The organism is Nitrospirota bacterium (assembly GCA_016235245.1).
In the GTDB taxonomy this organism is placed as follows: Bacteria; Nitrospirota; Thermodesulfovibrionia; order Thermodesulfovibrionales; family UBA6898; genus UBA6898.
In genome coordinates this window covers 1-57,671 of sequence record JACRLO010000006.1, presented here as the reverse complement: position 1 = coordinate 57,671, position 57,671 = coordinate 1, and the positions used below count along the sequence as shown (strand labels likewise).

General features: G+C 49.4%; 54 protein-coding genes and 3 pseudogenes (1 of these 57 running past the window's edge). 34 read left to right on the top strand and 23 right to left on the bottom strand.

All coding sequences use genetic code 11. The annotated features are described in order from the left end of the window. The 3 genes from HZB31_02745 to HZB31_02735 form a co-directional block, all read left to right on the top strand. Positions 1-404, top strand: the 3' portion of a protein-coding gene (locus HZB31_02745) for an ACT domain-containing protein (protein ID MBI5846856.1). Its footprint begins 94 nt before the window's first position; only the last 404 of its 498 coding nucleotides appear in the window; the start codon falls outside the window, past its left edge; its stop codon occupies positions 402-404. A 109-nt stretch (positions 405-513) separates the two neighbouring features. Beyond that, on the top strand, positions 514-1,344 hold the full coding sequence (locus HZB31_02740; GenBank protein MBI5846855.1) for a hypothetical protein: 831 nt from the start codon (positions 514-516) through the stop codon (positions 1,342-1,344). A 143-nt stretch (positions 1,345-1,487) separates the two neighbouring features. Further along, positions 1,488-2,513, top strand: a complete 1,026-nt coding sequence (locus HZB31_02735; protein MBI5846854.1) for a 4Fe-4S binding protein — start codon at positions 1,488-1,490, stop codon at positions 2,511-2,513. 48 nt (positions 2,514-2,561) lie between these two features. Here the strand turns inward: HZB31_02735 and HZB31_02730 are convergent, their stop codons facing one another. Further along, on the bottom strand, positions 2,562-3,194 hold the full coding sequence (locus HZB31_02730; GenBank protein MBI5846853.1) for a lytic transglycosylase domain-containing protein: 633 nt from the start codon (positions 3,192-3,194) through the stop codon (positions 2,562-2,564). A 285-nt stretch (positions 3,195-3,479) separates the two neighbouring features. Then, complete coding sequence (locus HZB31_02725; protein ID MBI5846852.1) at positions 3,480-3,638, bottom strand: type II toxin-antitoxin system HicB family antitoxin; 159 nt, start codon at positions 3,636-3,638, stop codon at positions 3,480-3,482. Positions 3,639-3,720: 82 nt separating this feature from the next. On the opposite strand from HZB31_02725, the gene murA reads away from it, so the two are divergent. The 5 genes from murA to HZB31_02700 all read left to right on the top strand — a co-directional run bounded on the left by murA (position 3,721) and on the right by HZB31_02700 (position 8,921). Then, positions 3,721-4,974: a UDP-N-acetylglucosamine 1-carboxyvinyltransferase gene (gene murA, locus HZB31_02720; GenBank protein ID MBI5846851.1), complete on the top strand. Its 1,254-nt coding sequence runs from the start codon at positions 3,721-3,723 to the stop codon at positions 4,972-4,974. An 18-nt stretch (positions 4,975-4,992) separates the two neighbouring features. Further along, positions 4,993-6,099: a HAMP domain-containing histidine kinase gene (locus HZB31_02715; GenBank protein MBI5846850.1), complete on the top strand. Its 1,107-nt coding sequence runs from the start codon at positions 4,993-4,995 to the stop codon at positions 6,097-6,099. Next, entirely contained in the window at positions 6,092-7,456 is a 1,365-nt protein-coding gene (locus tag HZB31_02710; protein MBI5846849.1) for a sigma-54-dependent Fis family transcriptional regulator, read from the top strand. Before HZB31_02715 ends, HZB31_02710 begins: the two co-directional genes overlap by 8 nt. Positions 7,457-7,545: 89 nt before the next feature. Continuing rightward, complete coding sequence (locus tag HZB31_02705) at positions 7,546-8,241, top strand: PilZ domain-containing protein (protein MBI5846848.1); 696 nt, start codon at positions 7,546-7,548, stop codon at positions 8,239-8,241. Between the two features lie 188 nt (positions 8,242-8,429). After that, on the top strand, positions 8,430-8,921 hold the full coding sequence (locus tag HZB31_02700) for a hypothetical protein (GenBank protein ID MBI5846847.1): 492 nt from the start codon (positions 8,430-8,432) through the stop codon (positions 8,919-8,921). Positions 8,922-8,978: 57 nt separating this feature from the next. Here the strand turns inward: HZB31_02700 and HZB31_02695 are convergent, their stop codons facing one another. The 11 genes from HZB31_02695 to HZB31_02645 form a co-directional block, all read right to left on the bottom strand. Next, on the bottom strand, positions 8,979-9,734 hold the full coding sequence (locus HZB31_02695) for a competence/damage-inducible protein A (protein MBI5846846.1): 756 nt from the start codon (positions 9,732-9,734) through the stop codon (positions 8,979-8,981). A gap of 73 nt (positions 9,735-9,807) precedes the next feature. Then, positions 9,808-10,464: a hypothetical protein gene (locus HZB31_02690; GenBank protein MBI5846845.1), complete on the bottom strand. Its 657-nt coding sequence runs from the start codon at positions 10,462-10,464 to the stop codon at positions 9,808-9,810. A gap of 23 nt (positions 10,465-10,487) precedes the next feature. Continuing rightward, positions 10,488-11,009 (bottom strand): YcbK family protein, encoded by a 522-nt coding sequence (locus HZB31_02685; protein ID MBI5846844.1) that lies wholly within the window; start codon positions 11,007-11,009, stop codon positions 10,488-10,490. Beyond that, entirely contained in the window at positions 11,006-11,893 is an 888-nt protein-coding gene (locus HZB31_02680; GenBank protein MBI5846843.1) for a L,D-transpeptidase family protein, read from the bottom strand. The genes HZB31_02685 and HZB31_02680 overlap by 4 nt, the downstream gene beginning before the upstream one ends. A 6-nt stretch (positions 11,894-11,899) precedes the next feature. After that, complete coding sequence (locus HZB31_02675) at positions 11,900-12,262, bottom strand: hypothetical protein (GenBank protein MBI5846842.1); 363 nt, start codon at positions 12,260-12,262, stop codon at positions 11,900-11,902. 168 nt (positions 12,263-12,430) lie between these two features. Beyond that, the gene (gene nuoG, locus HZB31_02670) at positions 12,431-14,887 is read right to left on the bottom strand and encodes an NADH-quinone oxidoreductase subunit NuoG (GenBank protein MBI5846841.1); all 2,457 of its coding nucleotides are present in this window, start codon (positions 14,885-14,887) and stop codon (positions 12,431-12,433) included. Further along, a complete protein-coding gene (gene nuoF, locus HZB31_02665) occupies positions 14,888-16,786 on the bottom strand; it encodes an NADH-quinone oxidoreductase subunit NuoF (GenBank protein ID MBI5846840.1) in 1,899 nt (632 codons plus the stop codon). 14 nt (positions 16,787-16,800) lie between these two features. Further along, positions 16,801-17,727, bottom strand: a complete 927-nt coding sequence (locus HZB31_02660; protein MBI5846839.1) for an NAD(P)H-dependent oxidoreductase subunit E — start codon at positions 17,725-17,727, stop codon at positions 16,801-16,803. A 24-nt stretch (positions 17,728-17,751) separates the two neighbouring features. Continuing rightward, the gene (locus HZB31_02655; GenBank protein MBI5846838.1) at positions 17,752-18,519 is read right to left on the bottom strand and encodes a response regulator; all 768 of its coding nucleotides are present in this window, start codon (positions 18,517-18,519) and stop codon (positions 17,752-17,754) included. Between the two features lie 52 nt (positions 18,520-18,571). Beyond that, on the bottom strand, positions 18,572-18,946 hold the full coding sequence (locus HZB31_02650) for a sigma-54-dependent Fis family transcriptional regulator (protein ID MBI5846837.1): 375 nt from the start codon (positions 18,944-18,946) through the stop codon (positions 18,572-18,574). Beyond that, complete coding sequence (locus HZB31_02645) at positions 18,943-20,520, bottom strand: HAMP domain-containing protein (GenBank protein MBI5846836.1); 1,578 nt, start codon at positions 20,518-20,520, stop codon at positions 18,943-18,945. The genes HZB31_02650 and HZB31_02645 overlap by 4 nt, the downstream gene beginning before the upstream one ends. Before the next feature lie 128 nt (positions 20,521-20,648). Between HZB31_02645 and ndhC the strand changes: the two genes are divergently transcribed. The 15 genes and pseudogenes from ndhC (at position 20,649) to typA (ending at position 38,366) form a co-directional block, all read left to right on the top strand. Beyond that, complete coding sequence (ndhC, locus tag HZB31_02640) at positions 20,649-21,005, top strand: NADH-quinone oxidoreductase subunit A (protein MBI5846835.1); 357 nt, start codon at positions 20,649-20,651, stop codon at positions 21,003-21,005. Beyond that, positions 20,975-21,529 (top strand): annotated as a pseudogene (locus tag HZB31_02635) (NADH-quinone oxidoreductase subunit B). Before ndhC ends, HZB31_02635 begins: the two are co-directional and overlap by 31 nt. Before the next feature lie 48 nt (positions 21,530-21,577). Next, positions 21,578-23,335: pseudogene (locus HZB31_02630) on the top strand (NADH-quinone oxidoreductase subunit D). Between the two features lie 38 nt (positions 23,336-23,373). After that, complete coding sequence (gene nuoE / locus HZB31_02625) at positions 23,374-23,838, top strand: NADH-quinone oxidoreductase subunit NuoE (protein ID MBI5846834.1); 465 nt, start codon at positions 23,374-23,376, stop codon at positions 23,836-23,838. A 3-nt stretch (positions 23,839-23,841) separates the two neighbouring features. Further along, positions 23,842-25,107: an NADH-quinone oxidoreductase subunit NuoF gene (nuoF, locus tag HZB31_02620; protein ID MBI5846833.1), complete on the top strand. Its 1,266-nt coding sequence runs from the start codon at positions 23,842-23,844 to the stop codon at positions 25,105-25,107. Beyond that, positions 25,104-27,692, top strand: coding sequence for an NADH-quinone oxidoreductase subunit NuoG (nuoG, locus tag HZB31_02615; protein ID MBI5846832.1), 2,589 nt, complete (start codon positions 25,104-25,106; stop codon positions 27,690-27,692). Before nuoF (HZB31_02620) ends, nuoG (HZB31_02615) begins: the two co-directional genes overlap by 4 nt. 41 nt (positions 27,693-27,733) lie before the next feature. Then, positions 27,734-28,744 (top strand): NADH-quinone oxidoreductase subunit NuoH, encoded by a 1,011-nt coding sequence (nuoH, locus tag HZB31_02610; GenBank protein ID MBI5846831.1) that lies wholly within the window; start codon positions 27,734-27,736, stop codon positions 28,742-28,744. Then, on the top strand, positions 28,744-29,298 hold the full coding sequence (gene nuoI, locus HZB31_02605; GenBank protein ID MBI5846830.1) for an NADH-quinone oxidoreductase subunit NuoI: 555 nt from the start codon (positions 28,744-28,746) through the stop codon (positions 29,296-29,298). The genes nuoH and nuoI overlap by 1 nt, the downstream gene beginning before the upstream one ends. A 2-nt stretch (positions 29,299-29,300) precedes the next feature. Beyond that, positions 29,301-29,813 (top strand): NADH-quinone oxidoreductase subunit J, encoded by a 513-nt coding sequence (locus tag HZB31_02600; protein MBI5846829.1) that lies wholly within the window; start codon positions 29,301-29,303, stop codon positions 29,811-29,813. A 2-nt stretch (positions 29,814-29,815) separates the two neighbouring features. Continuing rightward, positions 29,816-30,118: an NADH-quinone oxidoreductase subunit NuoK gene (gene nuoK, locus HZB31_02595; protein ID MBI5846828.1), complete on the top strand. Its 303-nt coding sequence runs from the start codon at positions 29,816-29,818 to the stop codon at positions 30,116-30,118. A gap of 4 nt (positions 30,119-30,122) precedes the next feature. Further along, positions 30,123-32,042: an NADH-quinone oxidoreductase subunit L gene (gene nuoL / locus HZB31_02590; protein ID MBI5846827.1), complete on the top strand. Its 1,920-nt coding sequence runs from the start codon at positions 30,123-30,125 to the stop codon at positions 32,040-32,042. Between the two features lie 3 nt (positions 32,043-32,045). Beyond that, a complete protein-coding gene (locus HZB31_02585; GenBank protein ID MBI5846826.1) occupies positions 32,046-33,581 on the top strand; it encodes an NADH-quinone oxidoreductase subunit M in 1,536 nt (511 codons plus the stop codon). A 19-nt stretch (positions 33,582-33,600) separates the two neighbouring features. After that, positions 33,601-35,028, top strand: a complete 1,428-nt coding sequence (locus HZB31_02580) for an NADH-quinone oxidoreductase subunit N (protein ID MBI5846825.1) — start codon at positions 33,601-33,603, stop codon at positions 35,026-35,028. A gap of 222 nt (positions 35,029-35,250) precedes the next feature. Beyond that, on the top strand, positions 35,251-36,354 hold the full coding sequence (locus HZB31_02575; GenBank protein ID MBI5846824.1) for an MBL fold hydrolase: 1,104 nt from the start codon (positions 35,251-35,253) through the stop codon (positions 36,352-36,354). Between the two features lie 197 nt (positions 36,355-36,551). Further along, on the top strand, positions 36,552-38,366 hold the full coding sequence (gene typA / locus HZB31_02570) for a translational GTPase TypA (GenBank protein ID MBI5846823.1): 1,815 nt from the start codon (positions 36,552-36,554) through the stop codon (positions 38,364-38,366). A gap of 71 nt (positions 38,367-38,437) precedes the next feature. Here the strand turns inward: typA and cysQ are convergent, their stop codons facing one another. Further along, positions 38,438-39,247, bottom strand: coding sequence for a 3'(2'),5'-bisphosphate nucleotidase CysQ (gene cysQ, locus HZB31_02565; GenBank protein ID MBI5846822.1), 810 nt, complete (start codon positions 39,245-39,247; stop codon positions 38,438-38,440). 668 nt (positions 39,248-39,915) lie between these two features. Then, on the bottom strand, positions 39,916-40,506 hold the full coding sequence (locus HZB31_02560) for a rhodanese-like domain-containing protein (protein MBI5846821.1): 591 nt from the start codon (positions 40,504-40,506) through the stop codon (positions 39,916-39,918). A gap of 282 nt (positions 40,507-40,788) precedes the next feature. Here HZB31_02560 and glgP point away from each other — a divergent pair, with 282 nt between their 5' ends. From glgP to HZB31_02540, 4 genes are all read left to right on the top strand, one after another. Next, a complete protein-coding gene (glgP, locus tag HZB31_02555; protein ID MBI5846820.1) occupies positions 40,789-43,338 on the top strand; it encodes an alpha-glucan family phosphorylase in 2,550 nt (849 codons plus the stop codon). Positions 43,339-43,374: 36 nt separating this feature from the next. Then, positions 43,375-43,842 carry a HEAT repeat domain-containing protein gene (locus tag HZB31_02550; protein MBI5846819.1) on the top strand — a complete coding sequence of 156 codons (468 nt, stop codon included), beginning with the start codon at positions 43,375-43,377 and terminating at the stop codon, positions 43,840-43,842. A gap of 147 nt (positions 43,843-43,989) precedes the next feature. Beyond that, positions 43,990-44,166, top strand: a complete 177-nt coding sequence (locus tag HZB31_02545; GenBank protein MBI5846818.1) for a hypothetical protein — start codon at positions 43,990-43,992, stop codon at positions 44,164-44,166. A 165-nt stretch (positions 44,167-44,331) separates the two neighbouring features. Beyond that, positions 44,332-45,231, top strand: coding sequence for a hypothetical protein (locus HZB31_02540; GenBank protein MBI5846817.1), 900 nt, complete (start codon positions 44,332-44,334; stop codon positions 45,229-45,231). Positions 45,232-45,745: 514 nt separating this feature from the next. On the opposite strand, the pseudogene HZB31_02535 reads toward HZB31_02540, so the two are convergent. After that, positions 45,746-46,045: pseudogene (locus tag HZB31_02535) on the bottom strand (co-chaperone GroES). Positions 46,046-46,202: 157 nt separating this feature from the next. Beyond that, positions 46,203-46,373 carry a hypothetical protein gene (locus tag HZB31_02530; protein ID MBI5846816.1) on the bottom strand — a complete coding sequence of 57 codons (171 nt, stop codon included), beginning with the start codon at positions 46,371-46,373 and terminating at the stop codon, positions 46,203-46,205. A gap of 89 nt (positions 46,374-46,462) precedes the next feature. On the opposite strand from HZB31_02530, the gene msrB reads away from it, so the two are divergent. Genes msrB through HZB31_02505 form a run of 5 tightly spaced genes read left to right on the top strand, consistent with a single transcriptional unit; the run spans position 46,463 to position 51,456 of the window. Further along, entirely contained in the window at positions 46,463-47,551 is a 1,089-nt protein-coding gene (gene msrB, locus HZB31_02525) for a peptide-methionine (R)-S-oxide reductase MsrB (GenBank protein MBI5846815.1), read from the top strand. A 5-nt stretch (positions 47,552-47,556) separates the two neighbouring features. Continuing rightward, positions 47,557-47,859 (top strand): Smr/MutS family protein, encoded by a 303-nt coding sequence (locus tag HZB31_02520; protein MBI5846814.1) that lies wholly within the window; start codon positions 47,557-47,559, stop codon positions 47,857-47,859. Between the two features lie 44 nt (positions 47,860-47,903). Further along, positions 47,904-49,406, top strand: coding sequence for an ABC transporter permease subunit (locus HZB31_02515; GenBank protein MBI5846813.1), 1,503 nt, complete (start codon positions 47,904-47,906; stop codon positions 49,404-49,406). Beyond that, positions 49,403-50,158 (top strand): amino acid ABC transporter ATP-binding protein, encoded by a 756-nt coding sequence (locus tag HZB31_02510; protein MBI5846812.1) that lies wholly within the window; start codon positions 49,403-49,405, stop codon positions 50,156-50,158. Before HZB31_02515 ends, HZB31_02510 begins: the two co-directional genes overlap by 4 nt. A gap of 41 nt (positions 50,159-50,199) precedes the next feature. Next, positions 50,200-51,456, top strand: coding sequence for a M48 family metallopeptidase (locus HZB31_02505; GenBank protein MBI5846811.1), 1,257 nt, complete (start codon positions 50,200-50,202; stop codon positions 51,454-51,456). A gap of 63 nt (positions 51,457-51,519) precedes the next feature. Here HZB31_02505 and HZB31_02500 read toward each other — a convergent pair whose 3' ends face one another. From HZB31_02500 to trxB, 6 genes are all read right to left on the bottom strand, one after another. Beyond that, positions 51,520-52,572: a twin-arginine translocation signal domain-containing protein gene (locus HZB31_02500; protein MBI5846810.1), complete on the bottom strand. Its 1,053-nt coding sequence runs from the start codon at positions 52,570-52,572 to the stop codon at positions 51,520-51,522. A 322-nt stretch (positions 52,573-52,894) separates the two neighbouring features. Next, positions 52,895-53,296, bottom strand: coding sequence for a hypothetical protein (locus tag HZB31_02495; protein MBI5846809.1), 402 nt, complete (start codon positions 53,294-53,296; stop codon positions 52,895-52,897). Between the two features lie 12 nt (positions 53,297-53,308). After that, the gene (locus HZB31_02490; protein MBI5846808.1) at positions 53,309-54,493 is read right to left on the bottom strand and encodes a PLP-dependent aminotransferase family protein; all 1,185 of its coding nucleotides are present in this window, start codon (positions 54,491-54,493) and stop codon (positions 53,309-53,311) included. Next, positions 54,494-54,970: a hypothetical protein gene (locus HZB31_02485; protein ID MBI5846807.1), complete on the bottom strand. Its 477-nt coding sequence runs from the start codon at positions 54,968-54,970 to the stop codon at positions 54,494-54,496. It abuts the gene before it with no gap. A 126-nt stretch (positions 54,971-55,096) separates the two neighbouring features. After that, a complete protein-coding gene (locus HZB31_02480; GenBank protein MBI5846806.1) occupies positions 55,097-55,276 on the bottom strand; it encodes a hypothetical protein in 180 nt (59 codons plus the stop codon). A gap of 36 nt (positions 55,277-55,312) precedes the next feature. Continuing rightward, a complete protein-coding gene (gene trxB, locus HZB31_02475) occupies positions 55,313-56,926 on the bottom strand; it encodes a thioredoxin-disulfide reductase (GenBank protein ID MBI5846805.1) in 1,614 nt (537 codons plus the stop codon). Between the two features lie 143 nt (positions 56,927-57,069). Here trxB and rpiB point away from each other — a divergent pair, with 143 nt between their 5' ends. Together rpiB and HZB31_02465 are read left to right on the top strand one after the other, a co-directional pair. Beyond that, on the top strand, positions 57,070-57,528 hold the full coding sequence (rpiB, locus tag HZB31_02470; GenBank protein MBI5846804.1) for a ribose 5-phosphate isomerase B: 459 nt from the start codon (positions 57,070-57,072) through the stop codon (positions 57,526-57,528). Beyond that, positions 57,518-57,671, top strand: a 154-nt coding sequence (locus tag HZB31_02465) for a serine hydroxymethyltransferase (protein MBI5846803.1), incomplete at its 3' end; no start/stop codon positions are given. The genes rpiB and HZB31_02465, both read left to right, overlap by 11 nt.

The window sequence follows — 57,671 nt, the reverse complement described above, 5'->3', positions numbered from 1 at the left end:
CCAGGCCCGCAAAAGAGATAACGGCTACGTTTCTGGACAGTACCGGATTGACGGCAAAAGTGGCAGCCGCGCTTGCAGCGGAGAATGTCAACATACTGGCCGGCACCGGCTATTCGGCCAGCGGCATGAGCCGTAAAGCTACCTTTACTCTGATCGTTGACGACCTTGTAAAGGCAGAGAAGGCCCTCGACAAGATCGGCGCTGATGACATACAGGAGTCGTCGGTTATCCTGGTGGAAATGGCAAACAAGGTTGGAGCGCTTGAGAGGATATCAGAGATCATCGCGGATGCCGGCATTAATATCTACTATTTTTATTCCACTACCAGCTCCGGGAAGACGGCGACCTGCGTGATCAAGACGGCAGACGACAAAAAGACCATCAAGGTTCTTCACGCAGCCTAACACCCAATACTGGCGCCTTGAGGTCCTTCTGAGAGTCTGCCTTAATTCTGCTCCGAAAAGAAGGGGAAGTTGCCTTACCGACGGGCGGGCATGTATAGTTTTCTGAGTCATGAAAATCACCGGACGGCTGCGCGGGCGTGAAAAGTTTGTGAGGTTCCTCAGGGAGCGGTTCTTTCTCCGCTTCCATATGTCGCTTATCCTCGCCGGGACAGCCCTTTCTGGTCTTATCGTGAGCTGGGCCCTGCTTCATCTGCAGCTCAGCAGCATGCTCATCAGATATCCCCTTGCAGTGTTTTGTTCCTATCTCGCTTTCTTCGGTTTCCTCAAGCTCTGGCTCCTCTATATGACGTCTTCCGGCAGCGGTAAAGGAAAAGGGAAAGGGAAAGGGGACAGCTTTATTTCGAATGCCGATATCGTAAACATCATTCCGGATGGCCTCCCGACCGGAGGGGACTCATTGACAGAAAACCTGTCTTTTGGGGGCGGCGGGGGACAATTTGAGGGGGGCGGTGCATCAGCCTTCTTTGAGCAGGGGGCGCTGCCGGATGCTGTTGCCTCAGCATCCAAATCATCAGGAAATAGCGTAACCGATGCGACAGGGAAAGCAGTGGCAGGAATATTTGATGTGGAGGATGCCGGCATACTTCTTATCATTCTCGCACTGATTCTTGCCGTTGTCTTCGGAGCTGCCTTTTATCTTGTCTATGCAGCGCCTGCAATACTGGCCGAGGCTGCATTTGATTTCCTTCTCGCTTCAGGCCTTGTCAAGAGCATGAAACGCATGGACAATCCTGACTGGATAGGCAGTGTTTTGGGAGCCACGGTTATCCCCTTTACGATTGTGTTTTTTATGGCTGTTGCAGCTGCGGGCATTGCACATTCTGTAGCGCCAGGCGCAACAAAGATGTCCGCGGTAATTCGAATTCTGCTCGCCCGATAAGTATGAAGAGGAAGCGTTATCTGCCAACAGGTCAAAATACGTCTGTATTGTGAATACCTGACTGATAGTTCAAACACCTAACCGCGTGCCGTTCCATGTCATAGATCATATAATCTTCGGTCTCTTTTAATTACACTATATTAATGGGAAAGATCGAACGGGCCTACGTGCGGCATCTGCGCTACACGGTGCAGTGGGGAATAATTCTCTTTCTGCTCTATGCAGGCTATCGCTTTTTTGTCTTCACTGACCATTTCCTTGCTATGGAAGCGCTGCCGGCAGGAGGCGCAGAAGAGGTATTAAAGAACCGCTTCCCCGCAGTTGAAGGTTTTCTTCCTATTGGCGCGCTTATGGGCCTTAAGCTCTGGATCATGGAAGGCGTATTCGACCGTATCCATCCTGCAGGACTTGTCATCTTTGCCTCAGCCATTGCCATGGCCCTTGTTCTGAAAAAAGGGTTCTGCGGATGGATATGTCCTGTGGGTGCTCTTTCTGACAGCGTCTGGAGACTCGGTAAAAAGATCTTTGGCAGGAATTTTTCTGTTCCTCGATATGCAGACTATGTCCTAAGGTCCGTAAAATACCTTCTCATGGCGTTCTTTATCTATGTGATTATTAGTAAGATGCCTGCGCCCGCGATCTTGCATTTCCTTGAGAACGACTACTACAAAATAGCAGATGTGAAGATGCTCTTCTTTTTCACAGAGATGACAAGAACGACAACGATCTCCCTGTCTCTGCTCTTTGTCTTTTCTCTGTTTTACCGGAACTTCTGGTGCAGATACCTTTGCCCCTATGGGGCACTTCTCGGATTGCTGAGTATACTGAGCCCGCTCAAGATCAGGAGGGATGAAGAGGCATGCATTCATTGCAGGAAGTGCACGGAAAACTGTCCGTCTCTTTTGCCGGTGGAGACGCTGAAGCAGGTGAGATCTCCGGAATGCACCGGATGCCTGACCTGCGTAAGCCATTGTCCGGCTAAAGGCGCGCTTGATATTGCTCTGCCAAGGAGGAATGCGTGGCATCCACTTCTGTTTGTCTGCCTGATCATCGCTCTTTTTTTTGGGAGTATTACGATTGCCAAGCTGACAGGCAGATGGGAATCCTCAGTCTCTTATCAGGATTACAGACGGATCATTCCTCAGACCGGCCACCTTGATCACCCGTAAGCTGAGCCGCGGGATATGATTTCTGATGAGCATCCCCGCGCTCAGTTCTTAATTCCGAAGGGAAGAAAAAGGGAGGCTTTGGTCTGCGTTTTGTGCCAGCCTGATCTGTTTTTGCGCCTGCAAAACCTTGGTCGCATACCAGGAAGCGCCCCCCACGTAACGGATCAGCGCCAGCCTGAGATCGCTTGTTTCCGACATATACGTTGCAAGCACATGGGCACCGGCTGCGATATTGCCCGATATATTGTAAAGGTCGTCTCTCTCCCGTATGATGCCTTGCTCCTTCAGTTCTTTTACCCATACGCCCGGCATTATCCCCATAAGGCCGATTGCACCCTTATCGCTTTCTGCATTGGGGTTAAAGTTGGACTCCACGAGACAGATGGCGAGGATCAGGTCCCTGTTGCCGGTAACTGCGGCCGCGTTGTAGATTTTTGCTAATACCTGCTCTGGTACGGCAGAGTTCTCTGCCATCCAGTCCAGAACCCTCTTTTTTGCAGCCTCGTCACTGCCTGTGCGGAGAGATGAAAAAGAGAGCGTGTGAGCCAATTCTCCCGGTATAATTACCGTATATGCAGCTGCAAGGCCTATCATCGCAACAATAATCAAAAAAACAAATGGCATCAGCAATATCCGCTTAGTTTGTGCATCCACCGACTTCTCTGTCATAGCTGTTAACATACATACCTCCTCAAAACCTGTTCCTAAAACAATTACATTGGCCATAACGTTCATAACGTTACATCCTTGTAAACCCCTGGTTTATTATTGAATTGGCTGCATTTGAACATATGGGAAAAAACGTGATGAGCCCGGGTTGTTTTAGGGAAGATCTGATTGATTTGTTGTATAACTATTGAACCACACGAGGGGGGCTTTGTCAACTATTCAGGGCGAAAAAAGAGGCAGGATGCCGGATTTAGTGATAAGCTGTGTGCAGAAGAATATCTGCCGGCCTGCTCCGGATCAGTCGTCGCACCTGCAGGGATAGTAGATCTTCAATGCGGTCTGGATCTTTTCGAGAGCTTCTTTTTCGGTCTTGCCCTTCATATAAAAACCAGGGAGTTCTTTTGCCTCGGCAATCCATGTGTTGTCATCGTTTTGGTAGATGATAAATTCTCTCATACCTGAAATATACCATATTTGAGTTATGCCAAATCACTGCTTTTGTATTACAATACCGAAAAAGATGTAAGGAGAGATTAATCTGGACAAACTTGTTATTAGAGGCGGCAAAAGACTGAAAGGAACTGTTACGATCAGTGGATCGAAGAACGCTGCGCTTCCGATCATGGCTGCAACCCTCCTTGCACCCGGCGAACATATACTCCGGAATGTCCCGCATCTCAGGGATGTATCTACCATGGGCCGCCTCATTGCAAACCTAGGGGCAGGTTTTCACCTCGAAAAGAACAAGGCAATTCTTGACTGCTCAAAAATATCGCATTTTGAAGCTCCCTATGACCTGGTCAGCACCATGCGTGCATCTGTTCTTGTCTTAGGTCCGCTTGTCGCCCGCCTTGGCAAGGCAAAAGTGTCACTTCCCGGCGGATGCGCAATCGGTGCACGCCCCATAGACCTGCACCTGATGGGGCTTGAAAAGATGGGGGCGGTCATAACGCTTGATTCAGGGTATGTGATTGCAAAGGCAAAGAAACTGAAAGGTGCGCACATTTATTTTGATATCCCGACCGTGACCGGTACCGAGAATTTGATGATGGCCGCAACGCTGGCAGAGGGCAGGACTTTTTTAGAGAACGCTGCACGCGAGCCTGAGGTGGTTGACCTTGCAGATGCCCTTATTTCGATGGGAGCGAAGATAAAAGGTGCGGGGGAGAGTCTCATCGAGATCGAGGGGGTCAGGAAACTGAAGCCTCTCAGGCATACGGTCATACCGGACAGGATAGAGACAGGCACGTTTATGGCGGTAGCAGGCATAACCGGAGGCGATATTACGATTAAAAACTGCAGGCCTGATCATCTCGATGCGGTGATCAACAAACTGACGGATACCGGGATTGTCTTTAGCCCGGTGAGCAAGGGTATCAGGGCGATCGGGCCGCAAAGGCTGAAGGCTGTGAGCACAACAACCATGCGCTATCCTGGGTTCCCGACTGACATGCAGGCCCAGCTCATGGCTATGATGTGTATGGCCGAAGGCGCAAGCGTGATATCCGAGAAGATATTTGAAAACCGGTTCATGCACGTTGCAGAACTCAAAAGGATGGGTGCTGATATCTCGATCGAAGGCGGTATTGCAACGATCAGAGGCGCAAAGAAGATAAAGGGCGCTCCGCTCATGGCAACTGATTTGAGGGCTAGTGCATCGCTTATTGTGGCTGCTCTTGCGGCAGAGGGAGAGACGACCATAAAGAGGATATATCACCTTGACAGGGGATACGAAAGGATCGAAGAAAAATTAAAGAAAATCGGGGCAGAGATTACCCGAGAAAAAGAATAAGTCCTGTAACGAGGTGACATGAAAGACTTTGTCGCGGCTGCGCAGATGACTACCTGTTCCCACCGGGGAGAGGGGAAGGCCTGCCCTATCAGCAAAACACCGTGCCTTGGCGAGTGTATCTATGCGAACATTCTTGATGATATCAGCCTGGGCATCATAGGCTTTGATATCTCGAAGAAGGAAGTATTTTTCCAGAATAAGCTGGCCATTGAAATATTCCGGGGCACCATAAAACCGAAGGATTACGATGCACTGGTCTCTCTTCTGCTGTCGGACATCGAAATTCCGTTTCTGTCTGCCAACCTCGTGGAACCGCGCAGCCTTCGATATGGCAACAAGTTTATCGGCTATACTATTTATCTTATTTCGGATACCTACCTCTGGCTGTATGTGACGGACATAACGGAAAGGACCAGACTGCAGGCGATAGCAGAGGCTGTGAACACCATGGATAATCTCGGCTATATTTTTTCCGGCATAAGGCATGAACTGGGCAACCCGATAAACTCTATCAAGACAACACTTGCGGTATGCAAGAAGAATCTTCCAAGCTATTCGAAAGAAGCGGTAAACGAGCTTCTCGACCGGATGCTTTCGGACATCGGCAGGGTTGAAATCCTTTTGAAAGACCTCAAAAACTTCAGCATGTATGAGAACCCTGAATGCCGGGAAGTCCATGTCGCATCCTTTATGAACAATCTTCTGGCCATGGTCGAACGCGACTTCAGCACCCATAAGATCAGGATCAAGACTTTCTTCAGACCTGATGCCGAATATGGCCTGTTCGATCCGCGTGCCTTGCAGCATGTAATGCTGAACATACTGGTCAATGCATCGGATGCGCTCCAGGATATCGAATCGCCAGAGATCAGTATCAGTACGCTCAGGGCAGACAGCAGGTTTGTCATCAGGGTAAGGGACAATGGCCGGGGAATCCCAGAAGAGCAGAAAAAACATCTTTTTCAGCCTTTTTCAACCACAAAAAGCCATGGGACGGGTCTGGGACTGGTGATTGTAAAGAAGATGATGTTTAAGATGAACGGGACGATAGAAATCGAAAGCGCAGAAAATGCCGGGACAACGGTCACCCTGAGTCTGCCTGCAGATAGCAGCGCCAATGCATAAAATAAAGAGGAGCATTCTGATCGTTGATGACGACAGAAATTTCTGCATGTCAGTACAGGAATATTTTAAGGCCGATGATACCGTGGTATCTGTCGCGCATACGGCCGCGGAATGTATTGCTATCTGCGCAAAAATACGGGTTGACGTGCTGCTCCTTGATCAGAAATTGCCTGATGCCGAAGGCTATACCCTCTGTCCGACTATCCTGAATTTTAATAGTCAGACAAAGATAGTTTTTACTACTGCCTTCCCGAGCTTTGATAATGCCGTAGAAGCGGTCAGGGGCGGGGCCTTTGACTATCTCTCAAAACCCTTTGAACTTGAAGAGCTTGGGCTTGCCATAGCCCAGGCCATGAGGGTCCTCGGCCTTGAAAAGATTGAGCAGTTTCAGAATTACCGTTCAGACAAGGAACGCGAGGAACATCTGCCTGTTGGAAACAGCACGGCAATTGCAGAAATCCATCGGCTTATCAGCCTTGCTGCCGATGCTGATGCGCCAGTGCTGATCACTGGCGAAACCGGATCAGGGAAAAATATTGCTGCGCGCTCGATCCATTATGGCGGCCAGTACAGGCACAGGCCGTTTATCAGCATCAACTGTGCTGCCCTTCCTGAAAGCCTGATCGAGGCCGAGCTCTTTGGGCATGAAAAAGGTGCATTTACTGGAGCAGTCACAACGAAAAAAGGGATGTTTGAGATGGCAGAGGGAGGAACGATCTTTCTTGATGAAATTGGCGAGATGCCTATAGCACTTCAAGCAAAGCTTCTGGGCGTTCTTGATGACGGGGCATACCGCAGGCTTGGAGGTACGGCACTTCTTCAGGCCCAGGTAAGGGTAATTGCCGCCACGAGTGTTGACCTTGAAAGGGCCATAGGAGCCAGAACATTCAGGGAGGATCTTTATTACCGCCTTGGGGTCATTAAGATGCATCTGCCGCCATTAAGAGAAAGAATAGAAGATATTGCGGCGCTTTGTGAGATTCTGATCTCGAAAGTTGCAAAAGGGAGACCTCTCAGGCTTGCGGACGGTCAGATCGAAAAGATGATGCGGTATAACTGGCCCGGCAATGTGAGGGAACTGAGAAATATTCTCGAGAGAGCAGCTATCCTGCAGCAGGGAACTGAGCTGAAACCGGCTGAGCTTCTTACGATTAGACCGAAAAAGGCAGAACAGACTTTGAGGCCAGCTGAGCAAAAATCTGCAGCAGGTTCGTCTTCAACCCTTACAGACATGGAGAAAACCCATATTCTTTCTGCAGTCGCGGAACATGCAGGCAACTACAGCAGGGCAGCCCGTGCGGTCGGCATATCCCTTTCTACCCTGAAGAGGAAGCTGAAGAAATACCAGATGGAATAGCGGTGAAGATGGGGTGAAGTGTGGTAAAGAATACAGCCATATCAGTATAATAAATACTTACGGCTACTGGGGATACAGGGAGACCATCTATGGGACAGGAACACAGAAAATTCAAACGATTCGCCACCGATATCATGAAGATCAACGGGAAAATGATGTTTGCAAGTACGGTTGATATTATCGACATCAGTCTTGGCGGTATTTCGCTACAAATCGACCGGACGCTGAAAATGGGCAGTGAATATATGCTCCGGATTGAAACAAAAGACCGGTCCATATCGGTCAAGGGGGCCGTTATCTGGTCTACGCTCAGTGGGAGCAGAAAAACAGCAGAGGGAGACGTTGTACCGCTCTACTCGGTCGGCATGAGATTCGACGATCTCGCCAGTGAAAAAATCAATACCCTTATAAAATTTATTGAGTCATATAAGGCAGAGAAGGATTCCGTAGAGCTCCACAGCCTGAGTGGTCTCAGGGTTAACATGAGATTCCATGTCGTTGCAAACGGCAAATTCATCCTGACTTGTCCGGAAGACTTTTCAGTCAAAAAAATCAGTCTGGGAGGCATGCTCATCGAAAGTGAAAATGCCCTTGAACTCGATCAGCAGTGGCCCATGGAGATAACCCTTCCGGGAGACAGTGAAATCAGTTTTGCAGGCCGGGTAGCCTCTTGCATACCGATTGAAACTGCAGAAACAAAACGGTTTGCTATCGGCGTTGAATTTCTGAATATGCCGGAAGAAAATACCGAAAAACTGACCGGATTTATCGGTACGCTTTCGTAGCATCACTCATTGTCACCTGCGGTCGCTTTAGCTATTCGGGCTTACATTTCCTTTCCCATGCAGCAAACAACAATCTGTTTCATCGGCAGGATGATTTAAATCATAGCGGATATCGGCAGGCTGTTTTATACTTAGGTCATAAGCCAGACCAATGACATGGCAGATATCAGTATAAAGGAGGCAACAAAATGGGAGAAGGATGCGGATGCTCAGGTATGAAGCCGGTGAACTTTTCGGATAAGAAGGAAACTGCAGCAGTGTCAGGAGACGAGTGTCCCGAGCTTCAGAACTGGCCTATTCAGTTGAAGTTGATAGGGACAGGAGCCCCCTATCTCAATGATGCCGACATTCTGCTTGCCGCAGACTGCACAGCATTCTCTGCTGTCGGGTTCCATAGCAGATTCATCAAGGGGAAAAAAGTTATCATCGGATGCCCGAAGCTCGATAACGCTCAGGAGTATTTTCAAACGTTGACCGATATGTTTAAACAATTCTCGATCAAGAGCGTAAGTGTCGTCCGGATGGAAGTCCCCTGCTGCGGAGGTCTTGCCTATATTACTCAGCAGGCGATCAAGAATTCGGGGAAAGACATTCCCTATAGCGAAACGGTTATCGGGATAAAGGGAGATATCAAGCAGGAAGGCATGACGCCGATGATCCCTAAGCTACAGCCGGTATAGAAGATCTGGTTCCTGATGCACAGAGAAAGGGCTGGAGGAGATATCCCCGGCCCTTTGCTATGTCACCGTTACAATGATATTTTGGGGGAGGTTCTGAATGAGTTCTTCGAGTGCGACGGTAAGATCAGCCTCTATTTTTGACTCTGCCGTCACAATGATCTGATAGTCGTCGTTGCCGAGGATGGGATAGGAGCCGAACGTAACGCAGTCATTTTTTGCAACAACAGTGTTAAGAATCGCTGCAATGTCGGCTTCATTTGCCCTCAGATAGATCCGTTTCAAAAAAAATGCCGATGTCCTGAAGCGCTCCCTGACAAGGTTGAACTTCTCCTGCAGATAGCGGGGAATGCCCGGGAAGATATAGATATTTCGGAAGACCACCAGAGGGAAATTGTTGGTTGCAAATTCGATGACCTCAGTGCCTTCAGGCACTTCAGCCATTTTCATAATCGCATTGTTTACCGCTTCACCATAGCGCTCGTGGAATCTTCTTTCAAGCACCGGATGCCGTATGAGTGGTACACCGAAGGCCTTTGCAACGCCTGACATGGTGATGTCATCATGGGTCGGGCCGACCCCCCCAGTGGTAAAGACGAGATCAAAGGACTCAGAAAAAAGCACAGCCTCTTTGCTGATCATCTCAAGGTCATCGGGGATTACGGATATGCGGACGAGGCTTACGCCAAGGGCTCGGAGTTCTGTTGCAAGGAAAAAAGAGTTCTGGTCCTGAGTCTTGCCCGACAGGATCTCATTGCCTATGATGATCAGTCCGGCTGTCCTGATAGACGCCTGATCGCAATTTATCATAGTCATAATGTATCAGAAAATCGCTGAGAATGTCTCAGGATTTTCAGATGGCAGGGAGCAAAAAACAGACCGAGAGAGGTCAGGCCTTTTTTTCGGGGGGCTCGATAATGAAATTCATCCAGATCAGGTTGAAAACATCACCATAATTTTTGAGATAGTCCTGCATGGTTCCGTCAGGGTTCACATTTTTAATGTAACGCCTGAATTGTTTATTAACATAGGCAAGGACCTTTTCTTTCTGACCGGGGGTGTAGGGATAGACAGAGGCGCTCATAACATCGATATTGTCGAGTTTGAAAAGCCGTGTTGCGAACAGATCGCCTTTTTTCAGGCTCTGCGTGAGCGATTTCTCTTTCAGCTCAGCTTCCCTGTCAAAAAGAATATCTTTGAGAATGACTTTTTTATCCGTGACAACAGAGGCGACCTCATAGAGGCTTATTACCGAGTCTTTTGCCTTGCGCAGAAGATCGATTGCCTGATCATCAAGATCTTTGGTATCCCTGAGGAAAAGGTCAATATAGGTATCGCCTTCTTCATTGATCTTATGGTCAAATACCATCCAGTCTTCAAAATTGTGGAACCCGAGCATAAGTGCACTGCCGGCCAAAAACTCATCAGGAGTTTCCCCATCCCAGAAATAGCTGTACGCCTTGTCTATGGCTTCAGTATGGTTAATCCTGACATACTCAACGATATCGTTAAAAAGTTCCTTTAGCTGTTTTGCTTCTTTTCCCATGTCTCTATCCTTATAAAAAGATTTTACCAGTATCTGACAGGACCGACATCAATATGCACGAATTCCCGATATTTCCCAACGCCGCCTGCATAAAAAGATTTGGCGATCCCCGAAAGGGTATTTTTACTCAATCCGCTGACCGAAAAATCGATAGCCAGCCCCTGCATATGAAAACTGTCACGTGCGACCTTTCTGCTCCTGGTCCGCAGATATTCATTATAGGCGGCAGAACGGTATCCTGATATTATTTCGATGCGCCGGTCCTTATGAAGCCGGTCTTTTATGTCGCAGAGCAGGTCAAGAACCCCTGTGCTGATCGGCTTTACCTCATCAGCATGGTGACACCGCATAAGCCGGTTAATTTTTCCGAGTGCTTCATAGTCATAGGACCCATCAGAAAAATACGTAACATCAAGGCTCTCATCCGTATGGACGTTATAAAGACTTAATGTTCTTTCGGAGGGAACGCTTCCAACTGCCTTTGTATAGGGGTATAGAACTGCAACAGCAGCCAAACCCTGTATAAATGTTCTTCTTGATATCATAGTGTTACATCCTCGGCAATGCCTGATCGTTCTTTCAGGACCTTTTCCACTTTTAGCCAGTCTACCTTGTTGGCAGCACCGGTTTTCTCAAGTTGCGTCTTCGCCTCTTCCTTCAAGTTTTTGATCCTGCGGTAGAAATCCTTGTGAACTTCGAGGAAGACCCGTCCCTTGTCAGAGACAGCGGCTTTGACAGGCATATATAATAACTCACCCGGCGCATCCGGCTCAACTTCTTCGAAGAACTTTTCCATGTTTTCGGGAAGTACGCGTATGCATCCGTGGCTCCTGTACTGGTTGACTGACGCCGGCTTGTTCGTTTCATGGATCATGATGCCGGGCAGCGAGGTTTTTATTGCGTATCTGCCGAGCGGATTGTCCGGTCCGGGCGGTACTGAGGTGATGACCTCTTTCCCTTCCAGTTCCATCTCTTCCTGTATCGAAGGGGGAACATACCATGTCGGGTCTTTCTTTTTTGCGATCACCTTGAACTTTCCGATTGGCGTTTTCCAGCTTGAAGATGTTTTTGACGTGGGAAGCCCCATCCCGACAGAAAAAGACCGCACAAGCCGGCTGTTTTTAAAAGAATAGAGGGTCCTGTCCGGGACATTGATGATAATTCCACTATCGATCATTACGGGAACGATCTTCCGCGTATTGATCTTCAGTTCCTGGCCTGGCTGGAGGCGTTTTTTTGTGTCGATATTATTATCCTTTGCGATCTTCCACCAGTACACACCTGTACGTGCTCCGACAAGCTCAATCGTATCTCCCTTTTTTATTGTATAGACGCTATCGCCGCCGATGATCATGCCTGCAAATGACGAGTGAGGCAGAATGAGCAGAAGTAACAATAAAACGATTATCTTGAAAAGCGGAGAAAGCATAGGCGACTAATGTTCTGTTTCTTTTTCGACGTCATTGTGCAAGACGCCGATAGTGGACCTTTCAATATCTTCAAGCATCTCCGTCCGGGCTTTTTCAAGACGGTCGCCAGGCAGATTTAATTTCCGGCTGATCTGCTCAAGAGGAATCTTTTTTACGAAATGCTCCTCGGCAATGAGTACCTTCAACACATCGTCCAATACATCCTGTTTCAGGAACTCATCATCGATCTTGACCGTGGCGCTTGCACTATCAAAATCAAATCCTTTTGCCAGACCTTCTTTTATCCTTGTCAAAGCATTCATATAGGTTTTTTCAGCTTCTGATAAAAAAGCATCATCTGGCAGCCCATCAGACCATTTTTCAGGCATAATTCCCCCGGGATTTCTGAATTGATTATCCTACCATAGCGACAGACAATAAAAATAAGCCCTGCTTTCCGATGTTCGTGAAAAAACAGGGCTTTTCATGCGAGGAGCAGAATAGAGTGATAATATTGGCGGTGCTAAACAAAGAGGACAGGCTGCCATCTGTCCTCTTTATTTTGTAGACTCTACTTTTACGGCGCACGGACTGGCTGTGCCGTTTTCAGGATAGTAGAGCAGGGTGTTTACACGACCATGCGGGAAATGCGTTGATGAAAAAACCGTTCCGGCAGGGACAGCGTCGGTTATTTTGGCCTTCAGGTAGATCGTGCCTCTTCTTGAGGAGACCTTTACATGACTGTTGTCTGATACACCGAGTTTGGTCGCATCTTCTTCATTGAGTTCAAGGTATGCCTCAGAAACGACAAGATCGAGAGACTTTGAGCGCGTAGACATGCTGCCTGAATGCTGAAGCACATCCCTGACTACCAGCGCCAGTGGATACTCGGCCGAAGGGATTTCTCCTGCCAAATAGGGTACTGCGTGAAAGGCCATTTTGTCCGCAGGCTTCTTCTCTTTGAGCACCGTATTCGCTATTTCCTCAGAGAGGCCCTCAACACTTCTCGTTCCTATCTCCTTGCCCATCGCAAGCGCAAGGTTTCTCAATATCTTCCAGTCCGGCATGGACAGGCCCGGCGTCTCAATGATCCGCTGGAGCTTCTGGCTGATGCCTTCAGTATTAATAAATGTCCCATCTTTTTCCGACCAGCCTGCGGCAGGAAGCACAATATGTGCAAGCTTTGCGGTTTCGGTAAGTGCAATGTCCTGTACGATCAGCAGATCAAGGGATTTGAGCACAGACAGGATCCTTGAGCTGAAGGGATATGCTGAAACAGGGTCTTCGCCCATGACGAAAAGCCCCTTAACAGCACCCTGCTCATAGAGCATATTGAAGAAATCTTTTGTTCCTGCCTCAGGTGCAATCCCCATTTTGGTCATGCCGAGGGTGTTGGCATATTCCGCCGGTATCTGAAGGGTTTCCGGTTCATCGCCAAGGAGCAGCACAAGATTTGCAACTGCAAGCACCATGTCCATCCCTTTGGTGTTTTCAGAAACATTTACGGTTAATGAGATCATGCGGCTTTTTGCCTTTGCAAGAGTTTCAGCTGTTTCGGTAATCTCTGTTTCAGATACGCGTGTTATTTTTGAAACCTTGTCCGGGGTATAGTCACCAAGACTTTTTTCGAACGTATCAAATCCCTCAATTTTCGAAACGACCTGTCTGTTGAAAAGGTCTTTATCAATGATAACCTTCATCAGGCCGTTTATGAATGCCACCGATGTGCCGCTTTCCGTCCGGAGATGAGAGCTGCAGTGGCGTGTCAGTTTTGTTTCACGAGAATCTGAAACGATCAGTGTTGAACCTTCACGCTTTGCCTTGAGGATATTCAGGCCAAACACGGGGTGGGTAGCGCTGATGTCAGATTCAATGACCATTATGACATCTTTGCCCAGGGGGTATTTCATGTCAATGGTGTGAGATGTTGTGCCGAAGGCCATAGACAGGGCCTGCTGGACCCTCGAGTATCCAAACGCAGCGGACGAATCAAGGTTGGCAGAGCCGATAACAGTGCTCATGAACTTCCTGAGCATGTAGTTGTCCTCGTTAGTGCAGCGGTGGGAGCCAAGCGCACCAACTGCATCTTTTCCATGAGCAGCCACAATTCGGGTCAGGCTGTCGCCTGCATACTTGAGGGCTTCATCCCATGTTGCGGCAACAAGCTCACCATCTTTTCTGATGAGCGGTGTTTTCAGCCGGTTCTCGCTGTAGATGTAATCGACGCCGAATCTGCCTCTTCCGCAGAGGTTGCCCTCACTCCTGCCGTTGTCTTCTTTTGCGCGGGATCTCAGAATTTTGCCTTCCCGGGTGCCTATGGTAAGTGTGCAGCCGCATCCGCAGAAGGGACATATCGTATCTTTTTCTTCAAGGAACCAGGCGCGCGCCTGGAACTTCATGGGCTTGCTCAGAAGGGCGCCTGTGGGGCAGATATCAATGCACTGTCCGCAGTAGTCACATTCAAGGATTTCTCCGAAGGCAGGCTGAACGACGGTAGGAAAACCTCGGCCGATAAGGCCGAGAGCACCGCGTCCCTGGTGCTCGGCGCATATTCTCACACACTTGCCGCAGAGGATGCACCGGTTGGCTGTGAGCTCTACAAGGGGCCCCCTCACATCTGAAGGCATGGCTTTCCTGTGGCGGATAAATCTGCCTTCAGGTTTGCCATACTGAAAGGCCATGTCCTGAAGATCGCACTCTCCTGCTTTGTCGCAGACCGGACAGTCAAGCGGATGATGCACAAGCATAAGTTCCAGAACGGTCTGACGAACTTTTTTCAGTTTTGGTGTATCGGTCTTGATCACCATGCCTGCTGCTGCCGGCGTTGAACATGAGGCGAGCAGTCTCGGGTTGCCCTCCTGCTCAACAACACAGATCCTGCATCCACCGTATGGTCTTAGTCTCTTGTCATAGCACATATTGGGGATATTGATGCCGACTTTTTTTGCTGCAGCGAGGATAGTGGTGCCTTCCTCGACAGATACGTTCTTATCATCAATGATCAGTTCAATCATTTATTTCTCCTCCTTTTTGCCTGCTGAGGCTTTTTCGAGGAACTCATTTGGATCGCCTTCAAAGCCCGCAGGGAGGATCCTGATAGAGTTGAATTTGCAGGTATCATAGCAGGATCTGCAATGTACGCAGAGTTCCTGGATGATCTTATGAGGCACCTTCTTCTCGCCGACTATTGCCTTTGCCGGGCATGCCCTGAGGCATGCACCACAGGCCTTACAGAGTTTTTCATCGATCATGAATGTTGTGAGGCTGCGGCATACGCCTGCTTTGCACCATTTCTGATGGATATGAGATTCATATTCGTTTTTGAAATATCTGATCGTAGAAAGGACCGGATTGGGGGCCGTCTGACCAAGGCCGCAGAGTGATGTTGTGATGATGTCCCTGCTCAGGTCCTCAAGCGTTTCAATGTCTCCTTCCTTGCCTTTCCCCTCGGTGATGTCAGTGAGCATATCGAGAAGAATCTTTGTGCCGACCCTGCAGGGCGTACACTTGCCGCAGGATTCGTCAGCCGTAAACTCAAGAAAGAATTTTGCCGTGCCGACCATGCAGGTATTGTCGTCCATGACAACCATGCCGCCTGAACCGACGATTGCTCCGGTTGCCATGATGTCTTCATAGGTCACGGGGATGTCCAGAAGATGTTCCGGTATGCAGCCTCCTGACGGGCCGCCGAGCTGTACGGACTTGAACTTTCTTCCTTTCCTGATGCCGCCTCCGATGTCGTAGATAATCTGCCTGAGAGGGATGCCCATAGGCACTTCGACAAGGCCGACATTATTGACCGCTCCGGTGAGGGCAAATACCTTGGTGCCTGCGCTCTTTTCCGTACCTGCGGTCCTGTACCATTCAGACCCATTGAGAATGATAGGTGCTATCTGTGCAAGGGTCTCTACGTTGTTCAGCACCGAAGGCTTGTCCCAGAGCCCCTTGACTGCAGGGAAGGGAGGCCTTGGCCTTGGCATGCCTCGCTTGCCTTCAAGGGAGCGCATAAGTGCAGTCTCCTCGCCGCAGACAAATGCTCCTGCTCCGAGATAGATCCCGAGTTCAAAGTCAAAGCCGGTGTTTAATATGTTTTTGCCCAAAAGGCCCATTTCGGTTGCCTTGTCAATGGCCATCTGCAGTCTCTTGACTGCAAGGGGATATTCAGCCCTGACATAAATATATCCGTAGTTTGCTCCGATAGCTTTTGCACCAATGATCATTCCCTCAATGACAGAGTGAGGATCAGCCTCCATGACAGACCTGTCCATGAATGCACCGGGATCGCCCTCGTCACCATTGCAGAGCATATACTTTATTTCTGATGGTACCCGTGAGGCGAACTCCCATTTAAGTCCGGTAAGGAAGCCTGCACCACCCCTGCCCCTCAGACCGGAGTCCTTTACGGTCTTGATAATATCTTCTTTTGTCATCGTAAGCGCTTTTGCTGCTGCGAGATACCCGTCACGCGCTATATATTCATCTATGCTTTCCGGATCCATAAAGCCGGTGTTCCTCAATACGCGAAGTTCCTGAAGATTCATGAACGGCATATCTTTCTTGGCAGGGAGGGCCATTGACGAGACAACGTTGCCCTCGGCAAGATGTTCCTTCACAATCTTCTGGGTCTTTTCACTGTTGAGGTCACAATACTTGACCGGCTCAGATCCCGGCTGCTCAACCGTCATGATCGGTTCTCTGCCGCAGAGCCCTGCGCATCCTGATGTTGCGATCAGGATGTCTGCAAGGCCGCTCTTTTTCACCTCTTCAACGAGCGTGTCCATCACCTGTTTTGCGCCTGCGGCAAGTCCGCAGGTGCCCATATGGACTGTCACCTTTGTTTTATACTTGCCGCTGTCAGGTCTGAAAGCCGCCTTGCTCTTTTCATGGAGCGTTTTAAGATCTTCTATATTCAGTTTAGCCATTATGCTTATTCCTCCTGTCCTGCAAGCGCTTCTTCAGCAACGGCAGATGCTTCTGCAGTAACAGGTGAGTAGCGATTGATTATTTCTATCGCTTTTTTTGCAGACATATTGCCGAAGGTATCTTCATCGATGACCATGACCGGTGCCAGGCCGCATGCACCGAGACAGCGCACTCCTTCGAGTGAGAATTTCTTGTCGTCTGTTGTCTCCCCAACATTGATCTTGAGCGTTTCCCTGATTTTGTCAACAACACCCTCGATCCCCTTGACGTAGCATGCGGTTCCGAGGCATACCCTGATATTATGATCGCCGCGGGGCTTCATGGTAAAGAACGAGTAGAAGGAGACAACGCTGTGAACCTCTGCCTGGGGTATATTCAGACCTTTTGCTACACGCTTCTGGACGATTGGCGGGAGATATCCCACAATTTCCTGCGCTCTCTGCAAAACGGGGATCAGGCATCCCGGCCTGTGGCGGTATTCGCGTATAACCCTGTCGAGCTCTGCCGCCATAGACGGCGGGAACTCCTCCGCGCCTTTTTCCTCCGCGGGTTTTCTTCCTTCAGCCCACTGCACAGCCCTTTTTGTAACATCAAGCAGAACCGAGGGGGTGAAAGGTTTCGGCACATAGTCTATGATGCCGAGGTCTATCGCCTCTTTCATGGTCTCCTGCGATGGATATCCCGTTATGATGACGATCCCGATATTCGGTCTGGATTTCTTGATCCACCGAATAAGCGTTATGCCGTCAACCTCCGGCATCTTCAGGTCAGTAAAGACCAGATCATAATTGCCCTGTTCCATCTTGAGGATCGCTTCCCGACCCCCAAGCGCCCCCTCTATCTGGTATCCTTCGCTCTTTAGTACCCGTTCGGCACTCTTGATGACAACGAGTTCGTCATCAACGACCAGGATCTTGGGTTCAGCAGCCATAAATCCTCCTCAATAGTAGTTCCATTAAATAGTTATCGGTTCTATGCGTGCAAGCCAGAGAAGCCATCCCTCGCTCAGGTTGTCCCGAACGAGAGCGCTCATGGCAGTGTTAGCGTGATGGTTGACTTCGGTAACCCTTCCTGTCATGGGAGCGATCAGATCATCTGTCTGGCCGCTGCTCGAAAGGATCTTGCCGAAGCTCTCGCCTGCCATGATCGTCCGCAGATTCTGAGGAAGTTCAATGGATGCGAGCTGACCGGCCAGGAGCCAGTAGCGTGCATCGCAGCCGACTTCCCATATGTTGTCCTTCAGCGGCCGTGCCCAGGTCCCTTCCTTATAGAACAGGACCGGGTTCTGGGTGTCGCGAAGATTGACGATGTCGTTTCTGAAATCATCGATGAACGCTTTCCTCAGTATCCATCCGCGGGTATCAAATACCTTTCGCGCAACGTTCAGCATGAAGTCAGGTGTAAATGGCTTTTCGATGAACTCAAAAGCGCCTAAACGGACGGACTCTTTTGCTTCGTCGAGTGTGGGGTACCCGGTGATAATCACCACGTCAAGCTTGGGCTGGACGATTTTTGTTTCGCGGAGCACCGAAATACCGTTCATGTCAGGCAGCCTTACGTCTGATATAAGAAGGTCGAACTCTTCATTGGATACCTTCTTGATGGCATCCTCTCCCTTATCAACCGTGATGATATTAAAACCCTCTGCACCGAGGATCCTCTTACAGCTCAGGGTTACGACAGGATCGTCGTCAAGAACCAGAATCTTCCCCTTACTTTTCATGACTGCCCTCCTTTAACGCTGCATGCTGATTTTGCACAAAAAAGAAAAAGCTTCACTTATTCCGTGCCTTAAAGACTTTTGTTACGGTCTCGACCAAAGAATCAGGTGTGAACGGTTTTTCGATATAGTCAAAGGCGCCGAGCTTAATCGCCTTTACGGCGGTTTCAACAGTCTGGTATCCCGTTACGATGACCACGTCTGTCTTCGGCCACTTCTCCTTGATAGTCCCCAGCACTTCTATCCCGTCCATGTTTGGCATTTTAAGATCAGTGAGTACGAGATCAAAGGTCTCTTCGTCAAGTATCTTGAGACCCTCCGGACCGTTTTTCGCCATTTTCAACTCATATCCTTCGGGGACAAGAGAGCGGCTGCAGCTTAAGCGTACAATGTCTTCATCATCGATGACAAGAATCTTTCCCCTGCTCATGCAGTCTCCTTCAGTGCCGGCAGCCAGATAAAGAAACTGGTGCCTTCACCGATTTTTGTGCTGATCGTGATCTTTCCGCCATGGTCCTGAATGATACCGTGGCTTACGGCGAGGCCAAGGCCTGTGCCTTTGCCGACAGGTTTTGTGGTGAAAAAGGGCTCAAAGATCTTTTCGAGCGCCTCGTCCTTGATCCCATGTCCTGTATCCCTGAACTCCACCTGGGCATAGTCCTCTCCATTGTCATTGACATTTGAGGTCGTTATGGTGATAGAACCCTTTCCTTCGCAGGCATCGGCAGCGTTAACGATCATGTTCAGGAAGACCTGCTGCAACTGGGGCGCGTCTGCCCGTACCATATTAAGTGAAGGATCCAGGTTCGAGGACAGCTTTATGTTGAAGAAGTCTGCCTTGTTCTTGACGATATTGAGCGTACTGTTGATTACGTCATTGATATTTGTCCTGGTCTTGTCTGCTGTTGTTGCGCGTGCAAAGCCCAGAAGCCCCTTGATGATATTGGAGCAACGGTTTGCCTGATCAATAATGACCTCGATATCTTCGCGGTCTTCCGTGCCTTCCGGAAACTTCTTCAGAAGGAGATGTCCGAAGGTCACAATGCCGGTAAGCGGACTGTTGATCTCATGAGCGACTCCTGCAGCCATCCTTCCCAGGGAGGCAAGTTTTTCCGAATGGATAAGCTGCTGCTGTGCCCGATGGATCGCCTCTGTTTTTTCCTGGACCTTCTTTTCAAGCGTGTTAGACCATTCCAGACGTTCGTTCTTTGCCTTCCTGAGTTCGTCGCTCATAGCATTAAACGTATTGGCGAGTTCGCCGATTTCGTCTTTTCGGTTGATATTAATTTTAAAGTCGAGATCGCCTGCCGCAACTTTTCTCATGCCCTGTGCGAGCATGGTAACAGGGGTAGATACAAAGTTCCAGAGGATGACACAGAGCGTGCCGGATATGACGATCGAAAAGGCAAGCACATAGATCGTGATGGCAATGCCCTGCTGTTTGATGCCGTGATCAAGGAGTTCGAGCGAAAGATCTGCCTCAACGAGGCCCAGGACACGCTGCTCCCTGGGATGCACATGGCACGAGGCATTGTAGCAGGCAGGCTCATTGTATATGGGCTGCACAATGTTCAGTATCCTGTAGTGCTCGCCTTTTGTGATTTTCCAGCTTGGCGTGTCTTTTGTCGGGCCCGAGGGAGGGTGGCATCTCAGGCAAAGGCCTGAGTTTTTGTCGAGGACGGTACCGATATGTTTTCTGTCAGATGCATAGGCAATTTTACCTCTGCTGTCGAAGATGCGGACATCCTGGATGCCTTCGGCTATGCCGACAGCCTCAACGGTCTGCTGGATGAGTGTGCCCTGTACCGTCAGCATGCCGTAGCGCGTGCTGTTTCTGATGTAATCGACGAAGGAATACCCGTATTTGACCGAACTTGCGATGAGCTCTTTTTCCTGATACTTAAAAAGAAACAGCCAGAAGAGCATGCTCCCGGCGATCATGAGCGTGCCGATTGTAAGTATGAGTTTCCCGGTCAGTGAGTGAAAAGACTTATTTACGAGCATCGCTAAAAAATTTATATCATTTACAACAATTAAAGCAAGAAAAAACCTAAAGCTGCAGTCCCATTTTTTTTGCTTGACTTATTAGTTTGGATGTCCTATAAAATTATACCGTTATGCCTGGAACTTTTATGCCTTCAGAATATTTGCCTGTACTCATCTTCCTGATGGTCGCTACTGCTTTTGGCATTGGTTCATTGCTCATCGGCGAACTGCTGCGCCTCAGGCGGCCGTATTCCGAAAAGCTCATGCCGTATGAATCCGGAAACGCTCCGGTTGGTTCGCCTCACATGCGGTTCTCAGTAAAGTTCTATATTATTGCCATGCTGTTTGTTGTGTTCGACGTTGAAGCAGTTTTTCTCTATCCCTGGGCAATAGTGTTCGACAAGATCGGACTTTATGCCTTCATAGAGATGCTCATCTTTATGGTGATTCTGCTGGTCGGCTACCTCTACGCATGGAGAAAGGAGGCCTTTGTATGGGACTGATCACTACCCTCAGCACACCTTCCCAATCGCTTGTCGAAGTTGAAGAAGGCGTAAAGATTCTTGCGCCGAACATACTTATCACATCGATGGACAAGCTGATCAACTGGGGAAGAAGTTCATCGTTGTGGCCCATGACGTTCGGCTTGGCCTGATGTGCCATCGAAATGATGGCCGTGTATGCCAGTCACAATGATCTAGACAGAATGGGAATCATCCCGAGAGGCTCTCCGAGGCAGTCGGACTTCATGTTTGTCGCCGGAACGGTGACGAAGAAGATGTCCGAGATAGTGAGGCGCGTCTATGACCAGATGCCAGAGCCGAGGTATGTAATTTCCGTAGGAAGTTGCGCAAACAGCGGAGGCATATTCAATACGTACAGCACCGTGCAGGGGTGTGATACATTCTTGCCGATCGACGTAGATATCCCCGGATGTCCGCCGCGTCCCGAGGCATTTATTGACGGAATTATCAAGCTTCAGGAGAAAATAAAAGCTGAGCAGTTCCGCTGGAGCCGCTGGAGATGATCCCGTGTATAGTGTCCGTTACTGAAAGAGACTGATTATAAAGAAACCATGGAAATATTGCAGATCGCAGATAAGATAAAAGATCGCTTTCCTGAAGAGGTCCTTGATATCAGGGAGTTCAGGGGGCAGGTCTCCGTAACGGTACGGAAGGGCAGAATTATGGAGATTGCCAGATTTCTTCATGATGATCCGGATCTTTTTTTTGACTTTCTTGTTGATCTGTGCGGCGTGGATTATCTCGGGAAAAAGGATGTGCGGTTCGAGGTGGTCTACCATCTGTTTTCCATGAAGCACCGGCATGCCCTGCGTGTCAAGGCAGAAGTCCCTGAAAATGATGCGAGAATTGATTCGGTCATGCCTGTATGGATCGGCGTGAACTGGCATGAACGTGAATGCTTTGATATGTTCGGTATTATCTTTGCCGGCCATCCTGACCTGAGAAGGGTGTTGCTGCCTGAGGACTGGGCAGGTTATCCGCTCAGGAAAGACTATCCAGTAAAAGGGCCTGCTGAAGAATGGAGCGGGTTTCTTGATGTTCTTGACCGGTCAAAAAAGTATAGACAATATGATTGGCAAGGTTAAGAATCGGTATCTGGCGGAATAGAACAGATAATTATGGAAGATATAGAAAAACCGTTTGAGACAAAAGAACTGACGATCAGCATGGGTCCGCAGCACCCGGCGACCCATGGCGTCCTGCGTCTTGTGCTCAACCTTCAGGGAGAAAATGTCATTAAGTGCACTCCTCACGTGGGATACCTTCACAGAGGCATAGAAAAACTTGGTGAGAACAAGACCTATTTTGCTGCTCTCCCCCTTACGGACAGGCTTGACTACATTTCTTCCATGAATAACAATGTGGGATATGTCGTTGCGGTGGAGAAACTTTTCGGTATAGAGGCGCCTGAGCGGGCAAAGTATATCAGGACCATCCTTGCCGAGATGGGAAGACTGTCAAGCCATATCGTCTGGCTCGGCACCCATGTCCTCGATATCGGTGCCACGACGCCGTTTCTGCATGCCATGGTGGCAAGGGAGAAAATTCTCGATCTTTTTGAGATGATCTGCGGTGCACGACTGACGGTCAGTTTTCCGCGTGTGGGCGGAATTCGCAACGATATCAGCCAGGAATTCCTTGATCAGCTTTATGCATTCATACTCGATTTTCCTTCAAAAATGGATGACTATGAGACGTTGGTGACGGAAAACAGAATCTGGAAGGAAAGGACTGTCGATATTGGTGTTATCTCCCTGGAGGAGGCCGTTAACTGGGGCCTTACCGGAGGGACACTCCGAGGTTCAGGCTCTGACTATGACGTGAGAAAATATTTTCCCTACGACGCCTACGATAAAGTCGATTTCGATATTCCGGTTGGGAAAAAGGGCGACTGCTATGACCGTTACCTCGTGAGGGTCGGCGAGATGAGGCAATCCATCAGAATCATCAAGCAGTGTATTGAGAACCTGCCTGCAGGACCTGTCATGGCAGATGCGCCGAAGTTTACGCTGCCGCCAAAGGATATGGTTCTCAAGGACATGGAGCATCTTATTCATCAGTTCATCCTGATCACCAAGGGCCCGACCGTGCCCGAAGGCGAGATTTATGTCGGCAGTGAGGTCCCCAAAGGTGAACTCGGCTTCTACTTCGTAAGCGATGGCACCGGAAAGCCTTACCGGATGAGGGTTCGTGCGCCATCTTTTGTACATGCATCGGCCCTTACAAGACTCTGTGAGGGTGGTATGATAGCAGACGTTATCGCCAATATCGGGACGATAGATATCGTTCTGGGTGAGTGCGACCGGTAATAACCAGAATTAAGACTGAGGTCAAAGAATCATAAGTTATGTTTAATGACGCATCGATAAAAGAGATCGAGGAGATCAGGACAAAATACCCCAGCAGCCGGGCAGCGCTTCTGCCGGCCCTTTATGTGGCGCAGCGGGAATTCGGCTGGCTCTCTCCTGAAGCATATGAGGCTGTCGCTGACCTGCTTAACGTTCCGAAAGCGACTGCCCGGGGTGTTGGGACGTTCTACGCAATGTATAAGCAGAAGCCGATGGGCAGACATCTCATACAGCTTTGCACAAATGTCTCCTGCATGATCCTTGGTGCGGAGAAACTTGTCGATTTTCTGAAAAATAAATATGGTATTGAGCCCGGAGGCGTATCGTCTGACGGCAGGTTTTCACTGGTCATTATGGAGTGCATCGGCGCTTGTGGTACAGCGCCGGCAATGTTGATAAACGACGATTTTTACGAGAATCTCAACGAAAATAACCTGGAAGAGATCCTGGGGAAATACCGATAAGGAATTATGGAAGCGGCACTCTTAAAAAATATAGAAAACCCGAACTCGGCGGATATCCTCGAATATAAGAAGGTCGGCGGGTACAAGGGAATCGCAAAGGCACTTGCGATGGAGCCCCAGCAGATCATTGATGAGGTGAAGCGTGCAGGGCTGAGAGGCCGCGGCGGAGCCGGGTTCCCCGTTGCGATGAAATGGACTTTTGCCGCTGCTGATCCGAAGTTCCCGAAATACCTGCTCTGCAATGCGGACGAGGGCGAGCCCGGAACCTTCAAGGACCGGCCGCTGCTTGAGAAGAACCCTCACATGCTTATCGAGGGCATGGCCATTTCAGGGCACGCGCTTAAGGCGGAATACGGGTATATATATCTGCGCGGCGAATACCCTGCAGCAAAGCATATTCTGAACAAGGCGATCAAACAGGCTTACGAAAACAATCTTCTTGGCGAAAATATATTGGGCAAAGGGATCACCTTTCACCTGGCGGTACACCAGGGAGCAGGGGCTTATATCTGCGGTGAAGAAACCGCGCTTATCGAGTCACTTGAAGGAGACAAGGGACAGCCGAGGATCAAGCCGCCGTTTCCGGTCAACGTCGGTGTTTTCTCAAAGCCGACGGTTGTCAATAATGTTGAGACCCTTTCGAATCTGCCCTATATCATGGAGATAGGCGGCGAGGCATATGCAAAGATCGGAACGCCGGATTGTCCTGGCCCGAAGATATTCTGTGTAAGCGGCCACGTGCAAAAACCGGGCGTGTACGAGCTTCCTATGGGAACAACGCTGAAGGATATTATCTTTACGCATTGCGGAGGCCTCAAGGGGGGGAAGAAGCTCAAGGCGGTGATCCCCGGAGGCATATCAACACCTGTGCTTCCGCCCGACAAGATAGACTGTCCTATGGATTTTGTGAACATGCCGAAACACGGCAGCATGCTTGGTTCAGGCGCGGTAATTGTTATGGACGAGACCGTCTGTCTGGTAAAGGTCTGCGCCAGGGCGCTTAAGTTCTTCGAGCATGAGTCCTGCGGCAAATGCACTCCGTGCCGTGAAGGAACGGGCTGGCTCAGGGCAATACTTGAGCGCATCGAGCAGGGCCACGGCACAGAGGGAGATATCGACCTGATGCTGTCTGTTGCCGGCAATATGCTTGGGAAAACCTTCTGCCCGCTTGGCGATGGCGCAGCCTGTGTTGTTCAAAATTTCATCAAACATTTCAGGCCGGAGTTCGAGGAGCATATCAAGGCAAAGAAATGCACGGTGAACGGATGAAAATGATAACAGTAACGATAAACGGGAAAGAAATCCCGCTTGAAAAAGCAGTGACCGTCCTTGAGGCAGCCCGCTCTGCAGGCATTAAAATACCGACGCTTTGTTATCACGAACAGCTCGAGAGATATGGCGGCTGCCGGCTCTGTCTCGTTGAAGTCGAGAAGATGCCGAGGCTGCAGACTGCCTGTACGCTTATGGTGACTGACGGCATGGTTGTCAGGACCGAGACGGAGCAGATTGCTGATGTGCGGCGCGGCATTCTTGAGTTTCTGCTGATCAATCATCCGCTCGATTGTCCTTACTGCGATAAGGCAGGCGAGTGTGATCTCCAGGACCTTGTTGAAAAATACGGCCCTGCAAAGGGAAGGTTCAAGGAGAAGAAGAGAAAGGTCAAGGAGAGCCTGGCAGACTCTGCGATCGTCAGAAACATGGAGCGCTGCGTCATGTGTACTCGGTGTGTCAGGATGTGCGAAGGCAAACAGGGTGCATCGGCCATTGCGGTCATTGACCGGGGCGGCCATTCACATATCGAGCCTTTCTCCGGCGGTAAATTTGACTGCGAATACTGCGGCAACTGCGTCTCGGTCTGTCCGGTAGGCGCCATCATGTCGAGGCTCCACAGACACAGTTACCGTCCCTGGCAGGTGAAGGAGCGGCACGAGACCGTATGCCCGTATTGCGGGGTTGGCTGTACGGTCGTAGCGCAGGTGCGCGATGATGTGATCATGCGCGTGGTCCCTAAGCTCGGTTCGGCGGTGAACAACGGCATGCTCTGCTCCCGCGGGAGATTCGGCTACGAATTTGTAGGCAGCAAGGACAGGCTTACCACTCCGCTCATCAGAAAAAACGGGACACTTATTGAGGCAACCTGGGAAGAGGCAATAACCCTTGTTGCGAAAAAGCTTGGCGATGTCAAAGCGACATCAGGCAGCCAGGCGATCGCAGGTATCGCTTCTCTACGCTGCACGAATGAGGACAACTATTTGTTTCAGAAGTTTATGCGTGTTGCAGTAGGCACGAACAATATAGACACAACAGCGCGGACCGGGTTTGCAGGTGCCCAGAGTTTTATTGAGAATATCTTTGGCCAGGGTGCAACAGCGAACATCATCTCAGGACTTGCAAACTCTGATACGGTCATGGTGATCGGCGGCGATCCGACAACGGTTAATCCTATTCTTGGTCTTCAGATCAGGGCTTGTGCAAGAAGAGATGGCAATGTTCTGACCATCGGAATGGTAGACGGCCTCAAGAACTTTAATCCTACGAAGCTTGTTCCCGATCTGCAGACAGAGGCAACCCTCCTGGAAGGGATTGTGTCAGCGCTCAGGGCAAAGAAAGGTCTGCCAGGATCAAATGCCGCCCTTGAGGAAAAAATAAAAGATATCGCGGTCACCGCTGATGAAGTCACCGAAAAGACCGGTGTAACGGAAAAGCAGCTCCAGGCGTTTGTCGACCTGCTTGCGGCAGCTGCAACCTTCAGTCTTGTTATCGGCAAAGATATTGTTCAGAGCACTGGAGGAAGCTATAAACTGCTTCTGCTTGCGGCGATAAACTACCTTGCCAACGGAAGAATCTACCTTCTCTCGGAAAAAGCCAATGAGCAGGGTGCCCTTGATATGGGCTGTGCGCCCGATATCCTTCCGGGACACCGGCCTGTTGCCTATCCCGAGTTCAGAAAGAAATGTGAGAATGTCTGGCATACTGAATTATCTGATAAGCCCGGTCTCAATCTCTTTGAGATGGTAGATGCTGCCCAGAAGGGAAGCCTCAAGGCTGTTTATGTTATGGGTGAAAACCCGCTCTGCAATATCCCCGATTCCGGCAGGGTTGAAGCAGCATTTAAAAAGCTCGACTTTCTGGTCGTGCAGGACATCTTCCTTACTGATACGGCAAAGCTCGCAGATGTTGTGCTCCCGGCGCTGAGCTGGGCAGAGAAGGACGGCACATTCACGAACATGGAGCGCAGGATACAGCGGGTGAGAAAGGCTGTGCATAGAGAGGGCTTGGAAGACTGGAAGATCATAGCTGAAATTTCGAAGAATATGGGATACAGTATGGACTATAGGGGCGCAGAAGATATTTTCCATGAGGCGGCAAAAGTGTCTCCTCTTCATCGGGGCCTGACCTATGAGGATATAGAGAATGGTGACAATATCTATCCCTACAAAGGTGAGCCGCTGCGCGACGCAAAGGAAGATATACAGGTTGACACGTTTTTACGTTCAGCAGTACCGGACAAGCTCTATCTGAAAATCGAAAAGCCGCTTTTCCATTCTGGCACGATGAGCACAAAAGCCCCGGCCCTGGTAAATATCTATCCCCAATCAGTGGCAAGAGTCAGCGCAGCGACAGCACAGGCCTTTTCACTTACCGAGGGGGATGTTGTGCGGGTCAAGACAAAAACAGGCTCCCTTGCCCTGTTTGTTGCCATTGAAAAGGACGGCGACAGTTCGTCAGTCAGGGTAGGCAACAACTTCGAAGGGAAGGGTGCCTTCAGGCTCACCGACTGCATACTTGATCAAATAACCAAGGCACCCTGTCTGGACGGTATAGAGATAACCATTGAAAAGGTGACTGCATGAACAGCTTCCTTGAGCCGATCCTTGCCCCCAATATCGGACTGATGTTGACCAATATTGTCATAATCCTTATCAAGGTTGCTATCGTTATCGGCATTACGCTTCTGCATGTAGCCTATGCCACGTATTGGGAGAGAAAAGTTATCGGGTTTATGCAGTTCAGACTTGGCCCCAGAGAGGTTGGCTGGTTTGGATTGTTGCAGCCTATTGCTGACGGCGTAAAGCTTTTTTTCAAGGAAGATATCATCCCGGCGACTGCGGACAAACCGATTTTCTATCTTGCTCCTGTTATCTTTTTCGTGTCAGCGCTCACTTCTCTTTCGGTATTGCCCTTTTTCGACGGTTTTGCTGTGGCCGACATCAATATCGGCATTCTTTTCCTCCTGGCCATGTCATCCCTCGGCGCTTATGGCATTGTGATGGCAGGGTGGTCTTCGGGATCGAAATATTCATTCCTTGGCGGCCTGAGGTCGGCCTCGCAGGTTATCAGTTATGAGATTGCGATGGGCCTGAGCCTGGTCGGCGTAATGATCATGTCCGGTTCGCTCAACCTTACCGAGATCGTGAAGGCACAGTACAACTATCCGACAGGTTTTTATGCCATTCCGCAGGTGCTCGGCTTCTTTGTCTTCTTTGTTGCCATGTTCGCAGAAACGAACAGGCTGCCCTTTGATCTTCCCGAGGCGGAAAGCGAACTGGTCGCCGGTTACTTTACCGAATACAGTGGCTTCAGGTTTGCCATGTTCTTTCTCGGTGAATACACCGGTATGCTCATTATGTCAGCCATAGGCACACTCTGTTTTCTTGGAGGATGGACATTGCCGAAGTTCATCATGGACCTTCTGCCTTTTCTGTCCCAGCTGCCGCCCATAGTCTGGGTTGTGGTATTTCTCGGCAAGGTTTACTTCTTCATGTTCCTCTACTACTGGGTAAGGGCAACGCTTCCACGGTACCGCTACGATCAGCTCATGAACATTGGATGGAAGGTCCTCATTCCGCTTGCCCTGGTGAATATTGTCATTACCGGCACGCTGAAGATCATGGGATGGTTCTGATGAAGAATTCATTGATAAAAATAATGTTTTTTACCGAGATACTGAAGGGCATGGCCCTCACGTTCAGGACGCTTTTCAAGCCGGCGGTGACACGCCGCTATCCGAAAGTAAAGGTGCCGGCCCAGCCAGGGTTCCGGGGTTTGCACGCGCTTGCGAAAGACAACACCGGAAGGATGAAGTGCGTGGGTTGCGGCCTCTGCGGGGCGTACTGCCCGTCGCAGTGCATTCACATTTATACGACAGAGGGCGAAGACCATAACAAGGTCGTTGACCGGTATGAGATCGATGTTGTCAGGTGCATCTTCTGCGGGTTTTGCGTTGAGGCCTGTCCCTTCGGCGCCATAACCCTGAGCGAGCACTATGAATATTCCAACTACTCCAGAGATGCATTTTATATGAACAAAGAAAAACTGCTCGGCAACTGGGACAAGTATTTTGAAGGTGAAAAAGGGAAACAGTATTTTAAGAAATTCTGGAGGCCCCTGACCGAAGACTTCAAAGGCGATCCTGCACAAGCAATGTTCAGTAAAATACCCGGAAAGGAAAAACGATAGGGATGCTGCAACAACTTTTCTTCGGCTATTATGCATTTACGATCATCGTACTGTCGTTGCTAGTCGTTACGCGGAAGAACCCGGTACATAGCGTGATGTGGATGCTGCTACTTTTTTTCCATATTGCCGGACTGTATCTTTTTCTGAATGCCGAGTTTATTGCAGCGATCCAGGTGATCGTCTATGCCGGTGCGATTCTGGTCCTGTTCCTTTTTGTTGTTCTGCTTCTCAATTTGAAAGAGGAGATTTCGATCAAGAGATTTGTCGGCTCCTGGCCAGCAGGACTTTTTGTTACCGGTCTGCTTTTTGTCTCGGTGGTGACCGCGCTTGGTTCTTATGTCAAGGGACCAATAGGTAAATATTCCATCGAAGCGGTCCGGAGCGAGACGCACACAAAGGCCCTGGGCAGGCTCCTGTATACCGAGTATCTGTTTCCCTTTGAAATAGCATCCCTGATCCTGCTTGTGGCTGTCATCGGTTCGATAGTTCTTGCAAAAAGGAAACTGAGGAGTTAATGATGGTTCCTTTGAACTGGTATCTGATCCTGAGCGCTGCAGTCTTCATGATAGGCATGTTCGGCTTCCTTACAAGGAAGAATGTTATCATCATGTTCATGTCGGTTGAGTTGATGCTGAACGCCGTGAATATCAGTCTGGTGTCGTTCAGCCATTATCTGCAGGATATGCGCGGCCATATCCTCGTATTTTTTATTATCACGGTTGCCGCAGCGGAAGCGGCAATAGGGCTTGCGATCATCCTTGCACTGTTTAGGAACAAGCAGACAGCACATGTCGACGAAATGAATGAGATGAAGGGATAGAATGATGACCAGTTATGCTCTGATACCGTTCCTGCCGCTTGCTGCTTTTGTAATCAACATTCTCCTGGGCAGGAAATATTTGAAGGAAAATGCTCACTGGGTATCTATCCTGGCGGTGGCGGGGTCCTGGGTGGTTGCGGTGATGGCACTTACGGAAGTGCTTTCCGGCGCAAAGATCAATTATGACGTATTTACCTGGATACTGTCCGGAGGATTTAAGGTATCGGTCGGATTTCTCATCGACCAACTTACGGTTGTAATGCTTATCGTGGTCACGACCTGTAGTATGCTGATCCATATATACTCGGTCGGGTACATGCATGGCGATCCAGGATATTACCGGTTCTTCTCTTATCTCAGCCTCTTCACCTTTTCGATGCTCATGCTCGTCATGGCCAATAACTTCCTCCAGCTCTATTTCGGATGGGAGGGCGTGGGGCTCTGTTCCTACTTCCTGATCGGCTATTATTTCAATAAGAAGTCGGCATCTGATGCAGGCAAGAAGGCGTTTATTGTGAACCGTTTCGGCGACTTCGGCTTCGGCATCGGTATTTTTATGATTTTCCTGACTTTTGGCAATGTATATTATGAGCCGGTCTTCAGCCAGGCAGCCAGCTTCGCTGACACAACCGTTAACTTCCTCGGCTTTGACGTGCATCTCATGACGCTTATCGCGCTCCTGCTCTTCTGCGGCTCTGTCGGAAAATCGGCGCAAATGCCGCTCCATGTCTGGCTGCCGGATGCCATGGAAGGACCTACGCCGGTCAGCGCGCTCATTCATGCCGCAACCATGGTCACTGCCGGTGTTTTTCTTGTTGCACGCTGCAGTCCCATATTCAGCCTTTCAGAGACAGCGCTGATGGTCGTTGCGCTCACCGGAGCGATAACCTCGCTCTTTGCTGCAACCATTGGTCTTGTGCAGAATGACCTCAAAAGGATCATTGCATACTCAACGGTTAGCCAGCTCGGGTATATGTTCCTGGCCTGCGGGGTCGGCGCGTATACTGCCGGTGTATTTCATCTGTACACCCACGCATTCTTTAAAGCGCTTCTTTTCCTCTGCGCAGGAAGCGTTATGCATGCCATGGGCGGAGAACTCAATATCCAGAAGATGGGGAATCTGAAAAAATATATGCCAATTACCTATATCACCATGCTGATAGCCTCGTTTAGTATCGCCGGTGTTCCCGGTCTTGCGGGGTTTTTCAGCAAGGACGAAATACTCTGGCTTGCCTATTCAGGCCCAAGCCCCGTCGGCAAGCTTGTCTGGCTCATGGGAACCATAGTGGCTTTTCTTACGGCATTTTATTCATTCCGGCTCATATTTCTTACATTTCATGGCTCGTTCCGCGGAACGCACGAGCAGGAGCATCATCTCCATGAGTCTCCCAAGGCTATGACTATTCCACTTATGCTGCTCTGTATCGGAGCTGTGGCGGCAGGCTGGGTGGGTATCCCGCATCTCGTTGGCGGCGGAGCTCATTTTACCGAGTTTATGAAACCGGTGTTGGGCCATCCTGAAGGGCACGGTACGCACGCAGAGGAGTGGATGGTCATGGGTATATCCGTGCTTGTAGGATTTGCGGGTATCGGCCTTGCCTATTTCATGTATATGGTAAGACCCGAATTGCCTGCGCGGATCGCTCAGCAGTTCAGTGCAGTCCACCGGGTCCTCTTCAACAAATACTATGTCGATGAGCTCTACGATTTCATACTAATCAGGCCGACGATCTGGATCGCAAAGAATGTTCTTATCGGGATCACGGACGCACGCATTATCGAGGCTATTGTCAATGGTGTGCCGAGTGCTATTGCTGCCTTCAGTTCAGGCTTGAGGCGAATTCAGACAGGGCTTATGCAGCACTACGCGACCATCATGGCTACCGGCATCCTGCTGATTATCGTCATGATGCTCCTGAGGTAGATTATGGAACAGACGATGAATAACGCATTGGGATTTCCGATTCTGAGCATGCTGATCTGCTGGCCGCTGGTCGGAGCAGCCTGTATTTTGTTTATTAACCGGACGAATGAGAGGGCGATCAAGATGGTGAGCCTCCTGTACAGTGTCGCGACGTTTCTCCTCTCGATATTTCTCTTTACCCATTTTGATAAATCAACACATATGATGCAGTTTGTTGAGCGGTATGCATGGATACCGTATCTGAATATGAATTACCATCTTGGTCTTGACGGCATCAGTGTTCTTTTTGTTCTCCTTGCAACGCTCGTTACGATCCTATGCGTGCTGATCTCATGGGAATCGGTCAGGATAAAGACAAAGGAATTTTTCATCTGCCTCCTGATACTCGAAAGCGCAATGATCGGGGTCTTTTGCTCTCTTGATTTCATGCTCTTTTATCTGTTTTGGGAGGCGATGCTTATTCCGATGTACCTGCTCATCGGCGTATGGGGTGGCCCAAACAGGGTATATGCTGCAATAAAGTTTTTTCTGTACACGCTTGTCGGGAGTGTGCTGATGCTTGTCGGCATCATCGTTCTCTATTTCTATGCGGGCAGGACTTTCAATATCCTCGAGCTTATGACGAAGGCTTATCCCTACAAGCTCCAATTGATGCTCTTCTGGGCATTTTTCGCAGCATTTGCGGTGAAAGTGCCGATGTTCCCGGTGCATACCTGGCTGCCTGATGCCCACACCGAGGCGCCGACTGCAGGCAGTGTTATCCTTGCCGCAGTGCTTATCAAGATGGGGGCATACGGTTTTCTCAGATTCTCCCTGCCGCTTCTTCCTGATGCTTCCCGGGAGATGGCGCCAATCATGCTGGCTCTCTCCGTAATAGCCATTATTTACGGCGGCATTATCTGCCTTGCACAAACAGACCTGAAAAGGCTTATCGCATACAGTTCTGTAAGCCACATGGGGTTTGTTACCCTGGGGATCTTTGCACTGAACACGCAGGGAGTTGAGGGCGGAATACTGCAGATGCTGAATCACGGTATCGTCACCGGAGCCCTCTTCCTCAGTGTGGGCATCATATATGAAAGGACACATACCAGGGTGATCGCTGATTACGGAGGTGTTGCCTCAGTGATGCCGATATACGCATCGCTTTTTATTGTCTTTACGTTTGCGTCCATAGGGTTGCCGGCAACGAACGGCTTTGTGGGAGAGTTCCTCATTCTACTGGGCGGGTTTAAGGCAAGCCAGTGGGCCGGGGTGCTTTCGGCAACAGGTATTATCATAGGTGCGGGTTATATGCTCTGGCTTTATCAGCGGGTATTTTTTATGGAGACGAGCCAAAAAGTTGCAGGACTTCAGGACATAACCGCGAGGGAACTGCTTACGCTTCTTCCGATGGTTATCCTGATATTCTGGATTGGCATATTCCCCAACACATATCTGAGTTTCATGCACCCGACAGTCCAGCACCTTCTTGAGAGGGTGAACGGTGGAAGTGCGCCGGCAGTAGCAGTCAATAGCATCATACAGATTCTGAGATGAGACCGGAGGATTACGATAGATGCCCCTGATAATGCCTGACCTTAAGCCGGTGTTGCCTGAGATCGTGATGGTTGTTATGGCAATCGCCATGCTCATGACGGACCTTGTGATCAAGCGCAAGGAGACGATCGGATTCCTTACGATTGTCTCTGCCGGAGCGGCTTTTTTTGCGCTTATAGGCTCAATGGGTTCCACTTTCGGCGGCATGTATATCTCTGATGGGTACAGCTCCTTCTTCAAGGTTATCTTTTTCGTCAATCTGATTCTCACGGTTCTCATGTCGTCGAAATACCTTGAGACCCTGAAGATCAATTTCGGCGAATATTATAGCCTCATCATTTTTGCCACGCTTGGAATGATGCTTATGGCGTCTGCTGCGGATATCATCGTTCTGTATCTTGGCCTTGAGCTAATGGCTCTGAGCACGTATATCCTTGCCGGTTTTATCCGCTATGATATCAAGTCGAACGAAGCCGCAATGAAATACCTGCTTCTTGGAGCGTTTGCCTCGGCGATACTCCTGTATGGAACATCCATGATCTACGGCCTAACCGGCACGACAAACCTCAGGGATATCGCGGCATATATTGCCAAAAACAATCTTGTTTCAAATCCCGTGCTTATGCTTTCGATGATCCTTTTTGCCGTTGCCTTTTCCTTCAAGATCGCTGCAGTGCCGTTTCATATGTGGGCACCCGATGCTTACGAAGGCGCACCTACCCCCATTACGGCATTCATGTCAGTTGGGCCAAAGGCAGCAGGGTTTGCAGTCTTGGGCAGAGTCTTTTTGACGGCATTCGGCCCTGCTCATATGGACTGGGCGGCGATATTCATCCCGATAGCGATCCTCACCATGGCAGTCGGAAATATCGTTGCTCTTTCACAGACCAATATCAAGAGGATGTTGGCATATTCTTCGATCGCACATGCCGGCTACATGCTCCTTGGTGTTATCTCAGGCACCCCTGATGGCATGGCGAGTATGCTCAACTATATGTTCATCTATGCATTCATGAACATAGGAGCCTTTGCCATTGTTACCATGCTCAGAACCGAAGGGTTCAAAGGAGAAGAGATAACTGATTATGAGGGACTTGCCAAGACGCATCCTGTTGCCGCGGCCCTTATGCTTGTCTTCATGTTCTCCCTTACCGGTATACCACCGATGGCGGGCTTTATGGGCAAATTCTACCTCTTTATGTCTGCGATCAGTGCCGGGTACACCTGGCTTGTTATCGTAGCGGTTCTGTTCAGCGCAATATCGGCCTTTTTTTATCTCAGAATCGTGATGCTCATGTATATGAAAGAGCCGAAGGAGACGGTGCAACTGAACAGTTCACCGGGGTTGGCACTGGCGCTCGCAGTGACTGTTATTGCGGTGCTCTTCATCGGTATACTGCCGTCAAAATTCCTTATGTTCGCCAGACTCGCAGTCTCTATGTTTTAATTTCCTGCCAAAGTATTTCCGGATTTTAGCGAAAATGTAGTATTTTTTGCTGCAAAGCCCCGGATTCCGAAGACAATAAGGCCATCGCGAAGTATCTGAGCATTACTGTTTGATTGTATCGATGGCGCTATTTTCCCTTTCAACCTCGCTGTTTGACTTGTATCGGTTGGTGTGATACTCTAATTGAGAGCATTATTATCCTGATTACTTGGGGGTCTTGAGATGGCGGCAACTGCGGGCAATGACGAGCCCATTAAGATAGACAATGGGGTCTACTGGGTTGGGGATTCGGCGAATTCTCTTCTCAATCGGAATATTTACCTGAGGGTCTTTCAGGGTGAAGGGAAGACCCTGAATATGGTGATTGACCCAGGTCCGCCCGTTGATCTTGAAACCATGGCCAGGAAGGTTGCCTCGGTGATTGGTAATATCTCCAAGGTCCAGATGGTCTACGTTAACCACCAAGACCCGGATGTCGGAGCCAATACGACGTATCTGGCGAGGCTCAACCCTAAGCTCCTGACGCTTATGACCGAGGACACGTGGCGTCTTGTCCAGTTTTTCGGATTGGACCAGAAGAACTTCCGCGCAGTCGAGCGATTCAAGAATTTGAGAGTGAACCTGCCGACGGGCCATCTGCTTCAGTTTATCCCGACCCCTTTCTGCCACTTCAGGGGCGCTTGCATGGTGTATGATCTGGAGACGAGAATTCTCTTTTCCGGCGATCTGTTCGGCGGTATCGCGTCGACTGATCTGACGGCTACCGAAGCCAACTGGGCAGGAATCAAGGCCTTCCATCAACTCTACATGCCGAGTAATGACGCTCTTCGCCTTGCAGTCCGGCGCATAAGGGAACTCCAGCCCCCGCCACTGATGATTGCACCGCAGCACGGGGGTATTATCAAAGGTCAGTTGATAGAGGAATTTCTCGAAAAAATGAATTCACTGAGCGTTGGCCTTGATATCATCGCCGGAATGGGTGACCGAATACCGCTCATCATTGATGCGGTCAACGAGATCATTGCCTCTGCCAGGGAAGTGATCGGAGAGGACAAGGTTGAACGTGTGATGCGGGTCTTCCATCCCGATGGAAGCTATCCGGCCATCTTTGCGCTGAGCCGGGACAATCGTGTGACCGATATCAAGGCCGATCCAATAGAGGCTGTTGAGGCACTGACAAAGCTGGTATTTAGATCTTCGACAGAAAAGGAAAAAAATCTTTTACAGCTCAGGATATTGAAGATATTCCTCGACCGGAACCTGCCTCCTCTCGACGTCGCGCTCTCAGGAGAAGAAACCGCAGGCGTCGAACTAACCGAGGGCTGAGCCCAATCGGATTCGGATTAGGGCAAGTTCCTTGACTCTGGCGCTAATTATGTATTGTTCGGTTGCTTTTTCCCTGTCAAGCCCAGTAAACTAAGAGTCTGTAGTCACTCCTGGCGGTAAATCCCGGAAATGCACTTCTATGCAATAGTTTTGCCCGTTTACGGCCATGGAGATAATTCAAACAAAATGAGGTATCAATGAAACGCGAGAATTTGAGAAACATAGCAATTATAGCCCACGTTGACCATGGCAAGACTACGCTGGTTGACGGCATGCTCAGGCAGTCCGGTACCTTTCGTGAGAACGAGAGGGTGCAGGACAGGGTCATGGACAATATTGATCTGGAGCGCGAGCGTGGTATTACGATCATGGCAAAAAATACCGCCGTGGACTATCAGGGCACGAGGATCAATATCATCGACACCCCGGGCCATGCTGATTTTGGCGGCGAAGTTGAGCGGACACTCAAGATGGTTGATGGCGTTCTTCTCCTTGTTGACGCCTCAGAAGGTCCGCTGCCCCAGACGCGGTTTGTGCTGAAGAAGGCGCTTGAACTGAACCTCCCGCCGATAATCGTGGTCAACAAGATAGACAGGCCTGATGCCCGCATTCAGGATGTGCTGAACGAGGTCTACGATCTCTTTATCGACCTCGATGCAACCGAGGACCAGCTCGATTTCCCTATTGCTTACACCAACGCAAAGCTGGGCACGGCAAAGCTTGACCTCAACGAAGAAAATGTAGACCTGAAACCGCTTTTTGATCTTATATTGAACACAATTCCCGCTCCTGAGGGAGACGAAAACGGCGTGCTTCAGCTTTTGGTTACGAACATCGACTATAACGACTATGTCGGCAGGCTTGCGATCGCAAGGGTCTTTTCCGGCACCGTAAAGGTTGGAGAATGGGTGGCTGTTGTTAACAGTGACGGAGAGACCGTCAAGACAAAAGTGACACAGCTCTATGGTTTTCAGGGCCTTGACCGTGTTGATATCAAAGAGGCCTCAGTGGGCGATATTGTGGCGCTGGCAGGTATCGAAGGCATAAATATCGGCGATACCATTACAAATATCGATAACCCGAAGCCTCTTCCGCGCATCACGGTTGATGAACCGACCATATCCATGGTCTTTGCGGTAAACACTTCCCCCTTTGCAGGGAAGGAAGGAAAATATGTAACGTCAAGAAACATCCGGGAGCGACTCGAAAAAGAGCTTCTCTATAATGTTTCGATCAAGGTCGATTTTAGTAACATGGACGCATTCAGGGTTATGGGCAGGGGTGAGCTTCAGCTTGCGATTCTGATCGAGATGATGAGGAGGGAAGGGTATGAGCTTTCCGTTTCCATGCCAGAGACCATCACAAAAGAGATCGCCGGAAAAGTGCATGAGCCGATGGAAATGCTGGTGATAGATGTGCCCGAGGAATATGTCGGCGTTGTTACCCAGCAGGCAGGCATGCGTAGGGGAAGGATGCAGAAGATGCAGAATAACGGCCATGGAAGAGTCAGAGTTGAGTTCAGGATACCTTCGCGCGGCCTTATCGGGTTCCGTTCCCAGTTTCTGACGGACACGCGCGGCACAGGCCTTCTGAACCACCTCTTTGATGGTTACGAGCCCTGGCAGGGGCCCATATCAAAGCGTACGACAGGCGCTCTTGTTTCAGACAGGTCAGGCAAGACAACCACCTACGCTCTTTTCCATCTCCAGCCCCGTGGCACGCTTTTCGTCCAGGAAAATATCCCGGTATATGAAGGCATGATCATCGGCGAGAATTCCCGGGACAATGACCTTGACGTAAACGTTATCAAGGAAAAGAAGATGACGAATATGCGGGCATCCGGAGCGGATGAGGCTCTTCAGCTTATACCGCAGAAACATATGAGCCTTGAGCAGGCGATAGAATTCCTCAAGGAAGACGAGCTTGTTGAGATAACGCCTCAGTCCATAAGACTCAGGAAAAAGGTGCTCCAGGCAGGTAAAAGGCCCCGTCATAAAGACACCGGCTCCTGATCATCAGGAATAGTTCGAAAGCAGGCCTCTGCTAACGCGCAGTAAGGCCAGAGGTAGTGAGGGAAAGGCTCTTACGGTCTTCGTTGGACGATAAAGCTTGGATTGAGAAGATTTTCTTTATTGTAGGACAGAAGCTCCTGCGAGCCTGCCCTGAGTACCCTGCCGCCTGCCTGTTCCACAATTGCCTGTCCTGCCGCAGTGTCCCATTCCATGGTAGGGCCAAACCGCGGATACACGTCTGCCTTGCCTTCGGCGATGAGACAGAACTTCAGTGAACTCCCTGCGGCCAGAAAAACTACCTCATTATATCCGGTCTTCAGATCGGTTATGAACTGCTCGGTTTCAATCGACATATGAGAACGGCTGCCGATGACAGTGGTACGTGATCGGGGCGACGCGTGGCCTGCAGATTGAGAGGCAAGGGGAAGGCGGAAAGATATTTTCAGCAGACCTTCAATCGATGCCGGGATTTCAGCATCGCATGATTCGAGCTTGTATGAACCCAGCCCCTGAGCAGCGTAATAGAAAATATTCTTCACCGGTATGTATATTACCCCGAGCAAAGGTAATCCGTTTTGAATCAATGCAATGTTCACGGTGAATTCGCCATTGCGTTTGACAAATTCCTTTGTACCATCAAGAGGATCGACAAGCCAGAAGCTATCCCAGTTTTTCCTCTCATCATAAGCGATGTTCCTTCCCTCTTCGCTCAGCAGGGGAAGCGGCCAGTCACGGAGGGCGGCAAGCCGACCAGCGATGATCATGTGCGAACGCTTATCGGCCAGAGTAAGAGGACTTTTGTCGTCCTTTTGTTCGACCGCAAAGTCGGAATTATAGACATCGAGGATTGCCAGGCCCGCTTCCAGGGATATTCTGAGCAATTCCGGAAGAACAGAAAAGAGTTTTTCGTTGGCAAATGAGCTATTGAATCCTTTGGCAGTTCCTGAAGCCTGCCCTTAATGGTGCTCTCCGGTATATTGACCGCTCCCAGTATCATGCCGTTCATCGCCTCATCAGATTCCCTGACATCAAGAATAAGCTTATCATGAGAGCCTTGTTCTGCAATCGCCTTAAATTCTTCAATTGCAATTTCACCCGGACGGGGCTTGGGAAGATACGATATGGTTGAAGCGAGCTTGCCTGTTTCTGTCTTGCCGTCATCCTTTATCCAGGCAGCAATGCCGCCGTTTAACAGCGAAGTATTACCGAATCCCCATGCCCTGACTGTCCTGAAGGCTTCTTCGTCAAGTTTGTCTGCATAGAGGATAATCGGTGCCGACTTGTCAGCCGGGAACTTATCTTTTGCTGCTGCCAGATCTTTAGGAACAATCGAGACTGCCCCCGGGATATAGCCATTCTGGGCTTCCCTTGCATCCCGAAGGTCGATAAGTACATGAGCAATGTCCTTATCCAAAAGCTCTTTAAGCGCTGAAGGTTCTGAGACTAAAAGATTTCCTGCCTTTTTCCATGCAGGCATGCCGTCATGAAAAACCTTTACTTTGGTATAGCCTGCTGCTTCTGCCCGACGGGCAGACTCTGGGCTCAATCTTCAGGTAACGCCGCCGCAGTAGAAGATAATGAGTATGTCCTTCTCTTTTGGCAGTAATTTGTCTTTCAGTTCATTGAATTTCGTATTGTCGAGTGATATTGCATGGGGGATATGGCCCTCATTGAACCTTGGTTTCGGCCTAGAATCAATGAGCATATAGCCGCCTTTTTCAGGACCCATTGCGACGAGTTTTGACAGTTCATCAGCAGGCACAAGCTTTTCCGGGGCTACCTTTGCCGGCGGCTTTACCGAGAGGCTTACTGCGTAAGGTTTCTTCTCATCTCCGGTGAACTTGATGCCAATCTCTTTATCCTTGGAGATTGATGAGAGTTTGTCGGCGCCGGTGATCTTCAGGTCTTCGCCATATTTAATGATCCATACGAGCTTCTGGCCCACCTGAACATTAATGGTCTTGAACTTCTCTGAAACCGATACCAGCGTGCCCCTTACCAGGTCTTTTTCGGACTGATGACACTGCTTGCATGGAGCCAAAACGGTAGGCTTTTCTGCAAGTGACAGCCCGGCAGTTCCAAAAAGAACTATTGCCGCTACTAAAGACACAACAGATAATCGCAGCATCTTGATAACCATAAATAACCTCCAACCTAAAATTGTGAATATAAGTTAAGTTTATTCGATACTCATTAACTTGTCAATACGAAAGCTGGGCCTACGGTCATGCGTTTCAGGTCTATAGCAAAGAGCTGCAAATATTGCCAGTGATACAGAAAAAACATCTTGAATTTATTGGTAAAATAGGGAAAATAGAAGCTGATGTGCCAAGCGCAAACGGATGAATCCGGGAAGACAGCGCTCTGTTATGAATGATGATACGTTCTGTAATGCCCATAGACGAATATAAGGAGACTTATGATACCCGTAACGACCTTCCGAGTCATTCCAAAGATTCCTGAGAGTATTGAGAAGCTGAGAACGCTTGCCTACAATCTCAACTGGAGCTGGGATTATGAGGCAGTGGCTCTGATCAGGAGAATGGATCATGACCTATGGGAGGAAGCTGACCACAACCCGGTCAAGATCCTCGGCATGATAAGTCAGGAGCGGCTCGATGAGCTGTCGAAAGATGATGGATTCCTTGCCCATTATCGCAGAGTAACGGAAAAATTTGAGCGGTACATGCTGGAGCCAAAATGGTATGACAGACATTTTGGGAAAAAGGATGCGATTATTTCTTACTTCTCGCTTGAGTTTGGCATTACAGAGGCGTTGCCGATCTATTCTGGCGGACTCGGGATCCTTGCTGGTGATCACCTGAAATCGGCATCTGATCTCGGCATTCCCCTCATCGGTGTCGGACTCCTGTATCAGTGCGGATATTTCAGACAGCACCTGAACTATGACGGTTGGCAGGCTGAAAGCTATCCGATCAATGATTTCTACAATATGGCTGTCGAAGAGGTGAAAGATCAGGCTGGCAATAATCTCGTCGTATCCATTGACCTCTCAGGCAGAAAGGTGTATGCAAAAGCATGGCTTGTGAATGTGGGCCGTGTAAGGCTTTTTCTTCTCGATACCAACATCCCGCTGAATATAGGACCGGATCATGACATCACTGACGAGCTGTATGGAGGCGACAACGAAAAGAGGATCCAGCAGGAGATGGTGCTTGGTATCGGCGGCATCCGGATGCTCAAACAGCTTGGCATAATGCCGGCAGTCTGTCATATGAATGAGGGTCATTCAGCTTTTCTGGGACTCGAGCGCATCAGGACTCTGATGCAGGAACAGAAGATGTCCTTTAAGCAGGCAATAGAGGTTGTGCGGGCCGGTGGCGTATTTACCACTCATACACCTGTGCCGGCCGGCATCGATGTGTTCCCTTCGGACCTTATGAAAAAATATTTCTTCGACTATGCGAAGGAACTGGGCATCAGCTGGGATGATTTCCTGGCCCTGGGTTCAGACAGTTACGATAACCGGCATAACGGCTTTTCGATGGCAGCGCTGGCATTCCATCTTTCTGAGCGGTCCAACGGCGTAAGTAAACTCCATGGACATGTCTCAAGGAATATCTTCAGATATATATGGCCGGGATTACCCCAGGAAGAGATTCCGATTACATCGATCACGAATGGCATTCACCACAGATCCTGGATATCTCATGATGTTGAGTCGCTGTACTATCGGTATATGGGAGAGCATTGGATCCAGGAGCCTCAGAACATGAACAAAAAGGAGCATGTTGATGAGATACCGGACGAGGAACTCTGGAGGACTCATGAGAGAAGAAGGGAGAGACTGGTATCTTTTGCACGGAAGAAGTTGAAAAAGCAGCTCATCAGACGCGGCGCACCGATCACCGAGATCAAGACGGCCGAAGAGGTCCTCGATCCGGAGATACTTACCATCGGGTTTGCCAGAAGATTTGCCACCTATAAAAGAGCTGACCTTATACTGCGCCACCCCGACAGACTTGCCCGTATATTAAATAATGAGAACACGCCCGTGCAGATCATCTTTTCCGGCAAGGCACATCCCAAGGACACTCCAGGCAAGGAACTTATCCGTGAGCTTGTACATCTGTCCCAGCGGGAGGAGTTCAGAAAGCGCATTGTGTTTCTCGAGGACTACGACATTGCGATTGCTCGCTATCTCGTGCAGGGCGTTGATGTCTGGCTCAACACGCCGCGCAGGCTCTATGAGGCGTCAGGCACCAGCGGTATGAAGGCCGCAGTCAATGGAGTCCTGAATATGAGTATTCTTGACGGCTGGTGGGATGAAGCGTTCAAGCCGGGCATCGGTTGGGCGATCGGCAAGGTCGATGAATACTCTGATATCAACTACCAGTATGATATTGAGGCCAATGCCATCTATGACCTCCTTGAAAAGGAGGTCATCCCGCTTTTCTATACCAGAACAGATAAATTGCCGCGCGGGTGGATACATTATATGAAGGAATCGATCAGGAGTCTTTACCCTGTTTTTAATACCAATAGAATGGTTATTGAGTACACCGAGAAATGTTACAACAGGGCAGAGAGCCGCTTCGGACTAATCACAGAAAATAACTTTGAGAATGCAAAGGCACTTGCCGGGTTCAAGGACAACATAGCCGGGAAATGGTCGAAAATCAAGATCGAGGACATACGTTCGGATGCCGAAGAAAAGGTGATGATCGGAAATTGCCTAACGGTGCTTGCAACCGTAAACCTCGGAGAAATTGCCCCTGATCATGTTGATGTGCAGGTCTTTCATGGGCTTGTCAATAACACCGGCATGATCACTGACGGAGTCTCAGACAGCCTTAAAGATATCAGGAAGCTGGGCGACGGGAAATACGAGTTCTCCGGCTGTATTAATTGTACGCTAAGCGGCATGCAGGGGTTTTCGATAAGGATCTTGCCGAAAAACGATCTCCTTGAGAACCCCTTTGTGCCCGGCCTGATTAAATGGGCAGTTTAAAAAGGAAAAGCGCAAATACGCGCAAGCGAGATGTCAATGAATATGAATGAACTCATTTCCTCTCTCAAAAAAGGATCCGGCCTGGAACGTGCAAAGGCAGCTGAAGCCCTGGGAAAGACAAAGGACAGAAGGGCGGCAAAACCGCTTGTCGAAGCGCTCCGCGACGGCAACGCAGCGGTCAGGAATAACGCGGCATTTGCGCTTGGCATGATCGGCGCTTCCGAAGCAGTCCCTGAGATTAAGCCGCTGCTCAAGGACCCTGAAGAATGGGTGCGCAAAAGCGTTGCAAAGACATTGGGAATTCTCCGTGCATATGGGGCTGTTGACGAACTCGTTGCAGCACTGAGCGATCCTTCCTATATGGTGCGTAAGAATGTTGCCAGAAGTCTTGGTCAGATCGGTGGAGAGACCGCAGAGAAGGCTCTTGAAAATGCGGTCTCCGACCCGGACCTCATTGTAGCGCATACGGCCAAAGAAGCCTTGGAAAAGCTGCAAAAAGCGTGAAGGAATAACCATATGACGAGAGCGAGAAAAAATATTTTACTCAGACTGTTTGCGTCTATGCTGATCGTTGTCCTTGTTTCGATATCTTCTGCAGCAGACCAGAAGATTAAGGCCAAGGTGCCAGGGATAACCTGAGCTTCTTCAGCCATGGCAGCCAGTGATGCTGCCAAATCCATCCCCGGCATATCCTTTGTGGATGAAGATATGGTGAGTGCTGCCATGACTATTATTTTCGACGATGAGAAGGTCAATCTGGATAAGATAAAGGCGGCAATGAAAAAAGAGGGCTTCCCGATTGAGGGGGAGCCCGAAGTGCTTAAATAGCCGGTCCGTGCCGCATAACGTATCTGCAGCGAAGATGAACGCAACTTAATTTTTCTCTGCCATTGCCTGTGGTATTATTTCATCACAAATACACTGCATAACGACCGCATCAATGGCCGGTTTTCCGTGCTCACCGCAAGAATAAAAACTCAAAGGGAGGTCTTCATGTTTAATGCACGAAGTATCAAAGAATTTATAAAAGTCCCGGCGCATATACTTTATCATGTAGCGATCATTATCAGCAGCGCTGGCATCGCACTTTCCCTGCCCTATACAGTAAGTTTCCTCTCACGTCAATTTCATGCATATTGGCAGATCATCGGGGATGAAAAAATATTCCTTCTGCTTGCCGAAATAGTCCTCGCGGTGCTGCTGATCCTCTTCTTCAATTATACCGGCTGGGTCTGGCGGGACAGGCGGCTTGCGCGTATTGCACGCAATGCAGGCCTTGTTTTCGCCTCTTCGAGGGGGATCTTTGCGCGCAGGAACAGCAGAAAACTGAAGGAGACTCAGGGCATAGCACGGGATATCATGGTCATCGGATCGACCGGCTTCAGGACCTTTACGGATCCACGGGGAGATCTTCATGCGGTCATAAAGAACTGTCGAAAAGCAAAGATCATGCTCCTCAACCCCGCAGGGGAGGGAGCGGTCACGCGCGTAAAGAGCATCCTTAACCCTGAAATTACCCTTGAAAAGTTCAGAGAGCAGATCAGAAGCAGCATCGGTTTACTGAAGGAACTGAAGGCAGTGCAGAAAGATATCAGGCTCAAACTTTACTGTGATGTACCGTTTTTGAAGATGGCGTTGTCAGGGGACTACCTATGGGTGAACCATTACCACACGGGACTTGATGTGCAAGGTATGCCTGAATATGTCTTTGTTCATAACCAGAATCCCGGAAGCCTTTATAGCATCTTCTACCAGTATTTTCTGAACTATTGGGCAGATCCGAAAATCCCTGAATATGATCTGGAAACGGATGAACTCGTCTATAGGGATAGTGCAGGTAATGAGGAAAAGAGAGAGAGAATTGAAGAATTGGAAACGGCTGCCATGAACTGACTTGAAGAGGGGCAGCAGGGTGCCCTGCTGCCCCTCTTCAAGCTCTTGTCTGATAGCAGTGCTATTTCTTCTTTGCGACAGTCTTCTTTGCCGGAGCGGCCTTTTTGACAACAGCTTTTTTTACGACGGCCTTCTTTGGAGCAGCTTTCTTTGCCGGAGCGGCCTTTTTGACAACAGCTTTTTTTACGACGGCCTTCTTTGGAGCAGCTTTCTTTGCCGGAGCAGCCTTCTTGACAACAGCTTTCTTTGCGACAGCCTTCTTTGGAGCAGCTTTCTTTACAGTTTTCTTCATCGGTTTTTCCTTTCCTTTTGTGGCTGATTTTTTTGTGTTAGTTTTAACGTCTGCCTTAACCTGTTTTTTTGTCTTGCCTGTTGTTGCTGCCTTTCTGAACGTTACTTCAGCCTCGAATGGTTTCTTCGGCTCTGCCTTGGTTTTTTCAGCCTGGACCATAGGCGGGTGCTCTTTTTTGATTTCAACATGAAATGGTTTCTTGACTGAGAGAGGACCAAAACTTTCGAGAACGCCGAGGATATTGTCCTCCTGGATAAGTGTAATATCCTGGCCGTCGACTACGATCTCTTTTGCCATGTAATCAATGAACATGACGCGCTGACCTGGCTTCAGCACGGTAGGGACAAACTTTTTTTCCTTCTCGCCCTTTTTCTTTTCGAATTTTCCGGTACCGATGGCTTCAATAATGCCTTCAGTCGGTTTGCTCCTGGCAGCATCAGGAATGATGATGCCGCCGCTGGTCTTTTCCTCCGGGTCACTTCTTTTGATTAGGACCCAATCATGAAGCGGTCTAACCCCCATGTCAGATACCTCCTGCAAAAATGGTATTGGTTCATTATACTGTAAGAAGCCTTTGGCTGACCAGCAGATGGCGCGTCTGCAAAAAAATAATTAGCATAGATGAAATATGGTGAGCAGTCTCTGCGGCAATGATAGACCGACTTGAGAAGCCTGATCATCATTCATGGAGAGCAGGGCAATAATCGGACAACAGAGCCTTGGAGATGAAGCTGCTCTTATCCATTTCCCCGTATTCACGCCTTGCGGTGTATCCGTATTCAATCGTATCAGGCAGAGAATAATGCTCAAGTGAAGCGATGGTCGTTAGAAATCGAGGTATAATGAACATATGGATATCCGCAATCGGGCGGGAGATATAAAAACGGAAGATCACCGATCTTTCATATTTTCTTCATTATGAAGGGATATGATGAAGCCATGAAAGCAACTGCAACGATATCAATGTTACTACTATTGCTGGCCGGGAGCGTTATCATGACAAGTGCCGAGACAAACAAGACTACTGCAATAACCCTGGAAAAAGCGACTTTGGCCGGAGGCTGTTTCTGGTGTATGGAACCGCCATTTGAAAAACTCTCGGGAGTCAAAGATGTTGTCTCGGGCTATACCGGGGGGCATAAGAAAAGCCCCACCTATGAAGAGGTATCTTCGGGCAAGACCGGCCATCTGGAATCGATTGAGGTAACCTATGATCCTTCGGTCGTGGCGTATGAAAAGATCCTTGAGGTTTTCTGGAGGAATATTGATCCGACAGACCCCGCCGGTCAGTTTGTAGACAGAGGCGGCCAATATCGGTCTGCGATCTTCTATCATACGGACGAGCAGAGAAAGATAGCAGAAGCATCAAAACAAAAACTTGCCAGATCAGGCATATTCAGCAAGCCCATTGTTACGGAGATCCTGCCTGCGACAACATTTTATCGTGCAGAGGAATATCATCAGGACTATTATAAGAAGAGCGCCATCAAATATAAATTCTACCGTTATAATTCTGGGAGAGACCAGTTTCTTGAAAAGACATGGAAGGGAAAGGCTGAGATACCGACAGCGACGCAGCAAGTGAAAACCTTTGTGAAGCCATCAAAAGAGGAATTGAAAAAAAAGCTGACCCCGATGCAGTACAAGGTGACTCAGGAGGAAGGAACGGAACCAGCTTTCAATAACGAATATGCAAACAACAAAAGAGTGGGCATCTATGTTGATATTGTCTCGGGCGAGCCGCTTTTCAGCTCAATTGACAAGTATGATTCAGGGACCGGCTGGCCCAGCTTTACCCGGCCACTTGATCCATCGAATATCGTTGAGAAGACGGATAGAAGCTGGTTTACGACACGGACAGAGGTGAGGTCCAAACAGGGTGATTCGCATCTCGGCCATGTTTTTAACGACGGCCCCAAACCGACCGGCCTCAGATATTGCATGAACTCGGCTGCTCTCCGCTTTATCCCAAAGGAAGATCTTGAAAAAGAAGGCTACGGGCAGTACAAGAAGCTCTTTGAGAAATAGTCTTCATGGAAGAAGAAAATATCGCAGAGTTTGGACCCGTTGAGATCCCGATCTCCGGAGTTCTTGATCTCCACTCATTTCATCCTGGTGAGGTAAAAGACCTGCTTCCTGACTACCTGCATGAATGCTGGATGAAGGGAATCTTTGAGGTGCGGGTCATACACGGCAAGGGCACTGGTGCGCTGCGTGAAACCGTGCATGCCATACTAAAAAGAATGCCATTGGTCGCATCATTTAAGCTCGCTGACGAAACTGCAGGCTCATGGGGTGCGACACTCGTCAGCTTGAAGTCAGATCCGTTTTATTGAGTCTTGACCCATCAGGAGCCTTTGATATACCTTATCCGGAGAGGATGAATGTGAGGAGTTATATCAGAATACTATCTTTGCTCCTGGGTCTTGGGCTGCTGCTTTATTGGGCTGTGCCGTCCCAGTCAAAGCCGGCTGCTCTCGATGAGATAAAAAAGCGCGGGTACCTGCTCTGGGGCTCTGATGCAGAAGGCGGCGCTCCTTATATCTTCCCTGACCCCAGGGACCCTTCAAAACTGATCGGATTTGAGGTCGATATTGCCGATGCCATTGCCCGTGAGTTGGGCGTAAAGGCAAAGCAGTCCCAGAATGCATGGGACAGTCTTGTCCCCGGTCTGCAGAGGGGCGATTATGATATTGCGATGAACGGCATCGAGATCACGCCCCAGAGAGAGCAGGAAGTGCTCTTCTCGGTCCCCTACTATATCTATACTGAGCAGCTCGTTGTCAGAAAGGAAGAGACAGCCATCCAGACCATGGATGATCTGAAGGGCAGGAAGGTCGGGACCCTTTCAGGCACGGTTGCGCAGGATATCCTGACAAAGATCGGCAGCGTTGACGTAAAGATCTATCCCGGTCAGGTCGAGCCGTACGAGGACCTTGCGATCGGCAGGATCGATGCGGTGCTTCTTGACCTTCCGATCGCTGCGTACTATGGCAAGCCGAATCCGAAACTGAAATATGCCGGAGCGCCAATGGGCGAGGGGTTTTATGCCATTGCCGTGCGCAAGGGCGATGCTGATCTCCAGAAGGCCATCAATGATATCCTCGCAAAACTCCTCACATCTGGTGAACTTAAAAAGATATACGAAAAGTGGGACCTCTGGAACGCGACGCAGGAAAAACTGTATAAGAACCTGCAGGATTCATCAGGCAGCAGCGGACTTGAGGAGAGCAAGAAGGCACCGGTCCATACCTTCTTCCCCATGCTTCTGAAGGGAGCCGGTCTTACGATTTTCATCTCGGCAACAGCCATGGCACTGGCGATATGCCTTGGGCTTCTGCTGACGGTTGTGAGACTGTACAGCAGGCCGCCCTTCAGCAATCTCGCTACTGCGTATATTGAGGTCTATCGCGGAACGCCGCTCCTTATCCAGCTGTATATCCTCTATTACGGGTTGCCGAATATCGGCATTTCCCTCAGTCCTTTTGCTGCCGCATTCCTTGGGCTCGGCATGAACTATGCCGCATATGAGGCGGAGCTGTACAGGGCAGGTATCAGTGCAATTCCAAAAGGACAGATGGAGGCAGCGCTGTCGCTCGGCATGACGCAGGGCATGGCCTTGCAGAGGGTCATACTGCCCCAGGCCTTCAGGATAGCACTGCCGGGTGTGACGAACGATTTTATTGCGCTTTTTAAAGACTCTTCTTTGGTCTCTATCATTGCGATGGTCGAGCTCACGAAGACCTATACCATACTTGCTGCATCGACCCTAAGATTCTTTGAACTCGGGTTGATCGTTGCCGTCCTTTATTTTGCGATGAGCTATCCGCTTTCCCTTTTTGCGCGCAGTCTTGAAGAGAAGCTGAAGGGGAAACGCAGATGATCACGGTCAGGGATCTGCATAAGGCCTTTGGCGAGCAACAGCTCTTCAGGGGTATTAACCTTGAGATCAACAAGGGTGAGGTGGTTGTCTGTATCGGCCCCTCAGGCAGCGGCAAGAGCACGTTCCTGAGATGTATCAATGGCCTCGAATATTTCGAGAAGGGCGAGATCCTGGTCGATTCCCTTGAGCTGCATTCGATCAACAGGGTGAGGCCTTCCAGGGAAGACCTTGAGGCAATACGCCGGATACGGCTCAAGGTCGGCATGGTTTTTCAGCAGTTCAATCTTTTCCCTCATATGACTGTGCTTGAAAATATTATCGAGGCTCCCATGAGCGTTCTCAGTGTGAACAAAGAAGCGGCCACTGAGCAGGCAGTATCGCTTCTGCGGAGAATAAATCTTGAATCAAAGATAAACAGCTATCCTGATCAGCTCTCGGGTGGTGAACAGCAGCGGGTTGCAATTGCGAGGGCCCTTGCGATGAAGCCAGAGGCAATGCTATTTGATGAGCCTACATCCTCCCTTGACCCTGAAATGGTCGGCGAAGTGCTTGGGGTCATAAAGGGTCTGGTGAACGAGGGCATGACAACGATCATTGCAACGCATGAAATGGGTTTTGCACGCGAGGTCGCTGACAGGATCGTGGTATTTGATAAGGGCGAGATCGTTGAGATCGGCGCACCTGAAGAGATCTTTGCCAATCCGAAAGCAGAACGCACAAAGACCTTTCTCAGCCGGGTGCTGAAGATCTAGCCCCGCTCTATTACTGCCAGCAGACTGGTATAATAGTTCCCATGCAGACAACCGCGTATCTCATTCTTGCTGCCTATGTCCTGATCCAGTCTGCGGACTATTGGCTTGACTATATCAATATCAGATATATGAAAGAGAAAGGCCTTGCGATACCCCCCGGTTTTGAGGGATATATTGACGAGGCGCTGTTGAAGAAGTCCCATGCGTACACGATCGAGCATAACACCATCGGCCTTGTCGAATCCGTGATCAGCAACATCATCACCCTTGTCTTTATCTATGGAGGTCTGCTTGCGCTGTACTCCTCATGGATATCCTCTCTTTCCGCTTTCTTCATTATCCAGGGCATACTCTTTTTTCTGATTCTGAGTTATGCCGGCTCCCTGCTCTCGATCCCCTTCAGCCTGTACAACACGTTTAAAATAGAGAACAGATACGGCTTTAACACCATGACCGTGAAGCTTTGGATCACGGACCTTATCAAGTCAACGCTCATCTCGACCGTGCTTATGGGCATTGTTCTGGTCTGCGGGCTCTGGATCATACAGAAGAGCCCTGAGCTCTGGTGGCTTTATGTCTGGTCCTTCTTTTTTGTCTTCAGCATATTCATGATGTATATCTCTCCGTATGTGATCGAACCGCTCTTCAATAAATTCACCCCGCTTGAGGGCGATACCCTCGAGGAGAGGATAAAGGCGATGATGCAGAAGACCGGCATCAGGATCAGCCGCGTCTTTAAGATCGATGCCTCAAAGCGCAGCCATCACACGAACGCGTATTTCACCGGCATCGGCAAGACAAAAAGGATCGTTTTGTACGACACGCTCCTGAACAAGATGGATGAGGACGAGGTCCTTGCAGTGCTGGCCCATGAAGGGGGACACTGGAAGAAAAAGCATGTGCTGAAGATGCTTGTTGTCTTCGAAACGCTTTCCTTGGCTGGTGCGTATATTGCCTTCAGGGTTCTTAAGGCAGGTATTCTTGCGGAGATATTCGGCATCAAAGGGAACACTTTTTTTGCTGAACTGGTGATCCTTAGCTTTGTCTTTAGTATTGTCTCTTTTCCCTTTACGCCATTATTTAGCGCGTTTTCCCGTAAACATGAGCGCGAGGCTGACAGGTTTGCAGTTGAGATTGCGCCAAAGCCGGATGCTCTTGCCACATCTCTGATCAAACTCTCGAAGGACAATCTCTCGAATCTCCATCCCCATCCGTTATACGCTGCATTTTACTATTCTCATCCTCCGGTTGTCGAAAGGGTGAAGAAGATCCATGAAATGGCAAGGGAAAGATCGTAAAAGAAGAGTACTTCACAGGGGGAAGTGAAATGTCACTTCCCCCTGTCTGTTATGGCCTAACGCCTATGCACCAAAGGTATATTTTGTTCCCGAGGTATTGATGGTGAAAGCGTCGGGCATTTCTTTGCTCAAAGCCATCATCGCCCTGAACCCTGTACAGTGGGTCCCCACGATATGGTCGGGCTTCATTGCCTTGATATCCGCAACAGTGCTCTGAATAAGTTCAGGTTTCGCAACAATAAGATGGAACCCTCCCATTATCGCGTGTACCTTCTCCGTTGCGGAGACCTTCTGCGCATGTTTGACTGTGTTAACGATTCCGCAATGCGAACACCCGGAAAGAACGACCAGGCCTTTCCCCTTTACGTTAAAGAAAACAGCCTGCTCACCCGGAAAAATATCGGATTCGATCTTGTCGCCGCGCTTCACTTGCTGAGACGCAGGCACTTTCTCATAGCTCGTGATCCTCTCTATTTTTCCGCTGACGTATGCGCCGGGAATGATTTGAGTCGGGGTTTTTGTCTCCACAACCTTTACTCCCAGGGCTTCGAGATCTTCTTTGCTCAGCTGCCCGATGTCTGTAGGTTCTGTTGCTCCGGGGCGCAGCGTGTATCTCCGGGCAAAGGCCTCCTCGCCCACATAAAATGGCGTTCCCGCAGCAATCTTGGACTGGTTCTGCTTGAGGATACTGATCGCGCCTGTATAGTGGTCGTAATGGCCGTGGCTCAGGCTGAAGGCGTTTGTCTTTCCAATATCAAGCCCCAGCAATGCAATATTGTTCAGCACGCTTGCGGGGTCAAGTCCGAAATCGAACATACAGGAGCTTGTCTTCCCGCCGACAACCGTCTCGATATAATAGGAAAGGCCGTGTTGCGCGCTCATCGATTTCCCAGCCACTGAGCGGTAGCGCTTTGTGATATTGTTGCTCTCCGGCTCATTCGTGTCATAATAGTTGTCTGCCAGGATCCAGATTGTCAATTTATCTACTTCGGTGAAACCTGTGGCAGCCTCTGCCATTGCGCCGGGGTTCAATGCCTCGCCGGCAGCAACCAGAACTCCTGTCGCTGCTGCGTACTTCAGAAAATCCCTTCGGTTTAATCCACTGTCAACATCCATAGTGCACCTCCATAGTGCTGTTCATTTTCCCTAAAATCAGGCTGCCTTTCGTCTCCTCCTGTCGAAAAGCTTATTTTGTGGGGAGCGCTTGCTTATGTCTAACCGTAGCAGTTAAGCCCTACACCGTCAACGTCAAGTTCCCGTAAGGTGACAAGCCCATAATCAGATCTTGACGCTCAGGATCGATAGCGGCATTTATTCTATCGAATTCCTATGGCACGAGCCTTAGGGGGTGGGAGCAGGGGAAGGACATGAGGCGGTTCTGGGGTATTCTAATGATGTTGAGTTCAGGAAGAACAAAAAATAATCTTTAAGACTATGATTATTTGTTCTCAACCGGTTTGTGTTCAGCCGGGGCATCAGGTTCTTGTCCGGGTGGCGAGGTCCTGGCCGCAAAGAAACATCCAAGGGATATGAAGACGGCAATGCAGGCTACTGTGACTGCGAGCGCTTCGCCGTGCCACAACCCGATAAACCAGCGACTGATTTCATCTGCAAACACAGCCGCATTCCCGCCCATGAGCTTTAAATCATGTACATACTTTTTGGAATTTTCCGGTGTAACGAGATAGGCATTCCCGCCCACGATTTCATAGCCTAAAACGCTCTGCGAATCATTTCCGGCAGTCAGATAGATCCATAGGGAACTGCTCAGACCAACGAGCAGGATGATGCCGCTGATGAGGTAAAGACGTGTTTGCAGATTTGTTGTTTTCGCTCTCATTAATGCAACGATCTACTTTGCAGCGATCATGGTCTTCAGCACATTGCCGAGGCGGTTGATGCCAATCCTGATCGTCTCCTCATCAACGCTTGAGTAGTTGAGGCGGAGGGTGGTGACGTCCTTCCTGTTTACATAAAAGGGATCTCCCGGTACAAAGGCCACCTTCTGTCTGACCGCTTCTTTGAAGACCTGCATCGCAGACATGCCCAGGGGAAGCGTGACCCAGAGGAACATGCCTCCCTCCGGATGGGTATAGGCGATCTCAGCCGGAAAATATTCCTGTATCGCCCCTACCATGGCGTCCCTCTGCTTTCCATACGCATGCCTGATCCTGCTGATATGTTCGTCTATATCATTGTCCTTCAGATACTGGTGAATGATCCGCTGACCAAAATAGTTGGTATGCAGGTCAGAGGCCTGCTTGGCGATCACCAGTTTTTCCATGATCTCATTGTTTGCAACGATCCATCCTATGCGGAAGGACGGGACCACCGTCTTCGAAAATGAGCCGAGGAGCACCGTATTTTCGGGCATGAGCTGATAGAACGATGGTTTCTCTTTCCCGAGGAAACGCAGTTCTCCATAAGGGTCATCTTCAACAAGGATCGTCCGTTTGCCCTTGAGTATATGCGTGACACCTTTTCGATTCTCTTCAGAATAGCTTATGCCTGAAGGGTTCTGAAAGTTCGGCACGCAGTAGAACATTTTTACATAATGGTTCGATACAATCTCATGAAATGGATCGAGCTCTATTCCTTCTTCATTCACCGGCACCGGGTGAAAGGTTGATTTGTAGATCGAAAATGCCTGGATCGCGCCGAGGTACCCGGGTTCTTCAATAATGACATTGTCCCCGTCGTTCAGGAGTGTCTTGCCGAGGAGGTCCATGCCCTGCTGCGAACCTGAGGTGATGAGGATATGATCAGGATGAACATGGATCTGTTTTGACCGGTACCGGTCTGCGATCCACTCTCTCAGTTCGATAAAACCCTCAGAAGAACTGTACTGCAGAACGTCCTTGCCTGAGGCTTCCAGGAGCTTGTTTGTTGCTTTCTTTATTTCTTCAAGAGGAAACAGATCGCGGTTTGGCAGGCCGCCGGCAAAAGAAATGACAGACTCGTCCACAGCCAGTTTCAGGATTTCCCTGATAAAGGACCTCGGCACATCAGAGATTCTGTCTGCGAATATATTGCCCACTTAATCGTTCAATTTCTCAAGATACTGCCGGACTGTGATGCCGCTGCTGTTCTTCATTGCATCCATGAAGGCAAGCTGGCCATTCTGAATTCTGGTCATCATGTCGTTAGCAGGGAAAAAGTCAAATTTCATCGAGATGCCCGGAGTGACCACATAGGCGCTTGCCCCGAATCTTCCTCCGTCCATCACCTTTGCTGCCTTTATTTTCCCTGCCGTGACGAGCTCCGCCAGAAACTGCATGAGTGTGTCAAAATTATAGCTGAGGTTGCGCTCGTCGAGAACGAGTTCGAACACTCCTTCCCCCTCGACTTTTTTTACAGGGCAACGGAAAGGAAGATGTTCCCTGGCTACGCCAGAGCATGTTGCCTTGAATGCATCGAATCTGCTTCGTATTTCTGTCTCATCCAGAGAGGAATGGAAAAGAAGACGTTTGTCGAATCCTTCCTTATCCCCCAATAGTGCTATGCTGTAACCCATTGCGGCCCTCCTGTCTTATTATGTGCGGTTCCCGGACAGGCGCAGAAAGAGGTTGACCTCTCCCCCGCCATGAATCACCGGGTTTATGAACGTGGTCTGCCTTCTGATGCATCCACCGGGAATCAGTTACTCGATATTAAAGGTAGCTACCTCTTTCATGCCCGGGATGTACTGGCCAACAGGAACCAGTTTTTTATTCTCCTTTACGCAGTCGATGATGATGGACCAGAGCTGGTTAAGCTCTTCTTTTTCCCTGGGATTTTCAGGGGTCATTTTCAAAAGTGTTCCTTCAAGTTCGATCTTCATTACAAGTCCTCCAATATATTAAGATAGATTATTATACTATGAATACCATTTTTCTGAGGGAGTCGTAAGATCGTCAAATATCGTCGATGCAGCTGTCGCCCCCTGCCCCACTGCAGTGACGATCTGTTTGAATCCTCCGGTAATATCACCAGCAGCGTACACTCCCGGAATATTGGTCCTGTGCGCCTTGTCTATTTTAATATAGCCTTCGTCATCCATCTTGATGTTGAGCTTCCTGGCCAGGCCGCTATTGGGGACATAGCCTATGGCGATGAACAGACCGTCTATCGGAACGATGCGCCTTGAGCCGTCGATCGTATTTTCAAGGACAACATCTTTTGCGAACTTATCTCCCCTGATCTCATGCACGGTACTGTTGAAGATAGTGGGGATATTGTTTGCGGCAAGACTGTCCTGCAGGAATTTCTCTGCCCTCAGTTTGTCCCTCCTGTGAACAATGGTGACATCAACGCCGATATTCTTTAAATAGAGGGCTTCTGTGGCTGCTGTGTTGCCGCCCCCGACAACGAAGACCTTCTTGCCGTCCTTGAAGAAATACCCGTCACAGGACGCGCAGTAACTGACGCCGCGGCCCTGAAACTCTTTCTCTCCTGGAACGTCCAGTTTTCTGGATTCTGCGCCGGCAGCAATTAGGATGGCCTTTACGCTGTAGGCTGCGCTGTTTGTCCTGATTTCAAAGAAATCACCCTTTCGCTGAAGTTCGAGGACCTCTTCGCCCTGGTGAATGTCAGTATATTGGATTGCCTGCTGTGCCATCATGTCCATGAGTGTCTTGCCGCCGATTCGGGTGAAGCCGGGATAGTTCTCTACCAGGGGGGTTATGGCAACCTGACCGCCGATATTGCCCTTTTCAATGACAACAGCATGCAGTCCGCTCCGTTCAGCGTAGATGGCAGCAGTCAGACCGGCAGGACCGGCACCGACGATTGCGAGATCTTTCTCTATGGTGCCGCTGCCTTCAAAAGGCTTGACCTCAATAGGTGCTGCTGTCAGCACTTCCTCGACAAAGACCTCTTCAGGCTGCAGGCCTATGCCAACAGGTTGGTCGTTCACAAATGTTTGGGGAACGGAGAAGGCGTTGAACTCTGTTGCGAGGTCTTTGTTCTCATAGATCTCAATGATCTCGGTGCTGATCAGGTCTTCTCTTTCTATGGCAGCGCAGATCGCGAGAATTACCTGAAGGGGGCAATAGGGACAGGTGGGGCTCACAAAGACCTTTAAATTGCGATTATCTTTCAGTTCAGAAAGGCGTTTTTTTGATGCATCAGAGAGAACGGTCTTGCCTGTAGAGGCCATGAGAAGCGCGATCAGAAAGGTGCGGGCCTCTTCTCCTGCCGGGGCGCCGGTGAGCCTTATGGCGTAACGCTCAGGCTCGATCAGGAGAGTAGGTGTCCGGGTTACATGATATTTTTTTGCAATGTCACTGTCCGGTGTCACAATAACAGGCCTGATCTTGTCCGACAGGGCAGAGAGTTCCTTCAGGAGCTTTCTGCAGAATTCATTAAATGATTTGTTTTGTTCTTCTGACAGCACGGCAACCACGGTTACCGGCTTATCCATATGCTGCAACTCCTTCTGAAGGAGTTTTTTCGAGCCTTCCGGAATAAAAGTATCCTTATTTGTTGTCATTTCATGTCCTGAAGATACAAGCAGTTGTTTTGCTTCTAGTTTACCTGAAAAAAAGATCAAAATATCGGGCGATAAAACGAGATAATTTTTGAGTATACCCTTTATTGACTTGAAATTCCCATCTCGGATAAGATAACAATTCAATGAAAATAGCAATCGGATCGGACCATGCAGGCTTTGGCCTCAAAGAGAATGTTCTTGAGCTTTTGAATGAGCTCAATCATGATATTGTTGACTGCGGCACCTACAATACGGAATCTGTGGACTACCCGGATTTTGGTGAAAAGGTCTCACATATGGTTTCTGCCGGCGAAGTTGAAATGGGTGTTTTGATCTGTGGCACTGGCTTGGGTATGTCCATGGTGGCGAATAAGTTCCCGAATGTCAGGGCAGCGCTCTGTAATGACCTTTTTAGCGCGAAAATGAGCCGGCTCCATAATGATGCCAATGTCCTTGTCCTTGGCGGCAGGATTATCGGCAAAGACCTGGCTTCGGAGATCGTGCGGACATGGCTGAGCACAGCCTTCGAAGGTGAGCGGCATATGAGACGACTGAATAAAATCAAGAAAATAGAGGAAACCTTAAACAGCAATGATAAATGAAAGCCTGAAAACCAGCGACCCCGAAGTTTTTGATGCTATAGAGAAGGAAAAGAACAGGGAGCATCAGAAGATTGTTCTTATAGCCTCGGAAAATTATGCAAGCCGGGCAGTGCTTGAGGCACAGGGATCGATCTTTACGAATA

What these genes read in the sequence shown, in the direction of transcription:
- HZB31_02545 (MBI5846818.1), top strand. Translation starts at nt 43,990, where the DNA reads ATGGCAGCCAGTGATGCTGCCAAATCCATCCCCGGCATATCCTTTGTG.
- nuoK (MBI5846828.1), top strand. Translation starts at nt 29,816, where the DNA reads ATGGTTCCTTTGAACTGGTATCTGATCCTGAGCGCTGCAGTCTTCATG.
- nuoE (MBI5846834.1), top strand. Translation starts at nt 23,374, where the DNA reads ATGTTTAATGACGCATCGATAAAAGAGATCGAGGAGATCAGGACAAAA.
- HZB31_02660 (MBI5846839.1), bottom strand. Translation starts at nt 17,727, where the DNA reads ATGGCTGCTGAACCCAAGATCCTGGTCGTTGATGACGAACTCGTTGTC.
- nuoH (MBI5846831.1), top strand. Translation starts at nt 27,734, where the DNA reads ATGTTGACCAATATTGTCATAATCCTTATCAAGGTTGCTATCGTTATC.
- HZB31_02675 (MBI5846842.1), bottom strand. Translation starts at nt 12,262, where the DNA reads ATGCCTGAAAAATGGTCTGATGGGCTGCCAGATGATGCTTTTTTATCA.
- HZB31_02645 (MBI5846836.1), bottom strand. Translation starts at nt 20,520, where the DNA reads ATGCTCGTAAATAAGTCTTTTCACTCACTGACCGGGAAACTCATACTT.
- HZB31_02585 (MBI5846826.1), top strand. Translation starts at nt 32,046, where the DNA reads ATGGAACAGACGATGAATAACGCATTGGGATTTCCGATTCTGAGCATG.
- HZB31_02505 (MBI5846811.1), top strand. Translation starts at nt 50,200, where the DNA reads ATGCAGACAACCGCGTATCTCATTCTTGCTGCCTATGTCCTGATCCAG.
- HZB31_02485 (MBI5846807.1), bottom strand. Translation starts at nt 54,970, where the DNA reads ATGGGTTACAGCATAGCACTATTGGGGGATAAGGAAGGATTCGACAAA.
- HZB31_02705 (MBI5846848.1), top strand. Translation starts at nt 7,546, where the DNA reads ATGGGACAGGAACACAGAAAATTCAAACGATTCGCCACCGATATCATG.
- nuoG (MBI5846832.1), top strand. Translation starts at nt 25,104, where the DNA reads ATGAAAATGATAACAGTAACGATAAACGGGAAAGAAATCCCGCTTGAA.
- trxB (MBI5846805.1), bottom strand. Translation starts at nt 56,926, where the DNA reads ATGACAACAAATAAGGATACTTTTATTCCGGAAGGCTCGAAAAAACTC.
- typA (MBI5846823.1), top strand. Translation starts at nt 36,552, where the DNA reads ATGAAACGCGAGAATTTGAGAAACATAGCAATTATAGCCCACGTTGAC.
- HZB31_02550 (MBI5846819.1), top strand. Translation starts at nt 43,375, where the DNA reads ATGAATATGAATGAACTCATTTCCTCTCTCAAAAAAGGATCCGGCCTG.
- HZB31_02580 (MBI5846825.1), top strand. Translation starts at nt 33,601, where the DNA reads ATGCCCCTGATAATGCCTGACCTTAAGCCGGTGTTGCCTGAGATCGTG.
- nuoI (MBI5846830.1), top strand. Translation starts at nt 28,744, where the DNA reads ATGAAGAATTCATTGATAAAAATAATGTTTTTTACCGAGATACTGAAG.
- HZB31_02655 (MBI5846838.1), bottom strand. Translation starts at nt 18,519, where the DNA reads ATGAAAAGTAAGGGGAAGATTCTGGTTCTTGACGACGATCCTGTCGTA.
- HZB31_02500 (MBI5846810.1), bottom strand. Translation starts at nt 52,572, where the DNA reads ATGGATGTTGACAGTGGATTAAACCGAAGGGATTTTCTGAAGTACGCA.
- HZB31_02650 (MBI5846837.1), bottom strand. Translation starts at nt 18,946, where the DNA reads ATGAGCAGGGGAAAGATTCTTGTCATCGATGATGAAGACATTGTACGC.
- ndhC (MBI5846835.1), top strand. Translation starts at nt 20,649, where the DNA reads ATGCCTTCAGAATATTTGCCTGTACTCATCTTCCTGATGGTCGCTACT.
- HZB31_02480 (MBI5846806.1), bottom strand. Translation starts at nt 55,276, where the DNA reads ATGAAGATCGAACTTGAAGGAACACTTTTGAAAATGACCCCTGAAAAT.
- HZB31_02560 (MBI5846821.1), bottom strand. Translation starts at nt 40,506, where the DNA reads ATGGTTATCAAGATGCTGCGATTATCTGTTGTGTCTTTAGTAGCGGCA.
- HZB31_02700 (MBI5846847.1), top strand. Translation starts at nt 8,430, where the DNA reads ATGGGAGAAGGATGCGGATGCTCAGGTATGAAGCCGGTGAACTTTTCG.
- msrB (MBI5846815.1), top strand. Translation starts at nt 46,463, where the DNA reads ATGAAAGCAACTGCAACGATATCAATGTTACTACTATTGCTGGCCGGG.
- nuoG (MBI5846841.1), bottom strand. Translation starts at nt 14,887, where the DNA reads ATGATTGAACTGATCATTGATGATAAGAACGTATCTGTCGAGGAAGGC.
- HZB31_02695 (MBI5846846.1), bottom strand. Translation starts at nt 9,734, where the DNA reads ATGACTATGATAAATTGCGATCAGGCGTCTATCAGGACAGCCGGACTG.
- HZB31_02725 (MBI5846852.1), bottom strand. Translation starts at nt 3,638, where the DNA reads ATGAGAGAATTTATCATCTACCAAAACGATGACAACACATGGATTGCC.
- HZB31_02600 (MBI5846829.1), top strand. Translation starts at nt 29,301, where the DNA reads ATGCTGCAACAACTTTTCTTCGGCTATTATGCATTTACGATCATCGTA.
- HZB31_02540 (MBI5846817.1), top strand. Translation starts at nt 44,332, where the DNA reads ATGTTTAATGCACGAAGTATCAAAGAATTTATAAAAGTCCCGGCGCAT.
- HZB31_02685 (MBI5846844.1), bottom strand. Translation starts at nt 11,009, where the DNA reads ATGATATCAAGAAGAACATTTATACAGGGTTTGGCTGCTGTTGCAGTT.
- HZB31_02715 (MBI5846850.1), top strand. Translation starts at nt 4,993, where the DNA reads ATGAAAGACTTTGTCGCGGCTGCGCAGATGACTACCTGTTCCCACCGG.
- HZB31_02495 (MBI5846809.1), bottom strand. Translation starts at nt 53,296, where the DNA reads ATGAGAGCGAAAACAACAAATCTGCAAACACGTCTTTACCTCATCAGC.
- HZB31_02520 (MBI5846814.1), top strand. Translation starts at nt 47,557, where the DNA reads ATGGAAGAAGAAAATATCGCAGAGTTTGGACCCGTTGAGATCCCGATC.
- HZB31_02575 (MBI5846824.1), top strand. Translation starts at nt 35,251, where the DNA reads ATGGCGGCAACTGCGGGCAATGACGAGCCCATTAAGATAGACAATGGG.
- HZB31_02690 (MBI5846845.1), bottom strand. Translation starts at nt 10,464, where the DNA reads ATGGGAAAAGAAGCAAAACAGCTAAAGGAACTTTTTAACGATATCGTT.
- rpiB (MBI5846804.1), top strand. Translation starts at nt 57,070, where the DNA reads ATGAAAATAGCAATCGGATCGGACCATGCAGGCTTTGGCCTCAAAGAG.
- HZB31_02710 (MBI5846849.1), top strand. Translation starts at nt 6,092, where the DNA reads ATGCATAAAATAAAGAGGAGCATTCTGATCGTTGATGACGACAGAAAT.
- HZB31_02735 (MBI5846854.1), top strand. Translation starts at nt 1,488, where the DNA reads ATGGGAAAGATCGAACGGGCCTACGTGCGGCATCTGCGCTACACGGTG.
- HZB31_02530 (MBI5846816.1), bottom strand. Translation starts at nt 46,373, where the DNA reads ATGTTCATTATACCTCGATTTCTAACGACCATCGCTTCACTTGAGCAT.
- HZB31_02510 (MBI5846812.1), top strand. Translation starts at nt 49,403, where the DNA reads ATGATCACGGTCAGGGATCTGCATAAGGCCTTTGGCGAGCAACAGCTC.
- nuoL (MBI5846827.1), top strand. Translation starts at nt 30,123, where the DNA reads ATGACCAGTTATGCTCTGATACCGTTCCTGCCGCTTGCTGCTTTTGTA.
- HZB31_02515 (MBI5846813.1), top strand. Translation starts at nt 47,904, where the DNA reads ATGAATGTGAGGAGTTATATCAGAATACTATCTTTGCTCCTGGGTCTT.
- HZB31_02740 (MBI5846855.1), top strand. Translation starts at nt 514, where the DNA reads ATGAAAATCACCGGACGGCTGCGCGGGCGTGAAAAGTTTGTGAGGTTC.
- HZB31_02730 (MBI5846853.1), bottom strand. Translation starts at nt 3,194, where the DNA reads ATGTTAACAGCTATGACAGAGAAGTCGGTGGATGCACAAACTAAGCGG.
- HZB31_02680 (MBI5846843.1), bottom strand. Translation starts at nt 11,893, where the DNA reads ATGCTTTCTCCGCTTTTCAAGATAATCGTTTTATTGTTACTTCTGCTC.